This window comes from Paenibacillus terrisolis (assembly GCF_056171975.1).
In genome coordinates, this window is sequence record NZ_JBKFGG010000030.1 from 1 (window position 1) to 57,671 (window position 57,671).

The 57,671-nt window shown below is 53.3% G+C and carries 52 protein-coding genes and 1 riboswitch; of the genes, 32 read left to right on the forward strand and 20 right to left on the reverse strand.

Going from position 1 to position 57,671, the window contains the following annotated elements:
* Positions 1-358: 358 nt before the first annotated feature.
* The 4 genes from ACI48K_RS20205 to ACI48K_RS20220 all read left to right on the forward strand — a co-directional run bounded on the left by ACI48K_RS20205 (position 359) and on the right by ACI48K_RS20220 (position 6,443).
* Positions 359-2,446 carry a beta-galactosidase gene (locus ACI48K_RS20205; protein ID WP_475029436.1) on the forward strand — a complete coding sequence of 696 codons (2,088 nt, stop codon included), beginning with the start codon at positions 359-361 and terminating at the stop codon, positions 2,444-2,446.
* Positions 2,446-3,483, forward strand: a complete 1,038-nt coding sequence (locus ACI48K_RS20210) for a glycoside hydrolase family 53 protein (RefSeq protein WP_475029437.1) — start codon at positions 2,446-2,448, stop codon at positions 3,481-3,483. The genes ACI48K_RS20205 and ACI48K_RS20210 overlap by 1 nt, the downstream gene beginning before the upstream one ends.
* Before the next feature lie 402 nt (positions 3,484-3,885).
* Positions 3,886-5,043, forward strand: a complete 1,158-nt coding sequence (locus ACI48K_RS20215; RefSeq protein WP_475029438.1) for a winged helix-turn-helix domain-containing protein — start codon at positions 3,886-3,888, stop codon at positions 5,041-5,043.
* 89 nt (positions 5,044-5,132) lie between these two features.
* The gene (locus ACI48K_RS20220) at positions 5,133-6,443 is read left to right on the forward strand and encodes an MFS transporter (RefSeq protein ID WP_475029440.1); all 1,311 of its coding nucleotides are present in this window, start codon (positions 5,133-5,135) and stop codon (positions 6,441-6,443) included.
* A gap of 93 nt (positions 6,444-6,536) precedes the next feature.
* Here the strand turns inward: ACI48K_RS20220 and ACI48K_RS20225 are convergent, their stop codons facing one another.
* Positions 6,537-7,703 (reverse strand): MFS transporter, encoded by a 1,167-nt coding sequence (locus ACI48K_RS20225; protein ID WP_475029441.1) that lies wholly within the window; start codon positions 7,701-7,703, stop codon positions 6,537-6,539.
* 189 nt (positions 7,704-7,892) lie between these two features.
* Here ACI48K_RS20225 and ACI48K_RS20230 point away from each other — a divergent pair, with 189 nt between their 5' ends.
* Positions 7,893-8,702, forward strand: coding sequence for a PaaX family transcriptional regulator C-terminal domain-containing protein (locus ACI48K_RS20230; RefSeq protein ID WP_475029442.1), 810 nt, complete (start codon positions 7,893-7,895; stop codon positions 8,700-8,702).
* 51 nt (positions 8,703-8,753) lie between these two features.
* The gene (locus ACI48K_RS20235; protein ID WP_475029443.1) at positions 8,754-9,608 is read left to right on the forward strand and encodes an MBL fold metallo-hydrolase; all 855 of its coding nucleotides are present in this window, start codon (positions 8,754-8,756) and stop codon (positions 9,606-9,608) included.
* 35 nt (positions 9,609-9,643) lie between these two features.
* Here ACI48K_RS20235 and ACI48K_RS20240 read toward each other — a convergent pair whose 3' ends face one another.
* Positions 9,644-10,597 (reverse strand): helix-turn-helix transcriptional regulator, encoded by a 954-nt coding sequence (locus ACI48K_RS20240; RefSeq protein ID WP_475029444.1) that lies wholly within the window; start codon positions 10,595-10,597, stop codon positions 9,644-9,646.
* 154 nt (positions 10,598-10,751) lie between these two features.
* On the opposite strand from ACI48K_RS20240, the gene ACI48K_RS20245 reads away from it, so the two are divergent.
* Complete coding sequence (locus ACI48K_RS20245; RefSeq protein ID WP_475029513.1) at positions 10,752-11,675, forward strand: SDR family oxidoreductase; 924 nt, start codon at positions 10,752-10,754, stop codon at positions 11,673-11,675.
* A gap of 96 nt (positions 11,676-11,771) precedes the next feature.
* Here the strand turns inward: ACI48K_RS20245 and ACI48K_RS20250 are convergent, their stop codons facing one another.
* The gene (locus ACI48K_RS20250) at positions 11,772-12,203 is read right to left on the reverse strand and encodes a DUF2500 domain-containing protein (RefSeq protein ID WP_475029445.1); all 432 of its coding nucleotides are present in this window, start codon (positions 12,201-12,203) and stop codon (positions 11,772-11,774) included.
* A 447-nt stretch (positions 12,204-12,650) separates the two neighbouring features.
* Between ACI48K_RS20250 and hflX the strand changes: the two genes are divergently transcribed.
* Positions 12,651-13,925 carry a GTPase HflX gene (gene hflX, locus ACI48K_RS20255; protein ID WP_475029514.1) on the forward strand — a complete coding sequence of 425 codons (1,275 nt, stop codon included), beginning with the start codon at positions 12,651-12,653 and terminating at the stop codon, positions 13,923-13,925.
* Positions 13,926-14,592: 667 nt separating this feature from the next.
* Here the strand turns inward: hflX and ACI48K_RS20260 are convergent.
* Both ACI48K_RS20260 and ACI48K_RS20265 read right to left on the reverse strand, forming a co-directional pair.
* Entirely contained in the window at positions 14,593-16,161 is a 1,569-nt protein-coding gene (locus ACI48K_RS20260; RefSeq protein WP_475029446.1) for a sensor histidine kinase, read from the reverse strand.
* Positions 16,158-16,844 carry a response regulator transcription factor gene (locus ACI48K_RS20265; protein ID WP_475029447.1) on the reverse strand — a complete coding sequence of 229 codons (687 nt, stop codon included), beginning with the start codon at positions 16,842-16,844 and terminating at the stop codon, positions 16,158-16,160. The genes ACI48K_RS20260 and ACI48K_RS20265 overlap by 4 nt, the downstream gene beginning before the upstream one ends.
* Before the next feature lie 263 nt (positions 16,845-17,107).
* On the opposite strand from ACI48K_RS20265, the gene ACI48K_RS20270 reads away from it, so the two are divergent.
* Positions 17,108-18,040: a manganese-dependent inorganic pyrophosphatase gene (locus ACI48K_RS20270; RefSeq protein ID WP_475029448.1), complete on the forward strand. Its 933-nt coding sequence runs from the start codon at positions 17,108-17,110 to the stop codon at positions 18,038-18,040.
* Positions 18,041-18,316: 276 nt separating this feature from the next.
* On the opposite strand, the gene ACI48K_RS20275 is transcribed toward ACI48K_RS20270, so the two are convergent.
* The 3 genes from ACI48K_RS20275 to ACI48K_RS20285 all read right to left on the reverse strand — a co-directional run bounded on the left by ACI48K_RS20275 (position 18,317) and on the right by ACI48K_RS20285 (position 20,679).
* On the reverse strand, positions 18,317-19,570 hold the full coding sequence (locus ACI48K_RS20275; RefSeq protein WP_475029449.1) for an MFS transporter: 1,254 nt from the start codon (positions 19,568-19,570) through the stop codon (positions 18,317-18,319).
* Between the two features lie 161 nt (positions 19,571-19,731).
* Positions 19,732-20,034 (reverse strand): hypothetical protein, encoded by a 303-nt coding sequence (locus tag ACI48K_RS20280; protein ID WP_475029450.1) that lies wholly within the window; start codon positions 20,032-20,034, stop codon positions 19,732-19,734.
* A 27-nt stretch (positions 20,035-20,061) separates the two neighbouring features.
* On the reverse strand, positions 20,062-20,679 hold the full coding sequence (locus ACI48K_RS20285) for a TetR/AcrR family transcriptional regulator (protein WP_475029451.1): 618 nt from the start codon (positions 20,677-20,679) through the stop codon (positions 20,062-20,064).
* A 183-nt stretch (positions 20,680-20,862) separates the two neighbouring features.
* Between ACI48K_RS20285 and ACI48K_RS20290 the strand changes: the two genes are divergently transcribed.
* Both ACI48K_RS20290 and ACI48K_RS20295 read left to right on the forward strand, forming a co-directional pair.
* The gene (locus ACI48K_RS20290; RefSeq protein ID WP_475029452.1) at positions 20,863-23,082 is read left to right on the forward strand and encodes an MMPL family transporter; all 2,220 of its coding nucleotides are present in this window, start codon (positions 20,863-20,865) and stop codon (positions 23,080-23,082) included.
* Positions 23,083-23,919: 837 nt separating this feature from the next.
* Positions 23,920-25,302, forward strand: coding sequence for a GerAB/ArcD/ProY family transporter (locus ACI48K_RS20295; protein WP_475029453.1), 1,383 nt, complete (start codon positions 23,920-23,922; stop codon positions 25,300-25,302).
* An 11-nt stretch (positions 25,303-25,313) separates the two neighbouring features.
* Here the strand turns inward: ACI48K_RS20295 and ACI48K_RS20300 are convergent, their stop codons facing one another.
* Positions 25,314-25,946, reverse strand: coding sequence for a LysE family transporter (locus ACI48K_RS20300; RefSeq protein WP_475029454.1), 633 nt, complete (start codon positions 25,944-25,946; stop codon positions 25,314-25,316).
* A gap of 157 nt (positions 25,947-26,103) precedes the next feature.
* Between ACI48K_RS20300 and ACI48K_RS20305 the strand changes: the two genes are divergently transcribed.
* From ACI48K_RS20305 to ACI48K_RS20355, 11 genes are all read left to right on the forward strand, one after another.
* The gene (locus tag ACI48K_RS20305; protein WP_475029455.1) at positions 26,104-26,361 is read left to right on the forward strand and encodes a YqkE family protein; all 258 of its coding nucleotides are present in this window, start codon (positions 26,104-26,106) and stop codon (positions 26,359-26,361) included.
* A gap of 81 nt (positions 26,362-26,442) precedes the next feature.
* Positions 26,443-26,634 (forward strand): helix-turn-helix transcriptional regulator, encoded by a 192-nt coding sequence (locus ACI48K_RS20310; protein ID WP_475029456.1) that lies wholly within the window; start codon positions 26,443-26,445, stop codon positions 26,632-26,634.
* Entirely contained in the window at positions 26,627-27,208 is a 582-nt protein-coding gene (def, locus tag ACI48K_RS20315) for a peptide deformylase (protein ID WP_475029457.1), read from the forward strand. The genes ACI48K_RS20310 and def overlap by 8 nt, the downstream gene beginning before the upstream one ends.
* Before the next feature lie 342 nt (positions 27,209-27,550).
* Positions 27,551-28,204 carry a deoxyribose-phosphate aldolase gene (gene deoC, locus ACI48K_RS20320; RefSeq protein WP_475029515.1) on the forward strand — a complete coding sequence of 218 codons (654 nt, stop codon included), beginning with the start codon at positions 27,551-27,553 and terminating at the stop codon, positions 28,202-28,204.
* A 180-nt stretch (positions 28,205-28,384) separates the two neighbouring features.
* Positions 28,385-29,272 (forward strand): ABC transporter ATP-binding protein, encoded by an 888-nt coding sequence (locus ACI48K_RS20325; RefSeq protein ID WP_475029458.1) that lies wholly within the window; start codon positions 28,385-28,387, stop codon positions 29,270-29,272.
* A complete protein-coding gene (locus tag ACI48K_RS20330; protein WP_475029459.1) occupies positions 29,269-31,437 on the forward strand; it encodes an ABC transporter permease in 2,169 nt (722 codons plus the stop codon). Before ACI48K_RS20325 ends, ACI48K_RS20330 begins: the two co-directional genes overlap by 4 nt.
* Positions 31,421-32,146, forward strand: a complete 726-nt coding sequence (locus ACI48K_RS20335) for a hypothetical protein (RefSeq protein WP_475029460.1) — start codon at positions 31,421-31,423, stop codon at positions 32,144-32,146. The genes ACI48K_RS20330 and ACI48K_RS20335 overlap by 17 nt, the downstream gene beginning before the upstream one ends.
* A gap of 146 nt (positions 32,147-32,292) precedes the next feature.
* Positions 32,293-32,916 carry an RNA polymerase sigma factor gene (locus ACI48K_RS20340; RefSeq protein ID WP_475029461.1) on the forward strand — a complete coding sequence of 208 codons (624 nt, stop codon included), beginning with the start codon at positions 32,293-32,295 and terminating at the stop codon, positions 32,914-32,916.
* Complete coding sequence (locus ACI48K_RS20345; protein ID WP_475029462.1) at positions 32,900-33,748, forward strand: hypothetical protein; 849 nt, start codon at positions 32,900-32,902, stop codon at positions 33,746-33,748. The genes ACI48K_RS20340 and ACI48K_RS20345 overlap by 17 nt, the downstream gene beginning before the upstream one ends.
* A 3-nt stretch (positions 33,749-33,751) precedes the next feature.
* The gene (locus ACI48K_RS20350; protein WP_475029463.1) at positions 33,752-34,597 is read left to right on the forward strand and encodes an ATP-binding cassette domain-containing protein; all 846 of its coding nucleotides are present in this window, start codon (positions 33,752-33,754) and stop codon (positions 34,595-34,597) included.
* A gap of 151 nt (positions 34,598-34,748) precedes the next feature.
* Positions 34,749-36,041: a homocysteine synthase gene (locus ACI48K_RS20355; RefSeq protein ID WP_475029464.1), complete on the forward strand. Its 1,293-nt coding sequence runs from the start codon at positions 34,749-34,751 to the stop codon at positions 36,039-36,041.
* Positions 36,042-36,135: 94 nt separating this feature from the next.
* On the opposite strand, the gene ACI48K_RS20360 is transcribed toward ACI48K_RS20355, so the two are convergent.
* From ACI48K_RS20360 to ACI48K_RS20370, 3 genes are read right to left on the reverse strand one after another with little or no spacing between them, the layout of a single operon-like run.
* The gene (locus tag ACI48K_RS20360; RefSeq protein WP_475029465.1) at positions 36,136-37,215 is read right to left on the reverse strand and encodes a DUF4097 family beta strand repeat-containing protein; all 1,080 of its coding nucleotides are present in this window, start codon (positions 37,213-37,215) and stop codon (positions 36,136-36,138) included.
* Positions 37,212-37,766: an HAAS signaling domain-containing protein gene (locus ACI48K_RS20365; protein WP_475029466.1), complete on the reverse strand. Its 555-nt coding sequence runs from the start codon at positions 37,764-37,766 to the stop codon at positions 37,212-37,214. Before ACI48K_RS20365 ends, ACI48K_RS20360 begins: the two co-directional genes overlap by 4 nt.
* Positions 37,753-38,085: a PadR family transcriptional regulator gene (locus ACI48K_RS20370; protein ID WP_475029467.1), complete on the reverse strand. Its 333-nt coding sequence runs from the start codon at positions 38,083-38,085 to the stop codon at positions 37,753-37,755. The genes ACI48K_RS20365 and ACI48K_RS20370 overlap by 14 nt, the downstream gene beginning before the upstream one ends.
* A 356-nt stretch (positions 38,086-38,441) precedes the next feature.
* Between ACI48K_RS20370 and ACI48K_RS20375 the strand changes: the two genes are divergently transcribed.
* The 3 genes from ACI48K_RS20375 to ACI48K_RS20385 all read left to right on the forward strand — a co-directional run bounded on the left by ACI48K_RS20375 (position 38,442) and on the right by ACI48K_RS20385 (position 41,795).
* On the forward strand, positions 38,442-40,376 hold the full coding sequence (locus tag ACI48K_RS20375) for a heavy metal translocating P-type ATPase (protein WP_475029468.1): 1,935 nt from the start codon (positions 38,442-38,444) through the stop codon (positions 40,374-40,376).
* Positions 40,377-40,553: 177 nt separating this feature from the next.
* Entirely contained in the window at positions 40,554-41,504 is a 951-nt protein-coding gene (gene trxB, locus ACI48K_RS20380) for a thioredoxin-disulfide reductase (protein ID WP_475029469.1), read from the forward strand.
* A 60-nt stretch (positions 41,505-41,564) separates the two neighbouring features.
* Positions 41,565-41,795 (forward strand): glutaredoxin family protein, encoded by a 231-nt coding sequence (locus ACI48K_RS20385; RefSeq protein ID WP_475029470.1) that lies wholly within the window; start codon positions 41,565-41,567, stop codon positions 41,793-41,795.
* Positions 41,796-41,902: 107 nt separating this feature from the next.
* Here ACI48K_RS20385 and ACI48K_RS20390 read toward each other — a convergent pair whose 3' ends face one another.
* Complete coding sequence (locus tag ACI48K_RS20390) at positions 41,903-42,100, reverse strand: hypothetical protein (RefSeq protein WP_475029471.1); 198 nt, start codon at positions 42,098-42,100, stop codon at positions 41,903-41,905.
* Between the two features lie 285 nt (positions 42,101-42,385).
* On the opposite strand from ACI48K_RS20390, the gene ACI48K_RS20395 reads away from it, so the two are divergent.
* Positions 42,386-43,507, forward strand: coding sequence for a transglutaminase domain-containing protein (locus ACI48K_RS20395; RefSeq protein WP_475029472.1), 1,122 nt, complete (start codon positions 42,386-42,388; stop codon positions 43,505-43,507).
* A gap of 402 nt (positions 43,508-43,909) precedes the next feature.
* Here ACI48K_RS20395 and ACI48K_RS20400 read toward each other — a convergent pair whose 3' ends face one another.
* A complete protein-coding gene (locus ACI48K_RS20400) occupies positions 43,910-45,379 on the reverse strand; it encodes an amino acid permease (RefSeq protein ID WP_475029473.1) in 1,470 nt (489 codons plus the stop codon).
* A gap of 139 nt (positions 45,380-45,518) precedes the next feature.
* A riboswitch (Lysine riboswitch) is annotated at positions 45,519-45,718 on the reverse strand.
* 113 nt (positions 45,719-45,831) lie between these two features.
* Entirely contained in the window at positions 45,832-46,965 is a 1,134-nt protein-coding gene (locus ACI48K_RS20405; RefSeq protein WP_475029474.1) for a virulence factor, read from the reverse strand.
* 303 nt (positions 46,966-47,268) lie between these two features.
* Here ACI48K_RS20405 and ACI48K_RS20410 point away from each other — a divergent pair, with 303 nt between their 5' ends.
* The 4 genes from ACI48K_RS20410 to ACI48K_RS20425 all read left to right on the forward strand — a co-directional run bounded on the left by ACI48K_RS20410 (position 47,269) and on the right by ACI48K_RS20425 (position 50,797).
* Complete coding sequence (locus ACI48K_RS20410) at positions 47,269-48,627, forward strand: cytochrome ubiquinol oxidase subunit I (protein WP_475029475.1); 1,359 nt, start codon at positions 47,269-47,271, stop codon at positions 48,625-48,627.
* A complete protein-coding gene (locus ACI48K_RS20415) occupies positions 48,624-49,655 on the forward strand; it encodes a cytochrome d ubiquinol oxidase subunit II (RefSeq protein WP_475029476.1) in 1,032 nt (343 codons plus the stop codon). The genes ACI48K_RS20410 and ACI48K_RS20415 overlap by 4 nt, the downstream gene beginning before the upstream one ends.
* An 8-nt stretch (positions 49,656-49,663) precedes the next feature.
* Positions 49,664-49,765, forward strand: a complete 102-nt coding sequence (gene cydS, locus ACI48K_RS20420; protein ID WP_475029477.1) for a cytochrome bd oxidase small subunit CydS family protein — start codon at positions 49,664-49,666, stop codon at positions 49,763-49,765.
* A gap of 90 nt (positions 49,766-49,855) precedes the next feature.
* On the forward strand, positions 49,856-50,797 hold the full coding sequence (locus tag ACI48K_RS20425; RefSeq protein ID WP_475029478.1) for an MBL fold metallo-hydrolase: 942 nt from the start codon (positions 49,856-49,858) through the stop codon (positions 50,795-50,797).
* 52 nt (positions 50,798-50,849) lie between these two features.
* Here the strand turns inward: ACI48K_RS20425 and ACI48K_RS20430 are convergent, their stop codons facing one another.
* From ACI48K_RS20430 to ACI48K_RS20445, 4 genes are read right to left on the reverse strand one after another with little or no spacing between them, the layout of a single operon-like run.
* Positions 50,850-51,617 carry an ABC transporter permease gene (locus tag ACI48K_RS20430; protein WP_475029479.1) on the reverse strand — a complete coding sequence of 256 codons (768 nt, stop codon included), beginning with the start codon at positions 51,615-51,617 and terminating at the stop codon, positions 50,850-50,852.
* On the reverse strand, positions 51,614-52,531 hold the full coding sequence (locus ACI48K_RS20435; protein WP_475029480.1) for an ABC transporter ATP-binding protein: 918 nt from the start codon (positions 52,529-52,531) through the stop codon (positions 51,614-51,616). The genes ACI48K_RS20430 and ACI48K_RS20435 overlap by 4 nt, the downstream gene beginning before the upstream one ends.
* A complete protein-coding gene (locus tag ACI48K_RS20440) occupies positions 52,528-52,731 on the reverse strand; it encodes a PLD nuclease N-terminal domain-containing protein (protein ID WP_475029481.1) in 204 nt (67 codons plus the stop codon). The genes ACI48K_RS20435 and ACI48K_RS20440 overlap by 4 nt, the downstream gene beginning before the upstream one ends.
* Before the next feature lie 12 nt (positions 52,732-52,743).
* Entirely contained in the window at positions 52,744-53,853 is a 1,110-nt protein-coding gene (locus ACI48K_RS20445; RefSeq protein WP_475029482.1) for a helix-turn-helix domain-containing protein, read from the reverse strand.
* Positions 53,854-54,492: 639 nt separating this feature from the next.
* On the opposite strand from ACI48K_RS20445, the gene ACI48K_RS20450 reads away from it, so the two are divergent.
* The gene (locus ACI48K_RS20450; protein WP_475029483.1) at positions 54,493-56,118 is read left to right on the forward strand and encodes an ABC-F family ATP-binding cassette domain-containing protein; all 1,626 of its coding nucleotides are present in this window, start codon (positions 54,493-54,495) and stop codon (positions 56,116-56,118) included.
* Positions 56,119-56,203: 85 nt separating this feature from the next.
* Here the strand turns inward: ACI48K_RS20450 and ACI48K_RS20455 are convergent, their stop codons facing one another.
* Positions 56,204-56,392: a hypothetical protein gene (locus ACI48K_RS20455; RefSeq protein ID WP_475029484.1), complete on the reverse strand. Its 189-nt coding sequence runs from the start codon at positions 56,390-56,392 to the stop codon at positions 56,204-56,206.
* A gap of 199 nt (positions 56,393-56,591) precedes the next feature.
* Here ACI48K_RS20455 and ACI48K_RS20460 point away from each other — a divergent pair, with 199 nt between their 5' ends.
* Entirely contained in the window at positions 56,592-57,461 is an 870-nt protein-coding gene (locus tag ACI48K_RS20460; RefSeq protein ID WP_475029485.1) for a cation diffusion facilitator family transporter, read from the forward strand.
* Positions 57,462-57,671: the final 210 nt, after the last annotated feature.

A 57,671-nucleotide genomic window follows, 5' to 3' on the forward strand; every position in this document is an offset into this window, starting at 1 on the left:
GCCCAAGGAATTGAAACCCTTGGTTTAAAGGGGGAAAAACAGGGGAATTGACAAATTCGTTCATAGCAGTGGGAGTATTTCCAGTTAAATCGCCGTAAATCCTCGTTTTGCTGAAATTAGCCGAAGCTTTTCCCTTTATTGGATTGTAAACCAGTTATTAGATCGCAAATAAGTTGACTTCAAGCTCCAGATGGGAATTCTTCAGTTAGGCATAGTCGTTTGAACGCAGTAAAAGCTGGAGCCTTTAGACGCGAGCCGGCAGTATAGGCTTAATGTTTTAGAGTCCTCCCGCCCAACGGGGGGGGATGATTTGCATCAGGTAGTAAAATTCCATAGACGATGGGAGCTGGAAAAGAAGATGAGCGTTAAGTTTCCCCCGATAAGCCCCAAACTGCCCGTATTTATGCATGGTGCGGATTACAACCCGGATCAATGGCAGCATGATCCGAAAGTGCTGGAAGAGGATATCCGGTTAATGAAGCTGGCAAGCTGCAACGTGATGTCCGTGGGGATTTTCGCTTGGGCGGCGCTGGAGCCGGAAGAGGGCAGATTTGAATTCGGCTGGCTCGACCGCGTGCTGGACGCATTTGCCGACAACGGAATTTACGCTTGGCTGGCTACGCCAAGCGGCGCACGTCCGGCCTGGATGTCGGAGAAATATCCGGAAGTGCTGCGCGTCCAAGCTAATCGGCAGCGCAATTTGCATGGCCAGCGGCATAATCACTGCTACACTTCCCCCGTATACCGCCGGAAGGTAGCGATTATGAACGCCAAGCTGGCGGAACGGTATGCCCATCATCCGGCAGTCGTAGGCTGGCACGTTTCCAACGAATACGGCGGAGAATGCCATTGCCCATACTGTCAGGAGGCATTCCGGGAATGGCTCCAGCGGAAGTACGGAACGCTGGAGGCATTGAATCGGGCATGGTGGACGACTTTCTGGAGTCACACGTATACCTCCTGGTCGCAAGTGGAGTCACCCGCTCCGCACGGAGAAACCATGGTGCATGGTCAAAACCTCGACTGGCGGCGTTTTGTCTCCGACCGGACGATCGATTTTTACCGCCATGAGATTGCGCCGTTAAAAGCGGAAAACCCCGATTTACCATGCACGGCCAACATGATGGATCTGTTTTACGGACTGGACTACCGGGAATTCGCCAAAGCGGTGGACGTCGTCTCCTGGGATGCCTACCCGATGTGGCACAAGGCTGAATCGGAGGGGGACGAAGCTTCCTGGTTCGCTTTTAACCATGACTTGTTCCGTTCGCTTAAGCGCAAACCTTTCATGCTGATGGAGAGCACGCCGAGCTTGACGAACTGGCAGGACGCAAGCAAATTGAAGCGTCCGGGCATGCATCGGCTCGCTTCCTTGCAGGCGGTGGCACACGGCTCCGACACCGTACAGTATTTTCAATGGCGCAAAAGCCGGGGCTCCAGCGAAAAATTTCACGGGGCCGTCGTCGATCACGCCGGCCATGAGTTTACCCGCGTATTCCAGGATGTCGCCAAGCTTGGCGGGACCTTATCCGGGTTATCCGAGCTGATCGGCACTACGGTTCCCGCGGAGACGGCGATCCTGTTCGACTGGGATAACCGCTGGGCGGTCAACGACGCGCAGGGACCAAGGAATGCCGGGCTTCATTACGAAGCGACGGTGATGCAGCAATATCGCGCTTTTTGGGAGCTTGGGGTGCCTGTGGATATCGTTGGTTCGATGGATGATTTCTCCGCTTATAAGCTGCTTGTCGTTCCGATGGCCTATCTGTTGCGGGAAGAAACCGGGGACAAAATGGAGCGGTTCGTGCGGGACGGCGGGACGCTGCTGGTTACCTATTGGTCGGGGATCGTGGATGAAAACGATCTTTGCCATTTGAATGGTTTTCCGGGGCCGCTACGAAAAACGTTGGGCGTATGGTCGGAAGAGATCGACGGACTCCACGACCATGACGTGAACGGGCTTGTGATGGAGAGCGGGAACGAGCTGGGCCTTGCGGGTTCGTACGAAATCAGGGAGCTGTGCGAGCATATTCATGCGGAAGGCGCGAAGGTACTTGGCGTTTACCGGGAGGATTTCTACGCCGGCACGCCCGCGCTGACGGTGAATCGTCTGGGACGGGGCAAAGCCTATTATTTGGCGGCCCGGGTAAGCGATCCGGCGTTTTACGAGGCGCTGTACGGAAAGCTGGCGCTTGATGCCGGAGTTCGCCGGTCGCTGGAGAGCGCGCTTCCGCCGGGCGTTACCGCGCAATTGCGAACCGACGGCGAGCATGATTATGTGTTTGTCCTTAATTTCTCCGGCAAGCCTGCCGAAATCGAGCTGGATTATCGCGGCTATGCGGATGTCGAGACCGGCGAAGCCCGCTCAGGAACGCTCCCGCTGCCGGTTCACGGCCTGGCAATCTTGAAGCGGACAGCCGCTCACGTTCAAGGGGAGGGGCAATGATGAATCAAACATTTATTACGGGGATGGACGTTTCCTTTTTGGACGAGGTAGAAGCTTATGGAGGGGTGTTTTCGGAGAACGGGGAGGCCGAAGACGCGCTTGAAATCTTGCGTCGCAGCGGCGTGAATTCGATTCGGCTGCGGATCTGGAACGATCCGCCCGGAGGGTTTTGCAGCCTGGAGCGGACGCTGCTTATGGCTAAGCGCATCAAGGCGCTGGGCCTGCATTTTCTGCTGGACTTCCACTATTCCGATATGTGGGCGGATCCGGGAAAGCAGTGGAAGCCGAAGGCGTGGGAGCACCTGCCTTTCAAAGAGCTGGTGGAGGCGTTACACGACTATACTTACCGGGTACTGACGGAGCTGAAAAACCAAGGAACGCTTCCGGATATGGTTCAAGTCGGCAATGAAATTACGCCGGGGATGTTATGGGAAGACGGCAAGGTGGACGGCGAATGGAATACGGTTGAGCAGTGGGACAAATTTACCGCGCTCGTTCAATCGGGAATCGCAGCGGTAAGAGAAGCGGATCGCTCGATTAATGTCATGATTCATATCGACCGGGGCGGCGATTTGCCGGCGAGCTTGCAATTTTTCGAACGCTTCGCGGAGTACGGCGTGGAATTCGATACGATCGGTTTGTCTTTTTATCCCTGGTGGCATGGCTCGTTGGAAGATCTGCGGAGCAATTTGCGCAGGCTGGCGGATGCCTTCGGAAAAGATATCAACGTTGTGGAGACGGCTTACCCGTGGACAATGGATCCGGCGCTCGATTCCAATTATACGGTCAACAGCGAGGAGCAGCTCCATGTCGGATATCCGGCCACGAAAGAAGGACAGGCGGCTTATCTTAAGGACTTGATCAAGCTCATCCGGGAAACGCCCGGCGGCAAAGGAACCGGATTTTATTGGTGGGAGCCTGTCTGGATTCCGGCAAACGGGGAATGGTCGGTCGGACATGAGAACAATTGGGTTAATCTGACTCTGTTTGATACCCGCGGAAGGAAGCTGCCTGCTTTGGATGTGCTGAAGGACTAAAGAAGCTCTCCGGCGTTATTACCCCGTTATCCGCGGTTATGTGGTTAACGGGTTTTTTTCATGGATGGCTCACCTGTAAGCCGGACTCTGCAAAATAGCGGTAAGAAGTGTCGCTATATTCGGCCAAATAGAGTGTGATGCGAAAATAGAGGAATGAAATGGTCTTATTTTTGTGTAAATGAGGCAAAAAGGTCATTTTCCCCGGTTGTGGCAGGGAATAGAGCCGAAACAAGGCGCTATTTTACTAATGGAGGCTAAAAATGCTCAAATTGCGGTAAAAAGTATCGTTATCTTTCGTGCTGGGTTGGATTCTTTCAACTGGATCGGCGGCTCTTTATGTCCCTGCCCGAATACGGTAACATAAGGGCATCTACCCATTTGATTCAGGAAGGAAGAGCTGCCATGTCACAACTGGTCTTTGATCCCGCAGGGTACAGGGTTGCGCTCGGGCCGGATTCCGTTGAACTGTTGGCAAAGGAATACGCCCTGCTGCAGTTTCTGTACAACCACCGGAATCAGGCGTTTTCGCGCGAACAGCTGCTTGACCGGGTATGGCTGCTGGAATATCCGGTGGAGCGCACGGTTGACGACCACATTTACCGTCTTCGGAAGAAGCTTCGGGATTGGCCCGAGGTGTCGATCAATACGGTCCGGGGATATGGATACAGCTTGACGCTAAGCGAACGGAAGCGGATGGATAATCCGTCGGTGCGTGATCCGGAAGTGAACTCGGCGATTCAGGATTTATTCCAAAAGTATCATTTGTACGGGCAGGGAAAATCGATGCTTGCTTTGGCTTCTCAGCGAGAGGTGCTGGGATTTGAGATAGACCCGTTCTATCATGTTTACCTGCGGTTTCTTCAGGTCGATATCCCCTGGTTCGTGGAGTCGGAGGAGATCCCGCTTCAGGAAAGAATTTATTGGATTCTGCTTTTGTTTCGCGGAACGTCTCCCGAGACGGGGCCCTTGCTTCAATATTGCGAAGAGGCGCTGGCCCGCCGAACGCTTTCCTTCGAGCGGCATCGGGAATTGGAGATATTGAACATCATGGAGGTCTATGCCGATACCGGCCTTCCGGAAGAAGCGATCCGCAGGTTCGAGAATACCCGGCAAAGGGTGGAGTCGGACGAACTGGCGAGTTTTGTCCTGCCCGTTGCCATTATGGAAATGTATGTCCGGGTGAAGGCCGGAAACGTTGCGGAGGCGGAGCGGGCGTCGGGCCGCATTGAGCGCCTGCTGAAGGGAACGCCGTACTTGCGGGAAATCGGCCGTTTTAACGTGGTGAAAGGATTATGGTTCTTGTCGCAGGGACAAAAAAAGAAAGCCGTCGAACTGCTCGACGAAGGTCTGGAGGTGCTGCGTCTTTCACAGCAGGCGTCGCTGCTGCTGATCGCCGTCTGCCAAACTGTGCTTTTCCTGCGGCGCAATGTGTCCGACGCCGGGCTTTTACGTAAATACGAAGCGGTTTATGAAGCATTGGATAAGGAGTACGGGTTAACGGAAAACCGCGGGCGAATGGAAGTTCTGATTCAAACGGCCCTGTCGCGGGAAGCAGGCTAAACCCGGTTTCCTCTGATCATCCTCTGACAAATCATCGGTATGCTATTGCAATATCTAGAATGGATGATGAGAAGACGGAGGAATCAAAGATGACAAAGAATCCATTTCGCGCCGGGCTTTGGGCTAACGGCAGCTTTCGGCAAATGTTCGCCGCTTACGCGCTGGCCTCCTTGGGCGATTGGTTTGACGCGCTGGCGATTCAGGTATTGGTCGTTTACCGTTGGGGGGCCGACCCGCTCCTGCTCGCGCTCATTCCGGTGACCATGGCGCTGCCGGCCGTTTTGCTCGGCTCATTTGCCGGAACCCTTGCCGACCGGCTGCATAAGGCCAGACTGATGTTCGTGTTCGATCTGATCACGGCAGGGATTACCTTATTGATTCTGGCAGCCCCCAATCTGGCCTCGCTGCTGCCGCTGCTCGCCCTTCGCGCCGCTGCCGGCGTGTTCCACGCGCCGGCTCAGCAAGCATTGACGCGGCAGGTCGTCCCTGCGGAGCAGCTGCTTCAGGCGACCTCACTGAACGGGCTCGTCGGCCAGGGTTCAAAAATCGCCGGGCCGCTGCTGGGCGCGGTTTTGCTCGCGGCGCTCAGCCCCGAGGCCTGCATCGCGATCAACATCGTCACCAGACTGTTGTCGGCCGTTCTGCTGTTTCCTCTTCGCCATCTGCCCAAAACGGGGGGCGCGTCAATCGAAGCCGCGGAGAAGACGGGCTCCAAATGGGCGCAGTTTCTTGCGGAGTGGCGGGAGGGCTGGGTGTTCCTGGCCCAGGCGAAGCAGGTCCGAAATGCGCTGCTCTTCGGGCTTATCGGTTTGATCGTGCTGCTGATGATCGATTATCAATTTTCGGTGCTGCTTCGCGGGATCGCCCCGGCGAACGAATCATTAATCGGCTGGCTGGTTTCGGCGATCGGAGCGGGGGCGGCAGTGATGCTGCTGGTTTTGAACCGGTTGAACCGGGTCAGCTACGGCTGGGGGCTTGGCGGCGGCTGCGCCATAATTGGCGGCGGGATAGCCCTGCTGGGCGCTTGTCCGCCGGGGACTCTGACAGTTGTGCTGCTGGGCATCGGGTTTTTGATAGGAATCGGCAACGGCGTTTATATCCTGACTCAGAACTACATTATGCAAAAAGAAACGCCGGAACAGGCGGTCGGACGTATTTTCGGAATCCAAAATACCGTGTCCAGTCTAGTCATGCTGGTGGCTCCTCTCGCGGGAGGAATTCTGATCCGGACGTTTTCCGCAGGAACGGCGTTTCTCGCCATCGGGCTGGTATTGGCGGCAATCGGGGTTTTGGGCGTCTTGCTTCGCAGTACTCTTTGGCCGACAAAGAAATCCGTTCCGGAGCAAAGCGAATTTGCGGATCCTCCGGGGAACGGGTCCTCGCAGACGTACGAAGCTTAGAGCTTTTAATATCATTGGCATCCACTTAATAATTGCGGTTGCCCTCTGCACATGTTGATGAGCAGGGGGCTCTTTCGTTTAGAGGCGGGTGGTTTATTCTGTTTTTGGATTTTCGGGATGAAGCACGCCGCTTTTTACCCACAGCCATATCGATATGACCAAGCAAATCGCGGTAAATACAGCCACACCGAAAAATCCGTGAAAACGCACATACAGAACTCCTGCCAGGTAAGAGGCCAAAACCGTCGCCGCATAATTTACCGAATTGGATAAAGCGGCGCTGGTGCCCCGGGAGGTTGAGGACAAATTCTGCAGGAGAGCCATGATAACCGGAAAAATGGTGCCGAAAACAAGGTACAGCATAAAAAACAAAACCTTCAGCAGCAGGGGAGAAGCCGCGAAGCCAAGCATTAAATACAGGACGCCCATCGCTGCGATTCCATAAAGCAGCGCCTTGGCTTGTCCCAGCTTCGCGACGGCGTATACGCCAAAAAAACTGCCGATCATATTCCCGAGTCCAATAAAGATCAAAACATTACCGATCTCGGAGACGGAAAAGCCAAACGCATCGGCCAGCCAATTGCCGAGAAAGGCGAATACCGCAAAAGCTCCCGTCAGGAGAAGAAAGTAAGCGAGCAAGCTGCGCTTAGCCTTATTCTCCCGCAGCAGAGAGATGTAGCGTCCCGTAATGGAGGGCTGCTTGCCGGAAATCGCCGGTTCGAACCTCGGAACGATAAAGGAGATTAGGAGAAACAGCACGATACCTCCGCCGCCGATGATGAAAAACGGCGTTTTCCAGGAATGAGCGGCCAAATAGGTGCCGAGGGGAACCCCCAAGGTTTGAGATACCGCGAATCCGGCCGTAGCGATCCCCATGGATCTCGTGATTTTGTCCCGGGGAACGAGAATGGGAATGGTTGCCCAGACCTGCGGAGACGCAAAAGAAGCGAAAATGCCCGCAAGCGTACGGAATAAGAACATCGTCCAGAAGCCGGTTGCAAAGCCGCATAGAAAAGTGGAAGCCGAAAATCCCAGAATACCGAACATCATGACTTTTTTACGGTTCCATCCGTCCGACAGCGGGCCCGCAATGAGCGCAAATAACGCGTAGCCGATCGCGTATGCGCCAACCATCCAGCCGGAAGTCTCGATGCCGACATGAAACTCCTGTCTTAGGGTAGGCAGAAGCGGAGAAATAAGAAAGGTGTCCGTGCCGATCACAAACATGATCAGAAAATATAAACTTAATATCTTTTTCAAGACGAGTTTCCTCCTTGTCATAGCAGTAAATGCGAATAACAACGAAACAACAAGCAGGAATATTTATAACATAAATATATGCGATGGTCAATTTATAAATTATATCCATCATTCAGTAACTCAGTTTGCCGCATATTGCCGCATTCCTTATAATGAAATCACGAAGGTTTCACGAATCGGGGGATTAGCATGCTTTCCATCGAAAAACAAATCCTGTACATGCTGATGTATCGGCATGAGATCGCTTCATCGGAGTTTATTCGCATCTACAAGGATCGCGGCAAAAATGATCAGGTTATCCGCAACACATTGTCTTCTTTGAAGAAGAAAGGATATATTGTGGTCGACGAGCGCAAATATAGGCTTACGGATACGGGCGCTTCGGCCATTCAGGGACTTCAGCTTAAATTTTCCGGGAGGGACGAGCCATGGGACGGAAGCTGGCATTTCGTTATGTTCAGCATTCCGGAGCAGAGCCGGTCACTCCGTAATGCTTTTCGGCGTGAGCTGGCGCAAATTGGGTACGGGCTTCTATATGACGGTGTATTTGTTTGCCCCCATAACAGGGCCTCTTTAGTGCCGGAAATCGTGAAGCGGCTGGGTCTTGAGGAATGGGTGAGAACGGCAAGCGGCGAGTTTGATTACGGTGGGATTACGTTTGATCAGGCTCGGCAAATCTGGCCCGTAGAGGTCATCAACGAAAAATACGAACATTTTATCGCTTGGGCCAATACCGAAATGGACGCATGGGATGCTGAGCGTTGGGAACAGCCGGAGGAAGCGGCACAATGGAACGTACTGCTGCAAATTCTTGAGCTGGGGGAAACATTCGGCGAGATCATGCTCGAGGATCCTTTTCTGCCGGAGGAGTTTCTTCCGGCCGATTGGAGGATGCGGCAGGCGCGCGAACTTTACCATAGGCATGTCGGCCGACTCATTCCTTTACTCAGAGGGAATAACGAACTGATTTCGTTAATTGCGCCTGAAGAACGTAGATAACCGGCCGCGGAAATTCCTATCTCTATAAAAATTTCCAAGGAGAGAGATTAGATGACTGGACAACGAAAAAGCGGAGCCTCGCTGATCCGTGAAGTAAGCGACACCGAAGTACCGTACGGAACGCTGGCCATATGGTTTTTAGGGCAGGAGAGCGTGATTGTCAAAGGGGACGGAATCACGGTTTACATTGACCCCTATGTTTCGGGGGACCTCGACGACGGCGATTGGAGGAGGACCTTCCCCGCTCCGATCGCGCCCGAAGATATACAAGGAGCCGATCTGTGCCTCGTTACGCACGGTCATGACGATCATATGGATGCGAGAACGCTGCCGATTTTTCATCGTCAAAACAAGCTTGCCCCGATTTTGGCGCCTGCCTGCTGCAAGCCTGCTTTGCTGCAAATGGGAATCGGCGAAGCGAATATTCTGGAGGCGGACGAGCGGGAGCGGACCGAGCTGTTCTCCAAGCTGGTGGTGACTGTGATTCCGGCGGCGCATGAAGAGCTCGAACGGGATGAAAACGGCAGATGCCGCTATGCCGGTTATGTGATTGAACTGAACGGCGCGAAGCTGTATCATGCGGGAGACACGGTGGTCTATCCCGAATTGATACAGAGGCTGAGCTCGATCAAACCGGATATAGCGCTGCTGCCGATTAACGGCAGGGATTATTTCCGCCAGCAGCAGGGCATCGTCGGAAACATGGATTATCGGGAAGCCTCGGAACTGGCCGCCCGCATCGGGGTCGACACCGTTGTTCCGCTGCATTATGACTTATTTGCCGTAAACGCGGAGAAACCCGGAAACTTCGTCGATTACCTGTACGAGCATTATCCCGAGCAAAAATGCCATGTGATGGCCCGTGGCGAGCGTTTTGTATATGTTTCGGAGCGGGCGTTCAAATAGCGGTGAACTTGAAGGCGGGCACGAGCCCGCCTATTTTATTTCCCGCCGTAAAGCTCCAGTATCGCCCGCGCTTCGGCGCTTACCCGTTCGGCGAGTTCCGGCGGCGCAAGCACCGCAATTTCCCGGCCGCAAGCGAGTATGATCTCGCACGCCGACTCCGGCGTTTGAAAATCGATTTCCGCCATGACGGAGCCCCGGCCGTCCGGCTTGGCGCTGAGCACTTTGGCATAACGCTCTCGCTTCAGCCGGTCCAGCCGGGGTTCCGTTATTTTCACTTGGACGGGATAACGGGGCAGCCGGGCTTTGAAGCTTGCGGTGGATTCCTCCCAATAGGCTTCGAGATTAAAGCCGTCCGGGCGCTCAAAGAGTTCGTCCAAAAGCGTTGCTTCTTCAATCCGCGAAATCCGGTACGTTCGCATTTCGCCGTTCTGTTCGGCTGCCATATACCACACGTTCCGCTTGGCGATCAGGCCGAGCGGATTTACGGTGCGTTCCGCCAGTTCATGATCTTTGCGGTACAGAAAATGCAGCCTTCGCTGTGTCCAAACAGCTTCCTGTACCAGGGACAGCCAGGCGAAAGCTTCGCCCGATGCATGCCAGCCGGCTCCGTCGATATGGATGCGCTGGCGTATCATTTCCGCGTCTTGCCGGACGGGAGCGGGGGAGGCGGCCAGCAGCTTTTGGTACGCGGCATTAAAATCTCCCGAGATCCCGAGATCGCCCATCAGTCCGTTGTGGCTGGCAAGCAGCAAGGAGACGATCTCTTCCGGCCGCATTCCGGTCAGGGTAGTCCGGTATTTCTCCGACAGCACCCAGCCGCCCCGGGAGCCGCGCTCCGCATAGACGGGAATACCCGCCGCGCTCAATGCTTCAATATCCCTCGCAATCGTCCGTTCCGAAACTTCAAGGCGTTTTGCCAGTTCGCGAGAACTCATTTTCCCATGGTTTTGCAAGAGCAGCATGATGGATAACAGCCGATCGGCCCTCACGGCAATCCCTTCCTCCCTGACACGATAATTTATTCCCATTGTATCATCCATATAAGACAATAGGCGTCATATATCTTTGGATAAAATAAGGGAGAAGTCGGAATTTTGGAGGGAATCGCACATGAATGGAAAACGGATGGAACAACGAAAAGCGATGGGGCCTTTGGCGGATCAACCGGCGCCCGGATCGGAGACGGCGTCCAGACCACTGCAGGGAAAAGTAGCTGTCGTCGCAGGGGCGACGCGGGGAGCCGGACGCGCCATTGCCGTGATGCTGGGCGCGGCGGGAGCGACTGTCTATTGCACCGGGCGCAGCGTACGCGGATTGGCTTCGGATTTGGAGCGCACCGAAACGATCGACGAAACGGCGGAGATGGTCACAGCGCGAGGGGGGATCGGGATTCCCGTTCGTACGGACCATACGTCCCCGGAGCAGGTAAAGGCTCTTTTCGATCGGGTTCAAATCGAGCAAGCCGGGCGGCTTGATCTGCTGGTGAACGACATTTGGGGCGGAGAGAACCTGACGCGCTGGAACACGCCGTTTTGGGAACACTCGCTCTCCGACGGCTTGCTGATGCAGGAACGCGCGGTCAAGGCGCATATGATTACGAGCTATTACGGGGCTCCGCTCATGGTGAAGCGGGGGGAAGGGTTGATCATCGAAATTACCGATGGATCAACTTACAACTACCGCGGCAACCTTTACTACACCTTGGCGAAAATATCGTCGATCAACCTGGCCGCCTCCATGGCCGAGGAGCTGCGGCCTTACCATGTGACGGCGCTGGCGGTGACGCCGGGATTTTTGCGCTCCGAGCAAATGCTGGAGCATTTCGGGGTCGAGGAGCATAATTGGCGGGATGCCATCAAGCAGGAGCCGCATTATGCCGAATCCGAGACTCCGTATTTCGTCGGGCAAGCCGTTGCCGCGCTGGCCGCCGACCCGAAGGTCGGCGAGAAAGCCGGCAGGACCTTCACAAGCTGGGATTTATCCGACGAATACGGATTCATCGATATCGACGGACGCACGCCGCATTGGGGTAATTACGCGCAGAAGCACGGGCTGCCGATCAATTAAAAATGGCATAACGCGCCGGGACGCACCCGAATGCGCAGGTACGGCGTGATGAAACGCCGCAATGCCTGTCGTACTCGGGAGCGTCCCGTGCCTTTTCTAGAACCGCGAACGCTGCGGAGCCGCGTTGGGGTTTCGTTCGAACGCGACGATCCAGTCGCCCTGTATAGCCGCGTATCCGGTGTCTCCCTCGGCTACGAGGCCGTACAGGTTTTTGACGTCCACGAATTCTTGCCGGTCGCCGTTTTCGAACTCAAGCGTTATGTAGTAGTAGGTTGAAGAGGAGGAGTGCATGTTGTTATCTCCGTCGAAATGATTGTGATTCCGCACATCCATCCGTTTCGAAACGATGCGGGCAATTCGTGTGTCCCTCGGCGCTCGTTTGTTGGCCAAATAACGTCTTCCGTTCATGAAAATGGCCACGATAATTAAAACGAGAACGAGAATGAAAATGATGGGAACCAGAGTAAACATGAAGTTAAAGCCGAATCCGGGACCGTTGTCAAACGGAGAAGGGCCAGAAAAGTTCATTTTTAAAGAGTCTCCTCTCGCAGGAAAATATCGGTGATATGTGATGAGCCTTTCTTTTTTACGCATATATTGGGGGGAAAGTTTCGCTTTACTATACCGGAGGTTGCCGGATTGTGAACGAATATGAATTGTGATAAACTGGAATCACTATGATAAGAACGGAGGGTTCCCCGTGCGTTACATCAAATTCCGTTTTACCACTTTGCGCGGCTAATTGAATAGTGCTCAAAGGCTCTGCACCTGTGCGGGGCAAACGGGTTAGGTGTGACTATAAAGGGGTTCTCGCGAACTTTAGAATAGAATATGCCTCTTGCTTGACGCGCTTTCGGCCGTTTATTTGGCTGCAGCGGCGTCCGGTTTGATATAGGTCCGTTTGTATGGAACACAGGTGTGCCGCCTGTGTTTTTTTATTTTCGTTGATAAAGGGAGGCAGCATATATGCAAGAACTGGAACAACTGCAGCAAAAAGCGATTTTGGTCGGCGTTAATTTGAATCATCAGGACGATTTCGAGTATTCCATGGAGGAGCTCGCGAATTTGACGGAGGCTTGCGATATCGAGGTTGTGGGCGTTCTTACGCAAAATTTGGTGAAAATCAACACATCCCATTACATCGGCACCGGGAAAATTACCGAGGTGCTGGCGCTGCTCGAAGCGCAGGAGGGCAATCTCGTTATTTTCAACGACGAATTGTCCCCTTCGCAAATCCGCAATCTGGAGAAGGACCTGCAATGCAAGGTCATTGACCGGACGCTGCTGATCCTGGACATTTTCGACCGGCGGGCGAAGACCAGGGAAGCGCAGCTTCAGGTGGAGGTCGCGCAGCTCAAATACATGCTGCCGCGCCTTGTCGGTCTGCGCGAATCGCTGAGCCGCCAAGGCGGCGGAGCGGGAACGACGAACCGCGGCGTCGGGGAGACGAAGCTCGAGCTCGACCGGCGGCGGATCGAAGAGCGGATCACCGCGCTCGGCAAGGAACTGGAGGTCCTGGTTGCCCATCGGCAGACGCAGCGGAAGCAGCGCAGGAAAAACGACATTCCCGTCGTTTCCCTGGTCGGCTATACCAATGCGGGCAAATCGACGATCATGAACGCGATGATGGAGCTGTACAATCCCTCGCAGGAGAAGCAGGTGCTGGAGAAGGATATGCTGTTCGCCACGCTGGAAACCTCCGTCCGCAGCATCCCGCTGGAGGACAACAAGTCCTTTTTGCTTACGGATACGGTCGGATTTGTCAGCAAACTGCCGCACCATTTGATCAAAGCGTTCCGCTCCACGCTGGAAGAGGTGGCGGAAGCCGATTTGCTTATCCATGTGGTCGACTTCTCCAACCCCGAATACGAGCGGATGATCGAGATCACGAACGAGACGCTGAAGGAGATCGGGATTACCGATATTCCGACGATTTACGCGTACAACAAAAGCGACCTGACCGATCATACGCTTCCCGAGGTCCGGGCAGAGATCATTTACATGGCCGCCAAGCCCCGAATCGGGGTCAGCGAGTTGGTCTCCCAAATCCGGAAGCAAGTGTTTAAAGATTACGTTCAGTGCCGGATGCTGATTCCTTACGACCAAGGAGCGGTCGTGTCGTATCTTAACGTCAACGCTCATATTCTCGAGACGAACTACGAGCCGGAAGGAACCATGCTTGCGATGGAATGCAAGCTCAGCGACTATGGCAAGTATAAGGAATATGTGGTCGGCAACGCAGCGGAGTAAGAGCATCTTACGAACGAACAAAGGCAATAGTTTCCGGGAAAGCCAAAAGCCCGGAAAGCCATGTCCAAGAAAGCTGGAAATGCAAGAAAACTGAAAGTGTAAGAAAGTTGAAAGTCCAGAAAAACGAAAGTCCAAGAAGACCGAAAGTCCAGGAAAACTGAAAGCCCAGGAAAACCGAAAGTCCGGCCGTTACTGCAAATAAACTTCACGTTTGCAGACGGTCCGGACTTTTGAATTTCATCGCCCTGAGCTAACGGACTCAGTTGCCGTTATTTTGCCGCAATCGGGCCGTTTTTCAGGCTAACGGATCGAAATGACCTTATTTCGCTGGTACGGAGCAATCCGGCCGGTTTAACCGCCCAATAAGGTCATCTGAGTCCGTTAGCTCGACAAAACGGCTAAAATTTGCGAAATAACGTCACTGGAGTCCGTTAGGCGTAGGGGCATCCGTTTGAGACCGGGGCCGAAAGCGGCTGACCGACAAGCCGACTGATCCCAACCAATTCGTCCCATTCGATTCTCGTCCTATCCGGATTCGTTCATGTGGTGCCGGATTGATCTCAGATCGCTGCCCTCTGGGAGAGAAATAAGAATGTGCGGACCTCGGCTTTGTTCCATGCGGTTTTGTTCCGCCATGGCACTTCACAACAGCCGGTAAGCTCCAACCCTATTCTTGCTGCCCTAAGCCTGTCGCGGCCGAGGCAGATGGCAGAGCAACCTCGAATACGGAGCCCTCCCCCGGCTTGCTGCGGACGGAGATTTGGCCGCCATGGACTTCGGCGATCGCCTTGGAAATTGCAAGCCCAAGCCCGGCGCCGCCTTGCTTTCGGGTACGTGAAGCGTCACTGCGATAGAAACGCTCGAACACATGGGGAAGGTGTTCTTCCGCAATGCCTTCCCCGTTATCCGCAACGCTCAACCGTACCCGGCCGAGCTCGTGATCGGGATCCAAACGGACGGCGATTCTTCCGTCTACCGGATCGGTATGCTGAACGGCGTTATGGAACAGGTTCAGGATGACCTGTTTGATTTTATCGCAGTCGCTCATGATCGAAACGCCCCGCGCCAATGCGAACATGACATCCCGTTCGCCGGCGAGCATCCGCAGATGGGGCTCCATCTCTTCGATCAGTGTATCGAGCCTCGTTTCCGTCAGTTGAAGCATCGGCGTCCGGTCCAGCTTCGCCAGCGTAAGCAGGTCTTCAACCAGCTTTTTCATCCGCTTGGATTCGCCAAGCATGCTGTTCAGCGCGGTGTGAAGTTGCTCCGGCCGGTCGGCGGCGCCGCGCAGCAGCACCTCGAGGAAGCCGTGGATCGAGGTGAGCGGGGTCCGAAGCTCATGCGAGGCGTCGGCCACGAATCGGCGCATCTGCTCTTTTGCTTCCCGTTCGGCCTGGAAAGACGCCTCCAGCCGCTCCATCATTCCATTGAAGGATACGGCGAGACGGTCGATTTCCGTTTGTCCCAGCGCTGCCGGGAAGCGGTTGTCGAGATTGCCCGCGTTGGTATCCTCGACGGTTTGGATCATCTGGTTCAGCGGAGTCAGCGTCCGCCGCAGCACCGGCAAATTCAGCAGCAGGCCGCCTGCCAAAGCCAGGAGCGACAAGGCGACGAAAGTCATCAGCTGTCTCAGAACGACCTCCCGCAAAGGCGCGGTGAACACGCCCATTTGAAAGACACCGATCGTCTGTCCCAAAGTTCTTGGCTGAGAGATCAAGCGGAAAACGACGAGCTGCTCATTTCCGTCTTTATCCTTGATGACACGGTAGTCGTTTCCTCCCGCTTTGTTGAATTCCTCGGAGAAGATATTGGTGTATTCATTTGCATTGAGGCGCGGCGCCGGAATTCCCGACCCGGAGCTCAAATCGATGAAGCTTTGATTTTTGCCGATAAAAGCCAAGGAGGCGTCGGGCAAAAACAGAACGGGACGCTGCGAACCATTCCCGCCGTTTCCGTTATCACCGTTACTCGGATTGTCCATACCGGGATTGAACAAGCCCCAGCGTTCCGGAGGCTGCCCGGCGTTATTGAACAAATCCCTTAAAGGGCCGCGGATTTGGGAAATCATCGTCTCGGCCTGGTTTTTATACAAAAAATCCTTCATCAGCACATATTGAAAGGCGCCGATCAGCAGCAAAAGGGCGGCCAATATAAACAGAGAGCGCGAGAGCAGCTGAAACTTCAGCGATCTTGGCTGAAAACGGCTGCGGATCCAGGAGCGAACACGGTCAGTCATGGCAAATCGACGCGGTAGCCTGCGCCCCGGAGCGTCCGGATCAGCCGGTGCTCCTTGTCATTCAGCTTTTCGCGGAGCGAGCGGATATAGACCTCGACGATATTTTCCTCTCCGCCGAAATCGTACCCCCACACTTTGTCCAAAATCGTGGTTTTGCTGAGAACGATGTCGTGATTGATGACCAAATATTTCAGCAGTTCGTATTCGGTGGGGGAGAGTTCCAGCGCCTGCTCCTGATAGGAGATTTCTTTCCTCCGGTCGTCCAGGCGGAACGGCCCGATCAGCACCTCGCCGAACAAGGCCGGGAACTGGTTGCGGATCCGCGCTCCGATGCGCGCCAGCAGTTCTTCGAAGCTGAACGGTTTCACGACGTAATCGTCCGCGCCTATATTGAGGCCTTTTACCCGGTCGTCGATTTCATCCTTGGCCGTCAGCATAATGATCGCGACATTCTCGCCGCTTTTCCGAAGCAGGCGGCACACTTCCCAGCCATCCATACCCGGCATCATGACGTCCAGAACAACGACATGCGGCTGGAAATCGAACGCGAGATTGACCGCGCTCATCCCGTCGCTGGCGCTTCGCACCTCAAAGCCTTCATTGATCAATCCCAGTTCGAGAAATTGTACGATATGCGGTTCGTCGTCAACCAGCATGATTTTAGCGCCTTTGATGTGGTTCATCCAGAGGTTGCCTCCCTATGATTCTTCCGGTTTCATCTATAAATGAATTATCGTTGAAACGGCTGAGCGTAAGCTGAAAGCAGCCTGAGCGTCACCTGAATACTTCTATTTCCATATAAAAGGTTCCTTTTTGATCGTAACGCGTTTATCGGACAAAGTAAATTCAGGATACCGCAGGAGTAGAGACGGGCGCTCCTCTTGCTTGAAAATCCGTTTATAAGCTATACTTTTCTCATGAAGTTTAGGAAAGGGAGAGTAATAAGATGGCAAAAGTATTGATTTTTGGACATAAAAATCCGGACACGGATACCATTTGCTCGGCGATTGCGTATGCCGATTTGAAATCCAAGCTGGGCTGGGACGTTGAAGCCGTACGGCTTGGTAATGTGAGCGGGGAGACGGCCTTTGCGCTGGAACGTTTCGGTTTTGAAGCTCCGCGTCTGGTTGAATCGGTAGGGGCCGAGACCAAGGAAGTGATCCTGGTCGACCATAACGAACGTCAACAAAGTGCGCCCGACATCACTGAAGTTCGTGTTCTTGAAGTCATCGACCATCACCGGATCGCCAATTTTGAAACGAGCGGACCGCTGTACTACCGCGCCGAGCCGGTTGGCTGCACCGCGACGATTCTGAATAAGCTGTATAAAGAAAACAGCGTTGCCGTTCCCGCAAACGTAGCCGGACTTATGCTTTCCGCGATTATTTCCGATTCGCTGCTGTTTAAGTCCCCGACCTGCACGGAGCAAGACGTGGCTGCAGCCCGCGAGCTTGCGGCGATCGCCGGCGTTAACGCCGATGAATACGGGCTCGATATGCTCAAAGCCGGAGCGGATCTTAGCGACAAAACGATCGAGCAGTTGATCAGCCTTGACGCCAAAGAATTCCAAATGGGCGGATCGAAAGTGGAAATCGCTCAGGTCAACGCCGTTGACGTGAACGACGTGCTGTCGCGCCAAACCGAGTTGGAAGCGGCTTTGAACGGCATTGTGGAAGGCAAGGGCCTTGATCTGTTCCTGTTCGTGGTTACCGATATCCTGAACAACGATTCCGTGGGACTGGCCCTCGGCAAGGCGGCGGATGCGGTTGAGGAGGCCTACAACGTGAAGTTGGATGACAACAAAGCCGTGCTGAAAGGCGTCGTATCCCGCAAATCGCAAATCGTTCCGGTGCTTACGGATATTTTCAATAAGCGCTGATTGATATAAGTTGAGTATTTGCTTTGCGCATAGAAGGCAACCGTGTGAAATGTTCTTCCGATCGCTGTTGTTCGCGGATTTCTTGGATTGTGTAAATTCATATTTTGTAGAAATCCGCTCACAAAGGCGACCACTATCGTTTCTGCCAGAACATTTCACTCTTTTACCCAATTTGCTTTGCGCTATATCATTTGATCCGAAAATGAAAAAGAGTCCTGCGGCACCCGGCATCATCCGGTTGCTGCAGGACTCTTTTTTGCGTACCGCTTCCCGGCTTTAGGAGGATTCGGCCGTAGCCGCCGTAGCCGGCTTATGCCGGAAGGTAGGGATCAGGATCGCGGCGCCGAGCAGCAGAACGATGCCGGAGACCGTATAGATGCCGACCAGCGGGAACAGCTTCTTGAGCACCCCGGACAAGGACATCATGATGACCATCATACCCATGAACATCGGGCTAAGCACACCGTTGACGCGTCCGACGAACGATTGCTCCGTCCACTGCAGGATCATCGTGTTGATCCCGATTTGAATGCAGGGCATCGTCAGACCGTTCAGGAATTGCAGCGCCAGCGTTAAAGGAATGCTGGTGGAGAAACCCATGCCGGCGATGCACACGGCGCTGATCGCCATGCCGAAGGCAAGCAGCATTTGCGGCGAAATCCGCTTGGCCAGCGTCATGACGGCAGCGCCCCCGGCCAGCATGGCGACTCCGTTCACCATCATGAGGTACTGCAGGAACTCTTTCGGCTCGCCAAGCCGTTCCGTAACGACGAAGAGTCCAAGCGTCTGGATCGTTCCGACGGAGAAGCCGGCAATGGCAAACGCGGCGCCAAGCACCTTAAGCACGGGGCTCCGCCAAACGTATTTGAACCCGTCAACCAGTTCCTTGCGGAAATTGGGCGCATCGGCATTCGATTCGTCTTCCTGCGCTGCATCGGCCGGAAGTCTGAACAGCACCAGCGCGGAGAGCAGAAAAGCGACGCCCATCACCGCGATGGAGACATAGATGCCGAAATGATAGTAGACGTAAATACCGAGCGAAGGTCCGATCACCATGAAAATGGCCATCAGGGACTGGAACAAAGCCATGCCTTGCTGGAATTTTTCCGGTTCTATATGTTGTTTGAACAGTTTCATGACCGACGGCTGCGAGAATTGGGACAAAATCGCGGAAATAAAGGTCGCGAAATAAACGGCCTGCCAGGACTCAAACAGAAGGGTAAGCAGCACGGCAAAAACGGAGACGGAGGAAAGGAAATCGCACCAAATCATCGTCTTCTTGGGTTTCCAGCGGTCGGCAAATGCGCCTCCGATAAAGGAAAAAACGAAGATTGGCGCAAACTCCACGACGGAGATCAGGGAAACGGCGAGCGGATCGTTATTGGTCTTGTCGGTAACGAACATGAGAATAGCAAAATTTCGGACCCAGATACCGATCTGCAGCAGAATGTTGGAGACAAGGATCGTTTGGTAAAACCGGTTTCGAAGCAAACTTCCGGAAGCCGGAGAAGCATGAGCGTTATTTGACATAAATGACCACCTCAAATTTGATTTTTTCCCATAAGAACATTCTTTCCCATTTTACAAGAATAAGCCACATTCCGGTCTCTTGAAAAGAGAAAAATTAAATATAATCAAAAAGCCTTCCCGGGCGCGTTTCACGACTAAGAAGGCTTTTGCCGCATATGCATTTATTGGAACTTGAAACGTGCCAGTTGGTCCCATAATCCTTCTTCCCGCAAAATTTCCAGCTGTTTATAGCCAATCAGATCAAAATGGGGGAAAGGGGAACGGTTGTGAATATAGTTGGGATCAAGCCCGTGATCCAGGCACCATTTTCTCAGGCGGTCCAGGTCGGAACAGCCCACCTTGGTGATCGTTTTGATTCCGGGAAAACGAGGCTCCAGCCAGTAATGCGTCATATAAGCGATTTCTCCACGGTTGACGCGTTCCTTCCAGGCGTTCAGCTCGTCCCGTTTCACTCCAAAAGCCATGTCTATCCCGCCTTTTGTATGGTCGATTTATGTGTGAATGCCTCGCCAAAGAAAAGCTACGATCGCTTGGGCCGCTTCTTCCTCCGAAGCGAACAGCTTCATTTCGTCGGTATACTCCCGTGACCCGACCTTCAGCATGGAAACGAAGAGATGCGCAGCGAGATTCGCGTCGTCGCATGCGATTTCGCCTGCCCGCGCCGCTTCCTCAAACCCCTGCCGCAGCGTATCGTACAGCTCGTTCTCATGGTCGATCAATTGCGTCTGCTGCTCTTGGGACAGATGATGTTTGATCCTGCGGAACATATCGTCCATATGAATTTGCGGAACCCGCAAGTAATGGGCCGAGATACTGATTAAGCGTTCCCGAAACGAGCCCGGCTGCCGCAAAAGGGCCTGAATGCGCCGTTTTACGTGAGAGAGCACGGCGACCATGGAGGCGACGAACAGATCCGTTTTTGCCGGAAAATAATAATATAATGTAGCTTTTGTAAAGCCGCATTCTTCGGCGACGAGATTCATGGAGACGGAGTCGTACCCCTTTTCGATGAAAAGCCGGGAAGCGCAGCGCAGTATTTGTTCGGACGTGTGAACCGCATCCGCCTGATGAACGGGCCGGCCAAGCGGACGTTTTTTAGCGATGCTCATTAATATCACCTCAAACACCTCGTACTGGCCCATAATTATACCATAACCCAAGTGAAAAGGGATAAAACCGGATATCTTCGCAAGCTTCATTGATAATTAACCGTGCGGTATATATAATTAGAAATGGCTTACTAAACTTTGATGGTTATAACGGAGGTCGTGGAGAAAATGGCGGGGAACTTTATGGACCGTATAGCTCGCCTCGCAGCAGGGAGAAAGACAAAATGGGCGACCCTGGCTGCCTGGATCTTGCTCGCGGGTGTACTAAGCATGGTTTGGCCGAACGTAAATCAGATGGAGAAAAATAATGCGGCCAATTTGGAGGAAACGCAACCATCCGTCGTTGCCGAGAAACTGGCCGCTAAAGAGTTCCCGGGCGGCAACGGCATTCCGGCGCTGCTCGTGTGGAGCCGGGAGGGCGGACTCACGGATGAGGATTATGCCCATATGCAGCAGCTCACGGCTTATTTCACGGAGCATCCTCTGGAATCCCAGGAGATGGTGATTCCGCTGCAGCAGGTGCCGCTGCCCGCGCTGAAGCAGCAGGCCTCATCCGACGGCTCGGCATTGGTATTCCCGTTTTTCTTCTCCAAAACCGCGGATTCGGATGCGATGAAATCCGGCGTGAAGGAGATCCGCAAGCAGGCGGAGGGTATTTTCGGAACTGATCCTTTTGCGGAAAAAGCGGGGGGCGATCAACTGACCGCCCGGGTTTCAGGGCCAGCGGGCATATCGATCGATGCCGTCGAGCTGTTTTCCAAGGCCGATATCTCACTGCTGATCGCCACGGTGGCGATTGTCCTGATCCTGCTGCTTCTGATTTACCGGTCGCCGATTTTGGCCTTTATTCCGCTGATTGCGGTTGGATTCGCTTATGGCGTAACCGGTCCGATTTTGGGCAAAATGGCGGAGCAGAGCTGGATCACCGTCGACTCGCAGGCGATTTCGATTATGACGGTGCTGCTGTTCGGAGCGGGAACGGATTACTGCCTGTTCCTGATCTCGCATTACCGCAAGCTTCTGCACGAGGAGAACGATAAGGTTAAGGCTTTAATCAGCTCAGTGAAGGACGTTTCCGGGGCCATCGCCATGAGCGGTTTTACCGTGGTGATCGCTTTGCTTGTCCTGCTGCTTGCGAAGTACGGAGCGGTTCATCGATTTGCCGTGCCGTTCAGCCTGTCGATTCTGATCATGGGTCTCGCCAGCTTGACGCTGGTTCCGGCGCTGCTGTCGATTTTCGGGCGGACCTCGTTCTTTCCGTTTATTCCGAGAACCCCGGAAATGGCGGAGGAACATGCCAAACGCACCGGAAAAAAAGCGGCGGTGCGTACGAGCAAACGGCAGGGCGGCTGGATCGGCCGTACTGTAACGCAAAAACCATGGTTGGTGTTTGTCGTTACCATTGTGGTGCTTGGCGGGTTAGCGGCAAATGCGCTGCGGATCCATTACACCTCGGATTTGCTCTCGTCTTTTCCGGAAGACATGGCGTCCCGGGAAGGTTTCTCGACGATTGCGGACAAATTTACTCCGGGCGAGCTGGCGCCCGTTAAGCTGATGGTCGATACGGAGGGGAAGCAGGTAAATCTCAAGGATACGCTCTCCGGCCTGCCTTACCTCAGCAAAGTCTCCGATCCGGCCGAAGGCAAGAACAGTCCCAACATCGTGGCGCTGGATTTGCAGTTTAATATCAACCCCTATTCCAACGAAGCGCTTCGTCATATCCCGGATATCCGGAATACGGCCGAAAAGGCGCTGAAGGATGCGGGGATATCCTCGCCAAAAGACCGGATCTTGATCAGCGGCCAGACGGCAACGCAGTATGATACGGAACAGGCCTATAACGGAGACACCGAGGTGATCATCCCGATCGTCATCGGTTTAATCGCATTGTTGCTGCTTGTGTATCTGCGTTCGCTCGTCGCCATGGTCTATCTAATTCTCACCGTAATTTTGTCTTATTTCTCGGCGCTTGGCCTCGGCTGGCTCGTCCTTCACGATATCATGGGGGCGTCCGCCATCCAGGGCTTGATCCCGCTGTACGCTTTCGTATTCCTGGTGGCCCTGGGCGAGGATTACAACATCTTCCTGGTTTCAAGCATTTGGCAAAAGCGCAAAACGATGCCGCTCAAAGACGCGATCCGGGAAGGCGTGACCGAAACCGGGGGCGTGATCACCTCTGCAGGACTTATATTGGCCGGCACCTTTGCCGTACTGGCGACTTTGCCGATTCAGGTGCTTGTCCAATTCGGGACGATATCCGCGATTGGCGTCCTGCTCGACACCTTCATCGTTCGTCCGTTCCTCGTTCCGGCCATTACAAGGCTGCTCGGGAATCTGGCTTTTTGGCCGGGCAAAGTGTTGCCGGTGCCGGATGCCGATAGCAAGATTGGGCTCGACGTATGACCCTTTGCTAAAATTAGATGCTGCATGGCGCAGCTTGCACAAAAAGGGTGTCCGAAAGTCATCTGTGACGGCTTTTGGGACACCCTTTATAATTTGCGTTAGAACAAGCTGTCTGCTCTGGTGTACTCTGCTCCGGTGTACTCTGCTTTGGTCAACGACGTTCCCAACGCCGCATCCCACGACACTTAAAATAGCGCCTTCTATGGCCTTATTCCCTTGGAGAGGCATCTTCTGGAAAGAATAACGCCTTTTTATGGCCTTATTTTTTCAAAAGAGCTCCTTTTCCTCTCGGTTTTGGACGTTTTGCCGAAAGTAGGGCCATTTTGTGCCGCTATTTTCAGGAAAATGCGGTTTCGGAGTGAAATAGGGCCATTTTATACCGCTATTCGAGAAGTCATCCGAGAATTGGCTGTTTGCCGTTGATTGGTGATTCCAGGCCAGGACGGCCCCCGTTCAGAGCCGCTACCCCTGCAAAGCAGTCCAAGCAGGCCGGGCACGGCTGCGTACGAGCAGATCTTCCTTGATGTCGAGCTCACTCCGGCTGACCAGCCTGCCGGCAAGGCCGACTCTCACACGAACCTTCGGGCCGTGTTTCAAGAGCAACCAAAGTCTACGGCGTTTTCGACTTCGAAACTTGCCGAAAACCAATCCGGTGATCGGATGGCTTTCACTTGCCCGGCACTTTCACTTTTGGATTCCTTTTTCAGTTAAGTGTGCGGGTCGTCAAATGAGCCGATTTTCTTTTGGCACGCCCTTTTTTACATAATAAGCGGAACTCCCATCCACAATAGGAAGATGAACTTTCAGCGATACATCGGAAACGGGGGATCTGAAAAAATGAACAATGAGCGGGCAAGCGGAGGGGAGCAGGGGAATTTGAAGTGGTGGCAGCTCTCCTTGCTTGGCGTGGCCTCAACGATCGGCACCGGGTATTTTCTTGGCTCCGGCCTGGGAATCCGCATGGCGGGGCCGTCAATTATGATCGCTTTTGCGTTGGCTGCGCTTGTCACTTATACGGTATTTGAAATGTTGGCGAAAATGACCGCCGACCGCCCGGAGCAGGGCTCGTTCCGCTCTTATGCCAAACGGGCGTTTGGCCGCTGGGCAGGCTTTGGCAGCGGATGGGTGTATTGGTCCTCCGAGCTGTTGATCATGGGCAGCCAGCTGACCGCGTTGTCGCTTTTTTCGCGCTTCTGGTTCCCCGGCGTTCCGATGTGGGGGTTTGCGGCGGGGTATGCGCTGGCGGGACTCGGGGTCATTCTGATCGGCAACCGGGTGTTTGATCCGATCGAGAACGTGCTCTCCGTCATCAAGATCGCGGCGATCTTGATGTTTCTCGGCATCGCCGCGGCCGCGCTGGCGGGGTTCCTCCCCGGAGCAGGGCGGCAGCCGCTGTTTCCTCATACCCTAAGCGCCATTTTTCCGGCGGGATACCGGGGAATTTGGTCGGGGGCTATTTTTGCGTTTTATGCTTTTGGCGGCATTGAAGTCATGGGACTGATGGCGATCCGTCTCCGCAAGCCGGAGGAAGCCCCGAAATCGGGAACCGTCATGCTGCTGCTGTTGACCGTGGTTTATCTTTTATCGATCGGGCTTGTGATCACGATGATACCCTGGTCCTCCGTGGATCCCAAACGCAGTCCCTTTATCACGGCGTTCAGCGGTTATTCGCTCCCTTTTATTCCACACGTATTCAACGGGGTACTGATCGTTGCCGGATTTTCAACGATGGTTGCGTCTTTGTATGCGGTTACGACTATGCTGGTTACACTCGCCAAAGATAACGACGCTCCGCTGCTGTTTGCCAAAACGGCATGGAAGAACCGGCCGTTATTCGCGATCGGCATGACCGCGGCGGGACTCGTCGGTTCCATCGCGCTTTCACTGGCCATGCCGGGGCGTATTTACGAATATATCACGACAGCTGCCGGGTTGCTGCTGCTGTACAACTGGTTTTTTATCCTCGTGACCTCAGGAAAGTTATTGAAACTGACCGTCTTTGGCCGAATCAAGCGTTATGCCGGTATGGTGCTGATTTTGCTTGTCGTTTCCGGGACATTGTTCCACTCGGCAAGCCGTCCCGGATTTTGGGGAAGCTTCGTGTTTATCGGTGTAATCGGGATCGTTACGCTTATTATGCAGTTTGCGGTCTGGAAACGAAGAGAGCCTGCGGGGCGGGGAAAACGAAAACCCGTTTTGCGGCCAAAGCGGACAACTTGAATGAGTTCCATTTAGAGGCGGGCCAGCATCAGAACAAAGGCTTCATAACCGAAATACGCCCCAAAGCCGATCAGGGACAGTCCGGAAATGACGGAGATAGCGAAGAGAACGCGGTCCGTCAACAAGCGGCGAAAAACGCTGGCGAAGCCGGCCATCGTGACGTCCCACAAAACCAAACCGACGATGATCGCCGCGCTGTTTATGATGAGCTGCGTAGTGTCCGTATTTTCTGCGGCCTGGGCCAATACCGATCCGTAAATCCCGAGCCAGAATAGAATGGAGAGCGGATTGGACACGGACATCACAAATCCCGTTCCGAACGATTTCAGCAGGGGCTCGCTGCCTCTTATTTCGTTCAGCCGTATTTTTCCCGCCTGCCTCAGGCTGTCGATTCCGCTGTAAACAAGGACGTAGCAGCCGAACATCCACAGCAGCGTTTTCATAAAGGGAGTGTTCAGAAAATGGACAACGCCGAAATAAACCAACAGCATGTACAAAATATCGGCCATCAAAGCGCCAAGCCCGACCAGCCAGGCATGCATGAACCCGCCTCGGATGCCTTTATCGAGTTGGGCCGCATTCACAGGGCCGATTGGGGCGGACAAAGACAAGCCCAGAATGATGTAGGTTAAAAAACCGTTCATGCGTAACACCTCAAGATTCCAATTTTTAACTGCCGCTTGTACATCTTATTCCGGTCTATTGGCTTGTACGACTGGAGGAGCGTAAATTGACAACTTTTTTCGGACTGTGATACTTTAGGATCGAGCGCAGCAGGCATAAATATTGAGGTGAACGAACATGGCGAAGAAGAAAACGAACAACGCCCCGAAGGGCGCTTCATCGGATAAACCGGCTACACTTAAAGATCTGCTCGGTGAAGCCACCTTGGCCAAGCTAAAAGAGCAAGCGAATGAACTGAAGAAGGAAGAGGAGCAGCGCCGGGAGCAAGAACGGACGAAAGTGGAGGAAGCTCGCCGCGCGGAGAAGAAGAGACTGGAGAACGACTTCGAGCATTTGCTGAACACAAGCGAGATGGACTGGCATAAATATAAATGAAATCGGTTCTCATTTTGACAGCGGATCAAGACCGTGGTACGATCTGAGAAGTCCAAAACTTTAGACATTTTGGTGATGCCCGTGAAAAATAAGATCCGTCAAATCCGCAAAAAGCTGGGCTTCACCCAGCTCAAGCTGGCTCAGGAATGCGGCGTGGCCAGACAAACGATCAACTGTGTGGAGAACGACAAATACGATCCGACGCTGGAGCTGGCTTTTAAATTGGCGCAAATATTGCATACGAAGGTGGATGAACTTTTTATTTATGAGTAAATTCAACAGCAATTACATCATTATGATGGACGATATCGTTCGGGAGGGAGAGCCGATTCTTCGCGTGGTCACGGAGCCGGTGAGCACGCCTCCCAGTGAAGAGGATCGCGAAGAGATGGCGTCGATGCTGCAGTTTCTCAAGTACAGTCAGGACCCTGAGCTTTCCAAGAGATACAAGCTGCGGGCCGGCATCGGCTTGTCCGCCAACCAGATTGGCTTGAACAAGCGGATGTTCGCCGCTCTTTTGTCCGACGATGAGGGGCAGACTCGCGAGGTCGCCATGTACAACCCCAAAATCATCAGTCACTCGACCACGATGATTTACCTGCCGGAAAGCGAAGGCTGCTTGTCAGTGGACCGGCCGATTCAAGGCTTCGTTCCGCGATATGAGAAAGTGCAGATCAGATGCTATAGCGAAGACGGCAAAGAGCTTAAATTACGCTTCAAAGGCTTCGACGCGATCGTCATGCAGCATGAGATCGACCATCTGAACGGCATTATGTTTTACGATCATATCAATAAGGAGAATCCGTTCAAGCTGCCGGGCGGTGTGCAAATCACCAGCTTGTATTAGGCAGAATGTATTTTCGGCGACGGAGGCAGCCGTGTGAAACGTTTTCTACGATCGCTGTTGTTCCCGGATTTCTTTGATTTTATAAATTCAGATATAAGTAGAAGTCCGATCACAAAGTGCGACCATTACCGTTTCTTCAAAAACATTTCACACTCTTGCTCACACCGAATATCCAAGTATGCCCAATTGCTTTGCAAAAGCGCACAGCCTTGGGTATGATTACAGAAGAGGCCCGGAAGACAAGCGTCGATGGCATTTCGCATGGCTGCAATCAGCGCCGATTCACGGGTGCTTTCCACAGATGAACGGAGGAACATCCACGTGTCAAATACGATAATTCGCATGATCGATCATACGCTTCTGAAGCCGGAAGCCGGCAAGGAAGCCATACTTAAACTGACTGAAGAGGCCAAACAGTACCGCTTTGCTTCGGTCTGCGTCAACCCGGTATGGGTGAAAACCGCGGCCGAAGCCTTGAAAGATACGCCGGAAGTCAAAGTTTGCACCGTTATCGGGTTCCCGCTGGGAGCTTCGGTATCGGAAGTTAAAGCTTTTGAAGCGGACCAGGCGATCCGCGAGGGCGCCGGGGAAGTAGACATGGTCATCAACATCGGCGCGTTGAAGGATGGCAATGACGAGCTGGTTGAACGCGACATCGCTGCCGTCGTTAAAGCGGCTTCGGGGAAAGCCCTGGTGAAAGTCATTTTGGAAACCTGCCTGCTGACCGAAGATGAAATTGTTCGCGCAAGCCGTCTTTCGGTATCGGCCGGCGCCGATTTTGTCAAGACGTCGACGGGCTTCTCCACGGGCGGAGCGACGGTGGAAGCCGTAGCCTTGATGTCGAAGACCGTTGGCCCGAACGTGGGCGTGAAAGCTTCAGGGGGCGTGCGCTCGCTGGCTGATGCCCAGGCCATGATCGAAGCCGGCGCAACGCGCCTCGGCACGAGCGCCGGAGTAGCGATTGCGCAGGGACTGAGCGCCAAGAGCGACTATTGATTCGTCATCTATCCGTGAGGCGGAACGCCGTCAAATAAGCGAACCAAGAGCGTCATTCCAGGGAACACTTGGGAATGGCGCTCTTTTTGCATGAAATTCAAACTTTTTTACCGCCCATTCCGTTACAGGTACAGATGCTTACCGCGGAGCAATTCAAATCGACAAGGAATGAGGAATCTTATGATTCAAATCAATCACTTATCCAAAAGATACCGTCGTGGCGGTTTGGCGCTGAACGATGTGAATTTAACGCTGCAGGAAGGCATGGTCGGATTGCTCGGACCTAATGGGGCCGGCAAATCCTCCCTGATGCGCATCCTGGCTACGCTCACCGCCCCGACGGAGGGAGAAGCTTTTATTTATAACGTTTCTCTGCGAAGCCCTGAGGATATCCGCGCCATGATCGGGTATCTGCCGCAGCAGTTTCAGGTTTATCCGCAGATGACCGGAGCCGAGTATCTCGACTATGTCGGCGTAATGAAGGGACTAAACGACAAGAAGCAGCGTAAAGCGGAGATCCGCCGGATTGTCGAAGAGGTGAATCTTCAGGACAAAGCGGGGAAAAGGATCCAGACGTATTCCGGCGGCATGAAGCGCCGTCTCGGCATCGCCCAAGCGCTGCTGGGCTCACCGCGCGTCCTGATCGTCGACGAGCCGACGGCCGGTCTCGATCCCGAAGAACGCGTCCGCTTTCGCAATCTGCTGACCCGGTTCAGCCTCGGGCGGATTGTTCTGCTCTCCACGCATATCGTAGCCGATATCGAAAGCAACTGCCGGCAAATCGCTGTTTTGGACAAAGGCCGCGTGAAGATGTCCGGAGAACTGGCGGAACTTCAGGAATACGGCAGCGGCAGGGTATGGGAGGCCCGCCTGTCCGAAGCTCAGTTCGCCTCGCTTGACCCGATGTCGGTAGTTTCAACCAAGCGGACCGAAGAAGGCTTGCTGTGCCGGGTGATCGGCACGGAGCCTCCCGCCGGCGCTTCCGGAGCCGAGCTTGTCCGGCCTACGCTGGAAGACGGCTATTTGTCCCTGCTTCGATCGGGGCAAATGGAGGGAATGCGGTCATGATGAAATGGCGCCGCCAGTTTTCTTTTGAATTCGGCATGACTTTCCGCAACCCGTGGCTGATGATTTTGCCGGTACTGTTCGGACTACTGAATATTTGGGGAATCAGCCAATTGGCCCCTAGCGATTTATACAGTGACGCATACTCCAGCCATACGCTCATTAACACCATGACGCTGGGCCTCGTGATGCTTCAGGGCGTTTTATCGATCCGAAGAGACCTTCGGCGTCCTTCCTACGAATGGAGCAGCGCTTTGCCCGTCTCCTACGGAGTGAGACTTTCGGCCAAATATTTGGCCGGATTGATTTACTTTACGATCTTTACTGTGCTGGCAGGAGCGGTATACGCCTGGTTCTCCGCGAAAACCGGAGTGGACTGGTCCGTTACGATGGAATATTCCCGTTATTTCACAGTTACCTATGAAGTGTCCTACATTATAACGCTTGCTCTGGCCATGCTGCTGGCGATATGCATTCCGAATCGGGTTGTTTATTTAATAGGTTTTTGCGCCTGGATGTTCGGAACCTTTTTTCTCGATCTCTTTATATTGGACAAAGCTCATCTGTATTTTTTGCGGACGTTTCATCTTAGCGGGCTCCTTCTTACCGGAAACTTGGATAGCGACTTCTGGGGAATCCATTTAATCAGAGGTGAGCTGCTGTACTCCCGTTTGTTTGTCACGGCGTTTTCCCTGCTGCTGCTTGCCGCCGGATTGATCGTGCTGAACAGCTTGCGGCCGACCAAACGCCGCAGCGTTTCATGGGCGGCCGTTGGGCTCGCATTGCTGTTGGCCTGCGGGGCGTTCGCGCCTTACGGGCTCATCTGGCAGGAGCGTTATGCGGGATATCGCGAGATTTTAAATGACCCGGACCTCGAGAAGGTGCAGGATATCCTGCAGCCCGGGAAGCACAGCGTTTATCGAATTTCGGATTATCGGATCGATCTGCGGCGTCAGCCCGGGGATGTGCTGGACGCCAAAGTTCTTTTGCATATTCCGGCAGGGGAACTGGACGGCAAAACAGAGCTCCCTTTAACGCTTAATCGCGATTTCGACGTAAACAAGCTAAGTGTCAACGGGATTAAAGTTTCGTTCGAGCGCGAGGGGGATCGGCTCGCCGCCAAGCTTCCCGCCCCTGAGGGTGGCCAGCTGGAAGTCAATCTGGAGTATAGCGGAATGATCATGGATTTTGCCAATGATTTTCGCAGCGGCGGCTTTTTCGCCTTCGTCAAAGGCGGAGATGTCTTTTTGCCGGGGTACATTGGCTGGTATCCGCTCCCGGGTTATCAACCGTTATATGTAAAGGACTTTAGCAGCTCTACTCTGCAACCTGGGGGTGCCTTCTCCGGAATCGTCAATCCGCCGGCCGACTTCAATTTGACCGCCTCCGGGTTTGAGCTGCCGCTCTTTGGCAATTTGACGGAAACGGGCCGGCAGGGGGAAGAACAGTCTTTTGAGTCGAAAGCTTCCAATAGCATCAGTTTGTACGGGGGGGAAGCCGTCACGGTAACTCACCCGGCGCTTCCGGTTCGGGTCGAAACGACGCCGTACAATGAAGAAAGAGCCAAGGAACTGCTGAACGCCTGGAGCAAGCTGTATGCCTACTACGCTTCTTGGATCGAAGACTTCCATCCCAAAATCAATCAGGTTATTGATCTGCCGATTAACATTTATGTCCATTCGGAGATCGAGAACCAGACGTATAACTTGCTATGGCATAGCTCGGATAGTCAATATACATCCAAAACCCTGATGAATGCGATGCTGATCGGTTCAAGAACCGGCGATTATTTGATCGACAATACGGAGAAGGATATCCGGCTGCAGTTGAGAGGGCTTTTGTGGTATCTGTATTTCCGCGAGGAGGAGAAAGCTTCCGACAAGGAGCTTCTGGAAGGGACCAAGGGGGATAGTATGCTTCAGGACCTTTACTATTTGCCCCCGCAGACCGACCCGAAAAATTTGAGCGAGCTTATGCTCAAACAGGTATCCTCCGCTCTTGATCAAGGCAAAGACAAACAGATCAAAGAGATTCTGAATTATTTCTACGGTAAGGGACTGGCGGTCGAGAATATCGGACAGGAACGATTGGATCCAAAATACAAAATCCCGTATTCCGAATGGGAGCGGGAATGGGAGAAGGTGATGGGCGATGAGAACCGGAGTTGAGGGGTTCCGCAGGGGAATCGGTATGGAGCTGAAGCTTCATAAGCAGCCGATGACGGCACTCGCGTTTTTCGTTTATTTCTTGTATCTGCTCAGCATCGCTACGGGACATCCCGAACATCCCCGGACCGTATATTATTATTCGGAAATGGGCATGTTCCCGTTAATCATCATTCTTACCTTGCTGCTGTTTCAGCGTGAGATCGGCGGAGGGGGCATGGAAGTAGTTGCAACGTACCCCGTATCGCTGCGGATTCTGGCCGTACGCAAATGGCTGCTGGCCGTCCTGATCTCTCTTCTTTTCGGAATCGGCTGGATGGCCGTGTACCTGTGGAAATTCGGCGTCATCAAGACGGATTGGTATCTGTGGAATGGCGGGGGTCTCGTGAAGCACGCCGAAATCGGGGTGTTTCCGCTGCTGCTGCAGACTCTGCCGGCTTATCTTTTACTTGCTTCGCTAACCATGACCGGGATCGTTTTGTTCCGGAGAATATATGGCGGCCTGGCGCTCGGGTTTTCGGTCTGGATGCTGGACACGGTAAGCAGCGGCAAGCTGCTGTCCGGATGGACGTTGTATTCAGCCTATTTGCCGAAGTGGGCTTCGTTCCCGGTGAATCGTCTCGTTTTGCTGCTAGGCGCTTTTCTGTTGCTGCCCTTTTCGGTTTGGCTGATCGGCAGGAGGGAACGCTGGGTCTCTGTGGAAGAAGAGTAGTGCTGCGTTAGGTTGTTTTAAGTTCAAAGGAAAAATGTTAAGGCAAAAGTACGAAATGTTCTGGCAGGAGCAGCAGCGATCGAAAGAACATTTCACACGGCTGCCTCTACCACTGCAATCTTTACTCATCGGGAAGGAGGGAGAAGATGATTTCCGACCAGCAATTGGCCGAGCGGATGGCCCAAGGGGACCAGGAAGCGTTCGAATTGCTTGTGACGAGGTATCACGGGCCACTGCTCAGCTATGTTACCCTGCAGCTTCGAGACCGATCGAAGGCGGAGGATGTCGTTCAGGAAACCTTCATTCGCCTGATCCGGCATTTGGAAAAGCATGAAGGACTGGACCAGCTTCGCCCGTGGCTCTACAAGGTGGCCCTGAACCTGTGCCGGGATTACTGGCGGAGCGCCACCTTCCGCTCGGAGCAGATCGCCGCGGACGAACTGCCGGATCGGCCCGATCCGTCGCCGCTGGCGGAGGATTTGATCGATCGCCAGGAGACGGTGGAGCAAATCGCCGAATCGATGAACGGGCTGTCCAAAGTCCAGCAGGAAGTCGTGCGCATGCGATTTTTTCATGAGCTGAAGCTTCAGGAAATCGCCGAACTGCTGGAGCTTCCGCTCAGTTCGGTCAAATCCCATCTGTACGGAGGACTGCGCAAGCTGAAGCGGGTTCTCGGCAGAACAGGGGAATTTGCTTCTCCCGCATTTGAGAAAGAACGATTGGAACCACTTGAGGAAAAGGAGGGACGGCTTCATGAACCCATCCATTGATAAAGAGCTTGAACGGCTTGAGCGGGAACTGAGGGAACCTCTTCGGCAGGCGCTTCAGCCGTCCCCGTCTCCTTCGGAGACAGCCGCACTGATCGCGGCGCTTCAGCCGGAGTTCGATGCCCTTAAGGCGAAAGAGCGGTTTACGGCGCTCGATTTCAATCCCCGGGTTGAGGTGCCTTCGCTGCGCAAGCTGCTGTGGAGCCAATTCCGCATCAACCGCAAATCATTGATCCTGTCGGCGACAGCGGTGTTTTTCATGCTGATTCTGCTGGTCGATCCGGTGAATCCCGACAGAACCTATATGATCGGCAACGCTCTTCCGGGCGGTTTGTTCCCGATCATTACGCCGCTGATGCTGATCGCATCCATGCTGTACAGCTACCGTTCCTGGGACCCGGGCATGCGCAGCGTCGAGAGCATCACGCCTTATCCGCCGGCGCTTGTGGTTTACTGCCGAATGCTGATGGTGCTTGGGCTCATTGTCATATGGGCCCTGATCGGTTCCGTCGTGGTTGGTATCCGCGTGTCCATGGAGGATAAAATCACGCTGCCGTTTATCCCTTTTATGCTGCAGTGGTTAGGCATTTCGTTGCTGATGGGGGGAGCTGCCATGTACACCCTGTTTCGCAAAGGGATAAAAACGGCCATGTTCTCCGCCTCGGCGATTTACTTGCTCTGGTTCATTTATGAGAACCAGGTCTCGCAAGCCCGCTTTCCCAGTGTTTCCGGAACTATCGTAGACATGATATTGCTGATTGTCGGAGCCGCGCTGCTGTTCCGCTCGTATTTCCGCAGCCGGAATTTGAAAATCGGCGGAACGGGGCGGGAATAGGCCATGATATTGATCGAAAATTTGCGGCAGTCCGTTGGAGGCTTCTCCCTCAAAATCGACCGGATGAGCTTCTACTCGGGACTTACGCTTCTGGTTGGGGCTAACGGAGCGGGAAAAACCACGCTGCTGGAGCTGCTGGCGACGGTACAGATGCCGAGGAAGGGGAGCATTCTTTACCGGCAGCGCTCGGCGCAGGAGGATTTACCGCTGGTGCGCAGCCAAATCGGCTATGCTCCTTCGGAGATCGAATTGTATGAAGAGATGACGCCGCGAAGGATGCTTGTCTATTTAGCCGAGCTGAAAGGCGTTTACGATATGGAGCGCGTAGAGGGACTGCTGCATGATTTCCGTTTGGAGGAATTTAAAAACACGCGGATCAAGCATTTGTCGCTGGGAGTGAGGAGGCGGGTCGTGATCGCTCAAACGCTTCTGGCGGCGCCGGGTTTTCTGTTTCTCGACGAGCCGTTAAACGCCATGGATTCCGGGGAGCGGAAGCTGGCCATTTCCTATTTGTCCCGATATGCCGTGGGACGGACGGTCGTTGCCGCGGTTCATGAATTAAACGAATGGGAAGCGGGGGCGGATCATATGTTATGGCTCGATAAGGGTAAGGTCCGTTTTGACGGGGACAGAACGGAGTGGCTCTCGGATCTGCCGTATCAAGTATGGGAAGGCATCGTGACCATGGACGAATTCCTCCGGCTGCCGGATCGGGGGATGATCGTTTTTCGCGAGACCGGGGAGGGGATGTATGTCAAACTAGTGGGGGAAACTCCACCTTTTCCCGGTTTGAAAGCGGCGGAGCCCAATCTGGAGGATGCCTATTTTATACGAAAATACATGGATTAAACCGGCATTACAAATTTTACCCGATAATTCACATAAAAATTATCGGGTTTTCTATTTCCAAATGACCGGTTATGTGAGAGAATAGGAAAAACAAACCATGAAGGCTGATGTTTGCCCATTTTATTACATGTATTGAAGGAGGAATTTATCCATGTCCGAAGAACGCCAATACGCCCCGGAGACCCTAGCGGTTCATGCCGGTCAGGAGATTGATCCGACTACCTTTTCCCGGGCGGTCCCGCTGTACCAAACGACTTCCTACGGTTTCCGCGATACCGAGCACGCCGCCAATCTGTTTGGCCTGAAGGAATTCGGCAATATTTACACCCGTATCATGAATCCGACAACTGACGTATTCGAGAAGCGCGTTGCGGCGCTTGAGGGAGGCGTTGGCGCGCTGGCGACGGCGTCCGGTCAGGCAGCGATAACCTTCTCCATTTTGAATATCGCCGGAGCGGGAGATGAAATCGTATCCTCCAGCACGCTTTACGGCGGGACTTATAACTTGTTTGCAACGACATTGCCGAAGCTTGGCATTAACGTGAAGTTTGTGGATGCTTCGAATCCGGAGCATTTCCGCTCCGCGATCACGGACAAGACCAAAGCGCTGTATGCGGAAACGCTCGGCAATCCGAAAGGCGATGTCCTCGACATTGAAGCCGTCGCCGCCATTGCGCATGAGCACGGAATCCCGCTGATCGTCGACAACACATTCCCGAGTCCGTATTTGCTGCGTCCGATCGACTATGGAGCGGATATCGTCGTGCATTCGGCCACGAAGTTCATCGGCGGCCACGGGACTTCCATCGGCGGCATTATCGTCGATGGCGGCAAATTCGACTGGACGGCGAACGACAAGTTCCACGGCCTGACCCAGCCGGATCCCAGCTACCACGACGTAGTATACACGCAAGCGGTTGGACCGCTGGCTTATATCATCAAAGCGCGGGTTCAACTGCAGCGCGATCTGGGCGCGTCGCTGTCGCCGTTCAACGCATGGCTGCTGCTGCAAGGGCTTGAGACGCTCCATTTACGGGTCGAGCGCCACAGCCAAAACGCCCTTAAGGTCGCTCAGTACCTGGAGGATCACGACAAGGTCGAATGGGTAAGCTACGCCGGCCTGCCAAGCCACGAGTCTTACGATCTCGCGAAAAAATATTTGCCAAAGGGTCAAGGCGCCATTTTGACCTTCGGCATTAAAGGCGGAGTGGAAGCGGGCCGCAAGCTGATCGAAAACGTCAAGCTGTTCTCGCATTTAGCCAATGTCGGCGATTCCAAGTCGCTGATCATTCATCCGGCCAGCACGACGCACTTGCAACTGAGCGAGGAAGAACAGCTTGCGGCAGGGGTCAATCCGGAACTGATCCGCTTGTCCGTCGGAACTGAGGCAATCGAGGACATTATTTACGACCTGGAGCAGGCCATCGCCGCCAGCCAGGCATAACCGGAACCAACAACTCGAAAACCGGAAATCGTGCAAAAAAACAAAGCCGCTATTCTTTAGTTCCCCATTCGGGAACCAAGAATAGCGGCTTTGTTTATTCCATGCTGAAATTGCCCGTCGTAGTGCTTACTTTAATTTGGTATTTGCCTGTTCCTACCTTGCCTACAATCTCTTTGTCCGTTTGCTTGTCTAATTCTATGCCAGGAAGCTCAACGTTTCCTTTGCCCAGTTCGGTATTGAATCCAAGAGTTAACGGTTGAGACTTCTTCAACAGAAGCGAAATATTGCCGGTTGTGGATTCGGTGATCAAGTCGCCGGCGAGCCCGGTTTCCTGCTGATCGAGATCGATGTTTCCGGTGGTGGTGCGGAGCGCGATTTCGCCTTGAAGCCCGCCGGCATCAATATGTCCGGTATCGCAGCGCAAGCTGATTTTCTTCGCCTCGGCCCCGCTTAGATCAATGTTCCCGCTGGCGCTGGTCAGCTCCAGGCTGCTCTTGGTGCGAAGCCCGGCGGCAGTAATGTTGCCGGTTGCGGTTTCGGCCGACAACTTCTCAAAGACGGCGCTGGGAATTTGGACGGTCAGCGTCGCATCGACATGAAGATTGCTCATGTTGTTCAGCTTGCGTTCCGCCTTGATGTATAGGGTATCGCCCTGGATGTCGAGCAGGGGAGACAGAGCCTTATCGGTAACATAGCTGCTGATTTTCCCTTCCAGCTTGGCGGAGATTTTGCCGGAATCGGGCGCCGGAACCAGCTTCACGTTCGACACTGCGGTTTGAATGACGATGTTTGTGACCCCGACCACGCTTTCGCTGCCGGAAATATTAATCTCCCGCATGCTGCCGTCATCCGCCTGAATTCCGTTGTTTGTACTGCCGGTGCTTGTTCCGCCTGACGCCACGGCGTCGGACACGATTCCGGACACATCGTCCATAATTCCGTCAACCAAAGCGGTGGTGCTGTCGGTTACATCCTTTTGGTAGTCCCGGATGGCTTCATCTAAATCTTTTCCGGACTCTCCGGGTTTATCCTTTTGGATTGAGATATCCTCCGGATTATCCTTATCCTGAAAAATCCCCAGCGCTTCCAGCGTATCGGTCTTCGGAACCGTCACGGCGGTGCCGATCAAGCCGACGACAAGCAGTGCCGCGGCGAAATATACAAGTTTTTTCATACGGCCGCTCTCCCTTGCAATCCGGATTTATGTTTCACCAAGCTTAGAATCAGGGCATAGAAATGCTCCGAAAGTCCCTTTAGGCTCACGCCAAGCAAAATTCCCAAACTGAATAACGTCATGGTCGCGAACAGATAGAAAAAGAACTGCTCGAAGCCCTGCTGAACCAGATTTACGACGATAAGCACGGGGCTCAGTATCATGGCCACGGAAACGATACTTAGCGAGGCCATGAGAAGAAGCAGCAGAAACACGGGCACAGCAACCAGCAAAATATTGACGAAGTCCATCCGGGCTACTTTCAAAACCGCGCGCATGACATTGGAGAAGCTTTTTCGATTTTCGGCTGCGGAGATGCTGTAATCCAGCAACAGATCTTTGGCAAGCAGGGAGGGGGAGCCCAATTTTGTGATAATATCCTCTTCGCTTTTTCCGGCGAGGTTCCCGGCTTCGAAATGTTCTTCGTAATCGTACAAAATTTCCTTTCTCTCTTCCGCAGGTATGCTTAAAAGCAGGTTTTCCAGGCTTTCCATAAATTCAGTTCTCCCCATCGGTACTCATCCCTTCTGCTATGAAATCGTTGACCGCCCTCGCAAAGGGCATCCACTGCGCGATTAATTCATCGAGCTGACGCCTGCCGGATTCCGTGATCGAGTAATACTTGCGCGCCGGGCCTTCCGAAGAATCGGACAGATAGCAGGTCAAATATTTATCTTTCGTGAGTCTCCTCAGAATCGGATACAGCGTTCCTTCCGCCAGTTCGATCTTTTCGGTTATTTTCTGGGCAAGCTCGTATCCGTACTGGTCTTTTTTCGCAATGAGCACCAGCACGCACAGCTCCAGAGCGCCTTTTTTCAATTGGACATTCATTCGCATCACCTCGGGTTACGTGGAGATCATTTAATAAAATCCAGGGAATCAATCTCGAATAGATAGTGTTCAGTACTGTATATTGACCACTAGATGAACTCAGTATAATATCCTGTACTGAATAATGCAATATAGTCCTTAATTTTCTGCCAAAATTTGTTTACATTTTTTGAATATTAGTTTAAAATAAAAGTAAAGTTTCTCTAGGTAAACATTCTTGTCCTAATACAAAATTGATTATCGTTCTCATTAACATGCTGCTCCGGGGGCCCCCGGGGCGGCATGTGTCGTTTTCAGGAGGTTAACAATAGTATTCATTCTCAGTAAACTTGTACGAATCCTAAGGAGGAGAAAGTATGGAAGCCGTTTCTAAGCCGATGGCAGCCGTCAAAAAATCAGCAAACCCGGATCCGGGGCCTCGTCGCCGACCGTTTGCGCTGAGTCTGCTTCGCCACCGGGAAATGTTGTTTGCTGTCAGCAGCGGGGTACTTTTATTGGCCGCTTGGGGAATAGGAAGTTTTTCAAATTTGCTGTCCATCTTGTTCTATATCGCCGCATACGGCATCGGGGGATTCCGCCAGGCTCGAGAGGGCTTGATCACGCTGATCAAGGAACGGGACCTCGACGTTAATCTTTTGATGATTGCGGCGGCGCTGGGTGCCGCATCGATCGGATATTGGAACGAGGGCGCTATGCTGATCTTCATTTTTTCATTAAGCGGCGCTCTGGAGTCGTTCGCCAGCGAGCGCAGCCGCAAGGATATTTCCGCGCTGATTGCGCTGAAGCCGGAAACGGCGCTAAGGGTAGATGAGGATGGCGTTAGAACGGTACCGGTGGGTGAGTTGTTGGCGGGGGATTTGATCCTGGTGAAACCGGCGGAAGTCATCCCGGCCGACGGGCTGGTTCAGAGCGGCGTGTCTTCCGTAAACCAGTCGGCGATTACCGGGGAATCGATTCCGGTGGATAAAGCAATGGGCGACGGCGTATACGCGGGCACGTTGAACGGGGAGGGCGCCTTATATATCGAGGTCACCAGCCAGTCCGAAGGGACGCTGTTCGCCAAAATCATCGCGCTTGTGGAGCAGGCGCAAAGCGAAGTACCGCAGACGCAGCGGTTCATCAAAAGGCTTGAAGGAGCATACGCCAAGGGAGTAGTCCTGCTGACCTGCGCTTTTATTCTTCTTCCTCCGCTTCTGCTTGGATGGACTTGGTCTTTTACGTTCTATAAAGCGATGGTTTTTCTGGTGGTCGCTTCGCCTTGCGCGTTGGTTTCTTCAGTGATGCCGGCCATGCTGTCGGCGATGTCGAAAAGCGCCAGAAAAGGAGTGCTCTTCAAGGGAGGAGCCCACATGGACAATTTGGGAAGCGCAAAGGTTGTCGCCTTCGACAAGACCGGGACGCTTACGGCGGGAGCCCCGGTCGTCACGGAACTGTACGTCGCGGAGGGATGCGACCGGCTAGAGGTGTTGGCCGCTTGCGCGGCGGCGGAAAGCCTGTCGGAGCATCCGCTCGCTCTGGCCATCGTTCGGGCCGCCGAAGAGGAGGCGGTCGGCTTGCCGCCGGTGGATCAACTGAAAGCCCTGGCCGGCTGGGGCATTGAAGCCGTGATCGGCGGCGATATCTGGCGGATCGGCAAGGCCAACGAGCATGAGCCGGCGCTTCCGCCGAAGCTTGCGCAGCGCATGCGGGAGCTGATCGATGACGGCAGCACGGTTTCCGTCATCCAATGCAGCGGAAGCTACGTCGGAGTCATCGCGCTGCGCGACATTGTTCGCCCCCGGGCCAAAGCCGCCATCGCGCAGCTGCATAAGCACGGGATATTCGCGGCGATGCTGACGGGCGACCGGAGCGGCACGGCCCGTGCCGTCGCCAAAGAGGCGGGCATCGACCTCGTATTTGGCGATCTTTTGCCCCAGGATAAGGTGAAACACGTCAAAAAGCTGCGGGCGGAGCATGGCTCCACGGTGATGGTCGGCGATGGTGTCAACGACGCACCGGCGCTGGCGGTCGCCACGGTGGGCGTAGCTATGGGGGGCGGCGGAAGCGGTGCTGCACTGGAAGTGGCCGATGTCGTGCTGATGAACGATAACCTGGAACTGGTGGCCGAGACTATCGTTTTAGCCCGCCGGGCCAGAACGATCGTCAAGCAGAACCTGATTTTTGCGGCCGGCGTGATTTTGCTGCTGATTACGAGCAACTTTGTTCAGGGCATCCCGCTTCCGCTAGGCGTTGTGGGCCATGAAGGAAGCACGCTGCTCGTTATTTTGAACGGACTGCGTCTCCTGCGGTAAATCTTTGGAAGTTTTCTTCATCATTCCTTCATTTAAATTTCACACAACCCATCCGGTACGAATATTGACACTCTTACGCCAATTTAACATAATGAATTTAGATGATAGTTATTCTAATTTTTTCGTTTGAGATTCAACTTCTCTATATTCAGCCTACGGTTTAGGAGGATTAAAATTATGTATAAATCTATTATTATCGGAACGGGGCCGGCGGGACTTACGGCGGCAATCTATCTGGCGCGGGCCAATCTGAACCCGCTGATTATCGAAGGGCCGCAGCCCGGCGGGCAATTGACGACAACAACGGAAGTGGAGAACTTTCCGGGGTTCCCGGACGGCATCATGGGACCGGAATTGATGGATAATATGCGCAAGCAAGCAGAGCGTTTCGGCGCGGAATTCCGCACGGGCTGGGTGAACAGCGTGGACCTCAGCAAACGTCCTTTCAAGCTTCAAGTGGAAGGGCTCGGCGAACTGGTTACCGATACGCTGTTGCTCTCTACCGGTGCAACGGCTAAATATTTGGGCATTCCCGGCGAAGAAGTCAACGTGGGCCGCGGCGTAAGCACTTGCGCGACCTGCGACGGATTTTTCTTCCGCGGCAAAGAGATTATTGTGGTCGGCGGCGGAGACTCCGCTTTGGAAGAAGCGGGTTTCTTGACACGGTTCGGTTCAAAGGTGACTTTGGTACACCGCCGCGGCGAGCTTCGCGCTTCGAAAATCATGCAGGACCGCCTGCGCAGCAACGAAAAAGTGGAATGGGCGCTCAACCGCACGCCGCTTGAAGTGGTGGCTACCGAAACCGGCGTTTCCGGACTGAAAGTCCGCAACAACGAAACGGGCGAAGAAGAAATCATCGAAGCCAGCGGTGTGTTCGTTGCAATTGGGCATCATCCGAATACCGGTTTCCTGGACGGACAAATCGATACCGATGCGAACGGCTATATCGTCGTGAAGCCGGGAACGTCCGAGACCAATGTTCCTGGGGTATTCGCTTGCGGCGACGTGCAGGACACCCGTTATCGCCAAGCCATCACCGCTGCAGGCAGCGGATGCATGGCCGCTCTTGATTGCGAGAAATTCATCGAAAACCTGGAGCATGAGGCTTCGGTGGCGGGAGTCAAATAACCGGCTTATCGCAAATGTATTTTTTATCATAACTTTCAAACCAACGAGGAGGAAATGAACATGGAAAAAGCAATCGTATATACAACCACCAACTGCCCTCACTGCCGGCAAGTCAAAAGCTTTTTGAGCGAAAAAGGAGTCGCGTACGAAGAACGCAATATCGAGCAAAACGACGACTACGCCAAAGAGGTTTGGGATATGGGCATGCGTGCCGTCCCGGTAACGCTGATCGGCGAACATCGCATCTTGGGCATGAACAAAACCCAGTTTGACAAGGCGCTTGCGGAATAAGGTTTTAATCTGCGGCTCACTTAAATCCACGAGAAAAACAAAATAAATAGACCCTTACCGGGTCTTTGGGTGAAGAGAGTGGGTGAGAGATTCCGCTCTCTTTTTCTTCAACTAATTAAACCTGCGACAAGCTGGAAGACGAAATACCCTGCGATTCCGCCGCCGATCAGCGAAAATCCGGCTTTCTTCCGGCCTTGAAACAGGCGCAGAGCCCCGAGACTGACCAGCGGGGCGATCAGAAGCAGAAAGAACATGACGGTTACAAACAGTTGGACAGAAATATCCGAAATATTCACGTAGGTCATCCGAGGTTCTCCATTCCCATTAAAATAATTGATGCAATGACTTAAATCACATATTACGTTTTTTATTATACTTAATAGAAAATCCGTTTTGTAGGAGAAGTATGGAAATTTTAAGTCATTTTTACGTCTTTTTTAAGAACAAAAGTCCTTTTGATCCATCGACAAAATTAGAAGTTAATTGCGCAAGGCTTGTGTTACAATGGCGGTGAGACTTACTTAATTAAGAATTGAGGGAACAGTTTAGGTGGGTGAAGGCAGCAGGACCTGAAGGGGGAGGGAATACTTTTGCGGCATTATTTTCCTAAAAGATGGCTGGTTGTAGGCATAGCCGGCGCCATGCTGCTGAGCGGCGAGGCGTCGGAATGGGGAACCGTCCCCGTGTACGCCGCCGCGAGTGCGGAAGCGACGACATCCCAGGAAGTTCAGTCCATGCTAATGAAAGGGCTGGCGGCTCGCCAAACCTCCATCGACGTGAGTTATAAAGGCTCGACCAAAAATCTGAAGGCCATACTGAAGCAGGTGGTGGCCGAAGCGCTTGAAACCGACCCTTACACCAAATATATCGTGGACCGCTACGAATACACCTGGCGGGGAACGTCGGGTTACGCCAAAATCAATCTGCAGGTGAAGTATCGGGAAACCGCTGCGCAAACCGCGTATGTCAATCAAAGGGTAGCCGCGATTCTCCAAGGGCTGGTGAAGCCCGGGATGGACGGTCATCAGAAAATCAAAGCGATTCATGATTACGTCGTCCTGAATTTGAAATACGATACCGATCTGCAAAGATATACCGCTTACGAAGGGTTGAGTACCGGCGAAGCCGTCTGCCAAGGGTATGCTCTGCTGACCTATAAGCTGCTGAAGGGAGCGGGGCTGCAAAATCTCATCGTGGAAGGAACGGCCGGAGGCCAGGCGCATGCCTGGAACCTGGTTAACCTCGATGGCCGCTGGTACCATCTCGACACGACCTGGGACGATCCGGTGCCGGATGTAGCGGGGCAGGTCCAATATACTTACTATCTGCGAACCGACGAGCAAATGAGGAAGGACCACCGGTGGGTCGCAAGCGATTATCCCAAAACCACGACGGCCTATCTGACTTCACTGCAAACCTTGATCAGCCGAGGCGGAACGAAAACGAACGCATACCTCAACCTGAAAAAGCAGTTGGGCTATGATTTATTCGACGCCGGCGCGGCGGTTAAGGATGCCAAAGGACTGACCGACAAGGTCAAGAAAGGGATGGCATCGAAGGAATCCTCCGTTGTTGTGCGTTATTCCGGTTCGGAGCAGCAACTGCTGGAAGACTTGAGCAAGCTATACGATCTGAACATCCGGAACATCCGTTACCTGACCGAACCGCTGGAAGGCACGGAGGACTTGCGGGTAGAGATTTATTGGGAGTAGATTTTGAAATGAAAAACTCCTGGAGCGGAGCCTTCATACCGAAAGCGATGTTGACAAGAGCCTGCAACCTGCAGCGAGCATCAACGTTTTAACGAATCGTAATGCCGTTATTTCAACGAAATTTGGCGTTTGAGAAATGTAACGAACCCTACAGCCCTTATTTGACCTTAAAACGAGCCTTTGGGGCTTTTTTGGGACGAATAAAGCTTCCTGGGTCCGTTAGAACATGAAACTTCCATCTTTAGAGGCAAATAAGAGTTTTACGGTTCGTTAGCCGGATAAAGACGCGCTTCCTCGCGGACCGGGGCTTATAGCAAATAAACGGGATTATCTCCAGGATCAAATACACGATCCTGTGGATAATCCCGTTTTTAGGTGGACAACCTGGAAGCAATTATCGCCTTATTTCTTGTTTGCAGGATGAACCTCAAAATCGCATTCCTTCAGCGGAATCATTTTAATACCTTTGCTCCATTTGAAGCCGAGCCAGAGGACCAGGAACAACGGCAAGCTGATGTAGGAAACGACAACGCCGTACCAGTCGACCGATTCGCCCGTAAACGCGGACAGATTTTGTCCGAGAATGACGATAGAGCAGAGTACGAAGGCGAAAATCGGTCCGAACGGAAACCAGCGGGCTTTATACGGCAGATCGTTTAGATCCCGGCCCTGGGCGACATATGCCCGGCGGAAACGGTAATGGCTGACGGCGATGCCAAGCCAGGTGATAAAGCCGCACATGCCGGAAGCATTCAGCAGCCAGGTATATACTACGCCGTCGCCGAACAGCGAGGCGAAGAACGCAGTCATGCCGACGAGCGTCGTCAGCAGCAGGGCGTTCGTCGGCAAGCCGCGGCGGCTGAGGCGGCCGAGGAATTTCGGAGCCAGCCCGCGTTTGGCCAACGAGTACAGGATCCGGGAGGAGGCGTACATCCCGGAGTTCCCGGCCGACAGCACGGAGGTCAGGATGACGGCGTTCATCACGGAAGCGGCGATGGCCAGTCCGGCTTTCTCGAACACGATCGTGAATGGGCTGACGCCGATGGCGTCGACGCCGCTCTTGAGCAGGTCCGGGTTCGTGTAAGGGATCAGCAGGCCGATGACAAGCATCGCTAAAATATAAAAAATCAGAATGCGCCAGAAAACCTGGCGGATGGCACGCGGTACATGCTCCCTCGGATTATGGCTTTCGCCGGCGGCGACGCCGACCATTTCCGTACCTTGGAACGAGAAGCCCGCGGCCATAAACACGCCGAGGAACGTGAAGAATCCGCCGTTAAAGGGAGCGTTGCCGACCGTAAAGTTGGAGAAGCCTACGGCTTTGCCGCCCATAATGCCGAAGATCATCAAGACGCCGACGACCAGGAAAACGATGACAACGGCAATTTTGATCATGGCGAACCAGTATTCCGATTCCCCGTATCCTTTGACGGACAAGATGTTCAGACCGAGAATCAGGGCAAGGAACAGCACGCTCCACAGCAGCGAGGAACTGTTCGGGAACCAGTATTTGATGATCAACGTGGCGGCGGACAGCTCGGCAGCGATCGTGATGGCCCAGTTGTACCAATAGTTCCAGCCCATAGCGAACCCTAGCGACGAATCGACATAGCGGGTGGCATAGGTTTCAAAAGAACCGGGATCCGGCATGTAAGTGGCGAGTTCGCCCAGGCTCGTCATCAAAAAATAAACCATAATGCCAACGGCCGCATAGGCCAAAATAGCGCCGCCCGGCCCCGCGGAGGCGATGGCACCGCCGCTGGCGAGGAACAGCCCGGTTCCGATGGAACCGCCCAGCGCGATCATCGTCATGTGACGCGCTTTTAGCCCCGGTTTCAGGGTGGCGGGCGTCGCGATTTTTTTCTTGCTCATGTGAACTCTACTCCTTCAATACTAATCTTCCCCGAATGAGACTGAGCTAAAGCGGCGGCGGTTAGGCCTCGATTTATGCAAAAAGGCCGCGGAAAGGATTCCGCGGCCATAATATACCGGTTGATCCGCACCATTTCTCCATAAAGATAGCTCAACACGATATCCCCGGGTGACTGGGACAATCGTGACAGTTCTGTTCCTTTCGGAAACAGCCCCAGCATGGCGCCATTGAAGCCGGCGAACGCACACTTCGGCGACTGTGCCTTTTTCCCGGATTCTTCGGCGGCTTCAAACGCCTCCTCCGGAATACTCTTCACAATCGCGACCTCTACCTCACCGTCAAAATGATGAGGCTATTATTTAGTTAACTTTGTCAAACATTTTCATAGTATAGCGCATGATGAATGGCAGGGCAATGTCAAATTATTAACAAAACAAAACGTCTATGGAGCCTAAGCTCTCCGATTGGCCATCTGCTGCCAGACGGTTCCCGCCGCTTGTTCGCCGGATTCGATGCGTTCGACCGCCATTCTGGCCTGCAGGCCAACCTCGAACTCGGGGTCGTCCGCCGCGGCCCGCAGCGCGTCCAGCGCTTCGTCGGTGCCAACCTCGTACAGGAAGCGCGCGGCCCGCCAGCGGACAAGCTTGCTGCTGTCCGTCAGCGCCTGCACCATCGGCCCCGTCGCGGACGGATCGCCGATGTCGGACAGTGTATCGCCGGCGCTTCGGCGTACGGCCGGGGAAGCGTCGCGGAGCGCTTCGTACAGCAGCTCCAGCGCTTCCGGCGTCCGCAGGTCGCCGAGGTACACCACCGCCAGCCGGCGCACGTGCATCTGGCGGTCGCGCAGCGCTTCCGCCAGCAGCGGCAGCGCATCCACGCCCGGCTGCTGCAGGCTTTCCAGCGCGGCGTACCGGACGCGCCAGTCTTCATCCCGCAGCCGCTCCCGGACTTCGTCCAAGCTTAACGCCCGGCGCTGCTCGACGAACTCGGACTCGCTGCGGCCGTGGGCGATCGCCTGTGCGGCGATGGCTTTCAGGCGCTCAGGCGGATAAGCCGCCTCCAGTTCCTGCTCGACCTCGCGGGCGATGTCCGCCAGTTCTCCATAGCGGGCCCCGTAATCGGTCAGCTTGCGCTCTTTGATCAGCGTTGCGCTGGCGACCTCCGTGACCGTGGCTACGAACCGGTCGGACAAGGAGATCCGCTCCTCCCGCGCTCCGGCTTTAACCCGGATTTGCATCGGGATGCCGCGGAAGAACTGCACGAATACCTGGGCCTCTCCGTATCCTGCTGGCTGTTCGCTGCCTTCTTCCCAGGCGGACTCTACGTTCTCCTGTCCGAACTGGCGCTGCACTTCGGACAAAATAGCCGCCCAGTCGGCAGTGCCCTTCCGGTCGAGCGCCAGGAAATCGGCGGTGTGAAAAATGCTTTTCACCCCCTGGATTTGCAGCAGCTGACGAATCCAGGCGGGCGCCGAACGTTCGTTGTCTAACGTATATGTTTTGCGAATCCCCGGTTCCAGACTTTCGTCCAAATGGAGCTTCATGGAGTTCGGACTGGGGGTCGGTTCTATAAAAATAATTTTCATGGAATGTTCACATCTCCTTTCTCGTTTATTTTACCTCAAATTTAAGAATTCTGCCTGCCTTGTTCCGAACAATAGAGGAGATTCCCTTATAGCAGGGAGATATAACATGGGTTCGCAGGAATAAAAAGGAATCGAAGCGACACACTAACAGCAGGGAGGCGGTGGACTTGTTCAAAAAACAGGAAAAGACGCTGGCCGTCATTTGTCTTGTTCTTGCCGTCATTATGCTGTACGGGGTCATCAAAGGTTTGATCCGTTACCTGGGTTACTTTTAAAAATTTCGTAGGGAAGCGAGAGTGGCTTATGTCGTCTCTGGATACCGTTACGCTTAGCCGGATGCTTACCGGACTAACGTTGTTCGTGCATATCATATTTGCTACCGTCGGCGTCGGCGTGCCGCTGATGATCGCATTGGCGGAATGGCGGGGCATTCGCACCGGGGATCCGCATTATACCCTGCTGGCCCGCCGCTGGGCCCGGGGGTTCGTCATTTCCGTCGCCATTGGCGTCGTTACGGGAACCTCCATCGGGCTGCAGCTCAGTTTGCTGTGGCCGACGTTCATGCGGGTAGCCGGTCAGGCCATCGCGTTGCCGCTGTTCATGGAGACGTTCGCTTTTTTTATCGAAGCGATATTTCTCGGTATTTATTTGTACACCTGGGAAAGGTTCAAAAGGCCGATGCTGCATCTGCTGCTGCTCATTCCCGTGGCGCTGGGATCTTCCACCTCGGCGTTTTTTATTACGACGCTGAACGCGTTCATGAACACGCCGCAGGGATTTACGCTCAAAAACGGCGTCTTTGCCGATGTCCGGCCTTTGGTCGCCATGTTTAATCCCGCTACGCCAACCAAGGTGTCGCATGTTCTGGCATCCTCCTATACGGTCAGCGCCGGACTGCTCGCCAGCGTGACGGCATACAGCCTGCTGCGCGGCCGCACGCATATCTATTTCAAGAAGGCGCTCAAACTGACGGTGACGGCGATGTTTGTGTTTGCGGTTTCGACGGCGGTGATCGGCGATTTCTCCGGAAAGTTTCTTGCTAAGTACCAGCCGGAAAAGCTGGCGGCCGCGGAGTGGCATTTCGATACGAGAACGCAGGCGCCGCTGATCTACGGCGGGGTGCTTGACGAATCGACCGGGACGGTCAAATATGCGCTAAAGATCCCGTACGCTCTCAGCGTTTTGGCGGGCGGCTTGCCGAATACCCGGGTGATCGGGCTGAATGAGATTCCCGCGGACGAACGGCCTCCGCTGATGATCCATTATATGTTCGACCTGAAAGTGACGATCGGCATTTTGCTCGTATTGATTCCGTTTTTGTACCTGCTTCGACGCCGTCTGCCCGGAAGAGGACGAGAAAAGGGTTACCCGTTGTGGCTGCTGCTCGGGATTCTGGCGCTGGGTCCGCTGGCGATCGTGGCGATGGAGCTTGGCTGGATGTTCGCGGAGTTTGGGCGGCAGCCGTGGATCGTGCGGGGATACATGAGAGTGGGGGAAGCGGCAACCACGCAGACGACGGTTGGGGCGATGCTTGTATTGTTCGCGCTGCTGTATATCGTCTTGTGCTTTTCCTGCGTGATGGTGCTGGCCAAGCTGTTTCGTAACAAAGAAGTTATGGCGGAAATGCGCGAGCTCGGAATTGAGGGGGGAAAGTCATCATGAGTTATGAACTCGTGGGCATCACTGTTTTGTGGACGTTTCTTTTCGGCTATCTGATCGTGGCTTCCGTCGATTTCGGGGCGGGCTTTTTTAGCTATTACAGCGTGGCCACCGGACACGAAAATCAGATTCACGATATCGTTCAACGGTATTTGTCCCCGGTCTGGGAGGTGACGAACGTTTTCCTGATCTTTTTCGTCGTCGGGTTGGTCGGGTTTTTCCCGGACTCGGCGTATTATTACGGCACGGCGCTGCTTGTACCGGGGAGCCTGGTCACTGTTCTTCTTGCACTGCGCGGGGCTTATTACGCATATAACACCTATGGGAGCAGCAAAGAGAACAACAAAACGTACATGGCCATCTACGGGGCGACCGGCTTGCTTATTCCGGCGGCACTTTCGACGATCCTGGCGATTTCCGAAGGCGGAATCATCCGTGAAAGCGGGGGAAGGGTCCTGCTGGATTGGGGCGCCTTTTTCGCCAATCCTTTCACTTGGTCGGTGATCTTGTTGGCATTGGTGTCCGTGCTTTACATCTCCGCCATGTTTTTGGCCTATTATGCCTACCGTGCGGAGGATCAGGCGGCTTTTAAAGTACTGCGCGGTTATGCCCTGCTGTGGAGCGGGCCGACGATCCTTGCCTGCCTGTTTGCCTTTTTCCAAATGAACCGGCAAAACGCGGAGCATTTCGGCAATATGCTGAATATGGCGTGGATGTTTATCGCTTCGTTACTCTGTTATTTCATCGCTGTATATTTGATGTGGAAAAGGGAATATCTCGGATGGTCCTTTCTGTTCGTCATGCTGCAGTTTGCTTTTGCCTGGTACGGCTATGGCCGCTCGCATCTTCCGTTTATCCTCTACGATCAGGTAAGTGTATACGATAGCTTCACGAACGAGACGATGGCCGTCTCGCTGATTGTCGCTTTTGTCGCCGGATTGTGCATACTGGTTCCTTCGCTCTTTTTGCTGATGCGGCTGTTTCTGTTTAACGCCAAATATGTGCGCGGAAGTTCGCCGAAGAAGGGGTGATATCCAGCATGGAACACTTTCTGGTCATGGTTGCTCCGGAGCTTGTCGTGGTTGCCGCCGTACTCTTTTTGTTCCTGTATGCCAATAAATACCGGGACCCTTCCGATTAGAACTTGATTGGATAAAGTCCGGAGATGTTTTAAAATAAAGGAAAAACAGGTGATAACCTGGAGGGGAGTAGAAGGAGGGAAACCCCGGAAATGGCGAGAATTCGCTACAACAACATTGACAACGTAAGCACGGACAAAACCTTGAAGCAGTTCAGACAATGGCGGGAAGAACGCCGCAGGAAGAAGAAAGACTATTCTTATTGCGTCCCCTGCGCGCAGCCCGAGCTTGACTATTTGCTGGCCAACCGGATGGACACGTCCGTAACCTGGATTGGCCATGCCACTTTTTTGCTTCAATACGAAGGGCTGAACATCATCACGGATCCCGTTTGGGCTCTGCGGATGGGATTTCAGCGCCGGCTTACTGCACCGGGCATCTCGATCAAAGATATTCCGCCTATCGATCTCATTTTAATCTCGCATTCGCATTACGATCATATGCATATGGCCTCGATTCGCCGGTTGTACGGAAGCCGGACTTCAATTATTGTTCCGGTCGGGCTGAGCCGCAAACTGAAGCGGAGAGGATTCCACCGCGTACAGGAATTAAGCTGGTGGGAGCATGCGCAAATCGGGAACGTAAAAATTTCTTTCGTTCCCACCCAGCACTGGACTCGCCGAACTTTGTTCGATACCAATACGTCGCACTGGGGCGGGTATGTTTTGGAACCGTTGAAGAGACCGGAGGGGAAAAAGCCAAAGGTGATTTATTTTGCCGGAGACAGCGGGTACTTTCGCGGATTTTCCGAAATCGGGGAGCGGTTCGATATCGACGTAGCGCTGCTGCCGATCGGCGCCTATGAGCCGGAGTGGTTCATGACCTCCCAGCATACGACGCCGGAAGAAGCGCTTCAGGCATTTGTCGATGTCAAAGGCAAACTGATGGTGCCGATGCATTATGGCACGTTCCGGCTCGCCGACGACACCGCGCGGGAGGCGCTGGACCGCCTCGAGGCCGATCGCAAGCGCCGTGGCATCGACGAAGAGACCATCCGGCTGCTGCACCATGGGGAAACGCTGCGGTTACCGTAGCTTCATAGCTTAGCCAATCAGGAGTTTGGAGAGATCCGGACTCCTGACTTTGTCATGGAAGCAGTTGCTTCCTGAATACGGCGGCAGCGGCAGCAATCAGAAGCAGCGAACAGATGCCGGATGTTCCCACGGCGTACAGAAGGTCCGACACTTTTACTGAACCGGTAAGCACTGCTGTGCTTTTTACGGCCAAAGACAGCGGGTTAAACTTCTTGACACTGGGTAAGATGTTCGCCGCTGCCAGAACAACTACAACCGAGCCTGTGAGGAGCAGGGTTCCATAATGGCCTCTAACCAGCGTTGCCGAGAACAGAAGCACAGCCAGCAAAAATATTCCAAATAACCACAAACAGAATACGGAAAACAATAAATGGGATAGTCTGTCGTCCGGGAAAAAATAGACCGTGTAACCCCAAGCAACTCCAAATGCCGCCATGTAGCTGATCGTCCAAATTAAGAACATGGCGATAAATTTGGACAGGACTACGGCGCTTCTCGACAATCCTTTTGTCAGCAAATTGACGAGTGTTCCACGAGATAGCTCTGTCGCCAAAACACCGCTGAATATAATCACGGTCAAAATGAGACCCATCTGGGAAGTGTTTTTGAAAAATTGCATCCAGGAGTCGATGGCGGCGGGTTCAGCGAGGGTTAGGGTCATCCCGTTCGGTACGAAAGAGGACAGGAGTTCGGGCATTAGTTTTGCGGTAAGCGGACTCGACAAGCCAAAAATAAAAAATACAATCAGCATAATAAGCAGTTTATACGTTCGTACACTTTCGAGGAGCTCTTTTTTGAGAAAAGCCGTATAAGTTCTCACTGTACCGCCTCCATAAACAAGGTCTCCAGAGTTGGCTCCATGATTTCAAATTTAAGCGGTGTGATTTGTTTTTCGGAGAGAAGGTCAATTAAATGCCTCCCGCCGCTTTCCATATCTGAAAATCTCACCGTCAAAGATGGACCTTTTTGGGTTATCGTTGCCGCTGCGGAGTCGAATTTCAAGCAATCCCTATAATAAGCGGCCTCCTCCGCGGTTCTAAAATCAATGACAAAACCGTCGTGCCGATGCCGTTTTTTAATTTCGGAGAGCGTGCCGTTAAGCGCCAGCTTTCCTTCATGCAATACGGCAACATGATCGCAGATGCGCTCAACATCCGTAAGAATATGGGTGGACAAAACTACGGTCGTCTTTCCTTTTGCTGCGGATAAAACTTCGAGAATCTCTTTTCTGCCCACCGGGTCAAGCGCGGAGGTCGGCTCATCGCAAATCAGCAACCGCGGCTCGTGCAGCAATGCCTGAGCAATGCCCAGCCGCTGTTTCATCCCGCGGGAAAACCCGCTGATCCTCCGCTTTACATCTCCAAGTCCGACAAGCGCTAGAAGTTCTTCGCTTCTTTTTTTGATTTTAGCCTTCGGCAATCCCGTGATTTCACCGCAAAGCGAAAGATATTCCATGGGACTCATGTAACCGTAAAATGACGGAACGTCGGGCAGGTAGCCAATATGACGATTGCTTTTCGTTTCCCCGTAGCTCACTTTGTCGCCGCAGACAGTAATAATGCCCGCATCCGGTTTGATTAGTCCCAATATCATTTTCATGGTTGTTGTTTTTCCTGCGCCGTTTTGTCCGACAAAGCCGAATACCGAGTGTTCGGGAACCGATAAATCCAATCCACTGATTACGGAATGCTCCCCAAAACGTTTATAAAGCTGTTTGATTTCCAGAATAGTCACTGTTCCTCACCTCTGCCGAAAACAAAATAGACAATTGGCCCGACTGTGTTCACAAGCAAAACGATAACGATCCACAGCGCTTTGCTGCCGAAACGATAGCGGGGATGCTTCAAAACATGGATGAACGCTGTAATCGCCAAAACAAGCTGTGCCGCCCCAAGAGGAATGAGAAAGGGCAAATATTCTTTAAGCGTTACCATATGTTTAGCCTCCTAAGGGATGTTTTTTTTCAGCTTTTCTACGATTTGCAGAAAACGCGGATCGTCCTTGAGTGACGTAAAATTGGGGTTGTCGATGACGATACCGGACATGCTTTGTCTTGCTGTTCTTTCGTCTCGAGGAAGAGCCGTGCCTAAGTCCATATCATCAAGCCACCCGTCGACCAAATCAAAAAAATCGTCTCCGTGCAGGCGCAGCGGGTAAATCTCCCCGGTCACCACCTCGGAATAGCATTGCAGCATATCCAGCGCCTTATCATTCTTGCCTTGCCCGACATAGGCTTGCGCGGCCGAGATATAGACATTGATGAAAACGGCGGGGTGAAGATGCTTTAAATCAAAGGCATCCGCGACGACAAGCGTACGTCGCAACACTTCCTCATGTTTGTCCGGAACGTTTGCGCAGAGCGAAAGATAGGCAATGAAGAAATTGAAGAGCACCACGATGTTTTGATAGATTCCGGCCTGCAAGACCGATTTTGCGTCTTCGATTCGACCGGTTAATTGATAAGCGGATGCCAGTAGGGACTCAGGCGGCAACGCCGGCGTGGTTGCTCCTTCCAGGAGCTCCAGAGCTGCATTGGGATCGCCGACGGAAATCCGGCACAGCGCTTCCATATAAATAGCTTGTTTTACTAATTCGACATCCCCGCTTTCCGTTTTAACGCGCACAAACAGGTCCATGGCTTCCCGGACGAGAAGAATCGCCTTTTCTTGCTCCTTGGAAAGCGTGCTGTGGTTTAGAATCAACACCCCCATTTGAAAAAGCAGGGGAAAACAAGCAAAATACTTTTTAACGGCTTCGCGACAACGGTTCATCACTTCATCAAAGGCTTCGGATGCAAAGTCGGCGGATAACTTTTGATAAAGCTTACGAATGTTCTCTTTGGTCATTTGCGGTTTGTAGTCCATGAGATCATCGATGGTGATATTGAAGTATGCCGCTAGCTGCGGAAGCAAAGCAACGTCCGGGTAACTTTGTCCCGTTTCCCATTTAGAGACGGAAGCTTTGGATACGCCAATAAAACCGGCAAGCTCATCTTGAGTGATTGCTTTTTCCTTCCGTTTATTAACAAGTACTTTCGCAATGTTTATTTCTTTCATTCAGCCCACCTCCCTAACTAGTCGATCAAACCGGAAATAACGTGGTTCATCTGCTGTTGGTATCCCTCCGCTAATGGATACCCTATGAGGACTCCATGACTAAAGGTACTCCATCAAAATAACGGCACGATATGGTCTTATTTTACGGATCCCGGCGTGGCCTTCATCAATAAGGAAACTTTTTGGCCTTATTTTCCAACAATCGGTGCAAAAAGCGGCGATCTCCCGGCAATTCGAGAAAATAGCGCCTTTCCAGTCCTCTATTTCACGCAAAACGAGGGATACCGATCCAATAGCGCCTTTTTGTTCCCTTATATTTAAGTTTCTGAGAGGCCTTTGTGTTTTTCAACAGGCTAATGGGGGGAATAGGGGCTGTTTTCCCAAACCAAAGCCCCTCAAAGTTCCCTGTCATGCTCACGTTATTTCAGGAACCTTCTTCTACTAGTTTACCGGATAGGCACGAAGTGCAAAATGGATTTGCGGTTGATTTCGGTTGAATAAATCAACTTTGGGGAAACATTCAGCAGGAATAGTTCCTCGGCAGGAAGACAATCGGCGTCATGACTCAACTTCAGGGACGATATGTGCTATAATATTGAGCCAGTAGTGTGATAACTCATAAAGGATGGGATTATTTCAATGATCAGTACGAGCGGTGTAACGCTCCGTTACGGAAAACGGGCACTTTTTGAAGACGTAAATATAAAATTCACGCCGGGCAATTGCTACGGTTTGATCGGCGCAAACGGGGCGGGGAAATCCACGTTCCTGAAGATTCTGTCCGGCGAAATCGAGCCGAACCAGGGCGAAGTGTTCATGACGCCGGGCGAAAGAATGGCCGTGCTGAAACAGGACCACTATGAGTACGACGAGTATCAAGTGCTGGAGACGGTCATTGTGGGTCACGCCAGACTGTACTCGATTATGAAAGAGAAAGACGCTTTGTACGCCAAAGCCGACTTTTCCGAAGAAGACGGCATGCGCGCCGGGGAACTCGAAGGCGAATTCGCTGAGCTGAACGGCTGGGACGCAGAGTCGGATGCGGGAGCGCTCCTGATCGGCCTTGGAATTCCGCGCGAGCTTCACGACAAGAAGATGGCGGAGCTTAGCGGCAACGAGAAAGTGCGAGTGCTGCTGGCGCAAGCGCTGTTCGGCCGTCCGAACAACCTGCTGCTCGACGAACCTACCAACCACTTGGATCTTGAATCGATCCAGTGGCTCGAGAACTTCCTTATGGATTATGAAGGTACCGTCATCGTCGTATCCCATGATCGTCACTTCCTGAACAAGGTGTGTACGCAAATCGCGGATATCGATTTCGGCAAAATACAAATGTACGTCGGGAACTATGATTTCTGGTATGAGTCCAGCCAGCTTGCGCAGCAGCTGCAGCGGGACGCCAACAAGAAGAAAGAAGAGAAGATTAAAGAGCTTCAAGCCTTTATTCAACGCTTCTCCGCGAATGCTTCGAAATCGAAGCAGGCGACTTCCCGGAAGAAACAGCTCGACAAAATCACGCTGGAAGACATCCGTCCTTCCAACCGGAAATATCCGTTCCTGAACTTCAAGGCGGAGCGCGAAGCCGGGAAGCAGCTGCTTACGGTTGACGGCCTGAGCAAAAGCCTTGAAGGCGAGCCGGTGCTGGATAAAGTCAACTTCGTCGTTAACAAAGGTGACAAAATCGCTTTCGTCGGACCAAACGGACTGCCGAAATCGACGTTGTTCCAGATCGTTATGGGCGAACTGGAAGCCGACGGCGGAGAGTACAGCTGGGGGGTTACAACGTCCCAAGCTTATTTTCCGAGAGACAACTCCAGCTACTTTGACGGCGTCGATTTGAACTTGGTGGAATGGCTGCGGCAGTTTTCCAACGATCAGGACGAAACGTTCCTGCGCGGCTTCCTCGGCCGGATGCTCTTCTCCGGAGAAGAAGCGCTCAAGAAGGCGAGCGTGTTGTCCGGGGGCGAGAAGGTCCGCTGCATGCTGGCCAAAATGATGCTCAACGGAGCCAATGTCCTGCTGTTCGACGAACCGACGAACCACCTCGATCTGGAGTCCATTACGGCGCTGAACAACGGGCTGATCGATTTCGACGGAACGATCCTGTTCACGTCCCATGACCATCAGTTCATTCAGACGATCGCCAACCGCATCATCGAGATTACGCCAAACGGCCTTATCGATCGCGTTATGTCGTATGATGAGTATTTGGAAAACGAAGAAATTCAAAACATGCGGAAAAGCATGTATCCCGAAGAGGAATAACCTCAAGGGTCAACAAACAATCAAGCCGCACGGCGGTCCTGATTCCAGGATCGCCGTGCGGCTTGATTTTGTCGTTCTTTCGGTTTTACGAACCACCGGTGCGGCGGCGTTGATTGTTTTGTCGTTTATTATTTTGGCTTTTCAGCGCTTTGGTTTGGGTACTGTCGTTTATACCCGGACGGTTCCCGTTTAGCTGCTGTTGTTTTTTCTGCTGCAGCTTCTGCCGCATTGCTTCGGCCAAATCGACTTTGCGGGGTTCGTTATTTTCCGTCATTGATATCATCTCCTCGAACTTGAAAAGGGGCTGTCCTTATTCTATACGTTTTTAAATGTGCGTACAACGGGAATAATGACCCTTAGGCTGTTTTCACCTGGGGAAACACTGTTTCTCTAGACACACACGGTTTTCGTTTGCTACCATGATTAAACGGTTTTCATTTTTTGTTTCGGGGAGAAGCCTGGAGGTGCAGGATTTGGATATTTATGAAGACATACGAAAAGGGGAACGCGGGGCGTGGGTTAGTATAGCGGCCTATTTACTGCTGTCGGCGTTTAAACTGATCAGCGGTTTTTATTTCGCGTCAAGCGCTCTGCAGGCCGACGGATTCAACAACTTGACCGACATCGTGGCGTCGGCGGCGGTTTTGGTCGGATTGCGAATTTCGCAAAAACCCCCGGATTCCAATCATGCTTACGGGCATTTTCGAGCCGAGACGATCGCTGCGCTTGTCGCTTCTTTTATTATGGCTATGGTTGGGCTGCAGGTCATTATCGGCGCGGTGCGCACTTTATGGCAAGGCGAGAGCGTCGAGCCGGATATTCGGTCGGCCGTGATCGCGCTTGTGTGCGCGGCGGCGATGTGGGGCGTATATTTGTTTAACCGGCGCTTGTCCAAGCAAATTAATAATCGGGCGCTTATGGCGGCTGCGAAAGATAATTTTTCGGACGCCATGGTCAGCGTGGGCGCGGCGGTTGGAATTTTTGGAGCTCAGTTTGGCATTCCCTGGCTTGACGGAGTCGCCGCCATGGCCGTTGGGGTGCTAATCTGCTGGACGGCGTGGGGGATTTTCCGCGAGTCCACCCATAATCTGACCGACGGATTTGATGAGAAGGAGCTTCGCGATCTCCGCAGCTCGATTGCCCGAATCAAAGGGGTGGATGGCATCAAAGACCTTAAAGCCCGGGTACACGGCAACCATGTGCTCGTGGATGTCGTGATCGAGGTGGATCCCCAGCTGACTGTAATGGAGAGCCATCAGATCAGCGATCGGGTAGAGGAACGGATGCAGCGGGTGCAAAACGTAATGCACGTGCACGTTCATGTAGAACCAAAAACAAGTTAAAATGAATAAGGATCAAGACCCGGCCCATGCGGCCGGGTTTTTTGGCATTTTCGGGAATTTCGGCTGCCGTCAAATGCAGGATGTGGCCCTATTGTCTTATATGATTGGGGCTAATTAGGAACATCGTCTTGAATATATGTGAGGATCGACGGATTCAGACAAACTTCGACAAGGGATATAATGGGGGTAAGTCCAAGGAAAGGAGAAATG

Coding starts and splice junctions, on each gene's coding strand:
- ACI48K_RS20205 (WP_475029436.1), top strand. CDS start 359: ATGAGCGTTAAGTTTCCCCCGATAAGCCCCAAACTGCCCGTATTTATG.
- ACI48K_RS20210 (WP_475029437.1), top strand. CDS start 2,446: ATGAATCAAACATTTATTACGGGGATGGACGTTTCCTTTTTGGACGAG.
- ACI48K_RS20215 (WP_475029438.1), top strand. CDS start 3,886: ATGTCACAACTGGTCTTTGATCCCGCAGGGTACAGGGTTGCGCTCGGG.
- ACI48K_RS20220 (WP_475029440.1), top strand. CDS start 5,133: ATGACAAAGAATCCATTTCGCGCCGGGCTTTGGGCTAACGGCAGCTTT.
- ACI48K_RS20230 (WP_475029442.1), top strand. CDS start 7,893: ATGCTTTCCATCGAAAAACAAATCCTGTACATGCTGATGTATCGGCAT.
- ACI48K_RS20235 (WP_475029443.1), top strand. CDS start 8,754: ATGACTGGACAACGAAAAAGCGGAGCCTCGCTGATCCGTGAAGTAAGC.
- ACI48K_RS20245 (WP_475029513.1), top strand. CDS start 10,752: ATGGGGCCTTTGGCGGATCAACCGGCGCCCGGATCGGAGACGGCGTCC.
- ACI48K_RS20250 (WP_475029445.1), bottom strand. CDS start 12,203: ATGAACTTTTCTGGCCCTTCTCCGTTTGACAACGGTCCCGGATTCGGC.
- ACI48K_RS20260 (WP_475029446.1), bottom strand. CDS start 16,161: ATGACTGACCGTGTTCGCTCCTGGATCCGCAGCCGTTTTCAGCCAAGA.
- ACI48K_RS20265 (WP_475029447.1), bottom strand. CDS start 16,844: ATGAACCACATCAAAGGCGCTAAAATCATGCTGGTTGACGACGAACCG.
- ACI48K_RS20270 (WP_475029448.1), top strand. CDS start 17,108: ATGGCAAAAGTATTGATTTTTGGACATAAAAATCCGGACACGGATACC.
- ACI48K_RS20275 (WP_475029449.1), bottom strand. CDS start 19,570: ATGTCAAATAACGCTCATGCTTCTCCGGCTTCCGGAAGTTTGCTTCGA.
- ACI48K_RS20280 (WP_475029450.1), bottom strand. CDS start 20,034: ATGGCTTTTGGAGTGAAACGGGACGAGCTGAACGCCTGGAAGGAACGC.
- ACI48K_RS20285 (WP_475029451.1), bottom strand. CDS start 20,679: ATGAGCATCGCTAAAAAACGTCCGCTTGGCCGGCCCGTTCATCAGGCG.
- ACI48K_RS20290 (WP_475029452.1), top strand. CDS start 20,863: ATGGACCGTATAGCTCGCCTCGCAGCAGGGAGAAAGACAAAATGGGCG.
- ACI48K_RS20295 (WP_475029453.1), top strand. CDS start 23,920: ATGAACAATGAGCGGGCAAGCGGAGGGGAGCAGGGGAATTTGAAGTGG.
- ACI48K_RS20300 (WP_475029454.1), bottom strand. CDS start 25,946: ATGAACGGTTTTTTAACCTACATCATTCTGGGCTTGTCTTTGTCCGCC.
- ACI48K_RS20305 (WP_475029455.1), top strand. CDS start 26,104: ATGGCGAAGAAGAAAACGAACAACGCCCCGAAGGGCGCTTCATCGGAT.
- def (WP_475029457.1), top strand. CDS start 26,627: ATGAGTAAATTCAACAGCAATTACATCATTATGATGGACGATATCGTT.
- deoC (WP_475029515.1), top strand. CDS start 27,551: ATGATCGATCATACGCTTCTGAAGCCGGAAGCCGGCAAGGAAGCCATA.
- ACI48K_RS20325 (WP_475029458.1), top strand. CDS start 28,385: ATGATTCAAATCAATCACTTATCCAAAAGATACCGTCGTGGCGGTTTG.
- ACI48K_RS20330 (WP_475029459.1), top strand. CDS start 29,269: ATGATGAAATGGCGCCGCCAGTTTTCTTTTGAATTCGGCATGACTTTC.
- ACI48K_RS20335 (WP_475029460.1), top strand. CDS start 31,421: ATGAGAACCGGAGTTGAGGGGTTCCGCAGGGGAATCGGTATGGAGCTG.
- ACI48K_RS20340 (WP_475029461.1), top strand. CDS start 32,293: ATGATTTCCGACCAGCAATTGGCCGAGCGGATGGCCCAAGGGGACCAG.
- ACI48K_RS20345 (WP_475029462.1), top strand. CDS start 32,900: ATGAACCCATCCATTGATAAAGAGCTTGAACGGCTTGAGCGGGAACTG.
- ACI48K_RS20350 (WP_475029463.1), top strand. CDS start 33,752: ATGATATTGATCGAAAATTTGCGGCAGTCCGTTGGAGGCTTCTCCCTC.
- ACI48K_RS20355 (WP_475029464.1), top strand. CDS start 34,749: ATGTCCGAAGAACGCCAATACGCCCCGGAGACCCTAGCGGTTCATGCC.
- ACI48K_RS20360 (WP_475029465.1), bottom strand. CDS start 37,215: ATGAAAAAACTTGTATATTTCGCCGCGGCACTGCTTGTCGTCGGCTTG.
- ACI48K_RS20365 (WP_475029466.1), bottom strand. CDS start 37,766: ATGGGGAGAACTGAATTTATGGAAAGCCTGGAAAACCTGCTTTTAAGC.
- ACI48K_RS20370 (WP_475029467.1), bottom strand. CDS start 38,085: ATGAATGTCCAATTGAAAAAAGGCGCTCTGGAGCTGTGCGTGCTGGTG.
- ACI48K_RS20375 (WP_475029468.1), top strand. CDS start 38,442: ATGGAAGCCGTTTCTAAGCCGATGGCAGCCGTCAAAAAATCAGCAAAC.
- trxB (WP_475029469.1), top strand. CDS start 40,554: ATGTATAAATCTATTATTATCGGAACGGGGCCGGCGGGACTTACGGCG.
- ACI48K_RS20385 (WP_475029470.1), top strand. CDS start 41,565: ATGGAAAAAGCAATCGTATATACAACCACCAACTGCCCTCACTGCCGG.
- ACI48K_RS20390 (WP_475029471.1), bottom strand. CDS start 42,100: ATGACCTACGTGAATATTTCGGATATTTCTGTCCAACTGTTTGTAACC.
- ACI48K_RS20400 (WP_475029473.1), bottom strand. CDS start 45,379: ATGAGCAAGAAAAAAATCGCGACGCCCGCCACCCTGAAACCGGGGCTA.
- ACI48K_RS20405 (WP_475029474.1), bottom strand. CDS start 46,965: ATGAAAATTATTTTTATAGAACCGACCCCCAGTCCGAACTCCATGAAG.
- ACI48K_RS20410 (WP_475029475.1), top strand. CDS start 47,269: ATGTCGTCTCTGGATACCGTTACGCTTAGCCGGATGCTTACCGGACTA.
- ACI48K_RS20415 (WP_475029476.1), top strand. CDS start 48,624: ATGAGTTATGAACTCGTGGGCATCACTGTTTTGTGGACGTTTCTTTTC.
- cydS (WP_475029477.1), top strand. CDS start 49,664: ATGGAACACTTTCTGGTCATGGTTGCTCCGGAGCTTGTCGTGGTTGCC.
- ACI48K_RS20425 (WP_475029478.1), top strand. CDS start 49,856: ATGGCGAGAATTCGCTACAACAACATTGACAACGTAAGCACGGACAAA.
- ACI48K_RS20440 (WP_475029481.1), bottom strand. CDS start 52,731: ATGGTAACGCTTAAAGAATATTTGCCCTTTCTCATTCCTCTTGGGGCG.
- ACI48K_RS20445 (WP_475029482.1), bottom strand. CDS start 53,853: ATGAAAGAAATAAACATTGCGAAAGTACTTGTTAATAAACGGAAGGAA.
- ACI48K_RS20450 (WP_475029483.1), top strand. CDS start 54,493: ATGATCAGTACGAGCGGTGTAACGCTCCGTTACGGAAAACGGGCACTT.
- ACI48K_RS20455 (WP_475029484.1), bottom strand. CDS start 56,392: ATGACGGAAAATAACGAACCCCGCAAAGTCGATTTGGCCGAAGCAATG.